54 protein-coding genes (2 of these 54 cut by a window edge) are annotated in these 55491 nt (G+C 76.5%); 29 read left to right on the plus strand and 25 right to left on the minus strand.

The window, feature by feature from the left end; genetic code table 11:
* Positions 1–387, plus strand: the 3' portion of a protein-coding gene (locus K353_RS13345; RefSeq protein WP_111553799.1) for an NAD(P)H-binding protein. 459 nt of this gene lie to the left of the window's left edge; 387 of the gene's 846 nt are visible here — the last part of the coding sequence; the start codon falls outside the window, past its left edge; its stop codon occupies positions 385–387.
* 30 nt (positions 388–417) lie between these two features.
* Here K353_RS13345 and K353_RS13350 read toward each other — a convergent pair whose 3' ends face one another.
* The 3 genes from K353_RS13350 to K353_RS13360 all read right to left on the minus strand — a co-directional run bounded on the left by K353_RS13350 (position 418) and on the right by K353_RS13360 (position 3131).
* Entirely contained in the window at positions 418–1242 is an 825-nt protein-coding gene (locus K353_RS13350; RefSeq protein WP_111553800.1) for an SDR family oxidoreductase, read from the minus strand.
* Between the two features lie 60 nt (positions 1243–1302).
* Complete coding sequence (gene sigJ, locus K353_RS13355) at positions 1303–2214, minus strand: RNA polymerase sigma factor SigJ (RefSeq protein WP_111553801.1); 912 nt, start codon at positions 2212–2214, stop codon at positions 1303–1305.
* 104 nt (positions 2215–2318) lie between these two features.
* Positions 2319–3131: a helix-turn-helix transcriptional regulator gene (locus tag K353_RS13360; RefSeq protein ID WP_233533553.1), complete on the minus strand. Its 813-nt coding sequence runs from the start codon at positions 3129–3131 to the stop codon at positions 2319–2321.
* 74 nt (positions 3132–3205) lie between these two features.
* On the opposite strand from K353_RS13360, the gene K353_RS13365 reads away from it, so the two are divergent.
* Positions 3206–4687, plus strand: a complete 1482-nt coding sequence (locus K353_RS13365) for an MFS transporter (RefSeq protein ID WP_233533554.1) — start codon at positions 3206–3208, stop codon at positions 4685–4687.
* Between the two features lie 60 nt (positions 4688–4747).
* Here K353_RS13365 and K353_RS13370 read toward each other — a convergent pair whose 3' ends face one another.
* From K353_RS13370 to K353_RS13380, 3 genes are all read right to left on the minus strand, one after another.
* Positions 4748–5350 carry a superoxide dismutase gene (locus K353_RS13370; protein ID WP_111553803.1) on the minus strand — a complete coding sequence of 201 codons (603 nt, stop codon included), beginning with the start codon at positions 5348–5350 and terminating at the stop codon, positions 4748–4750.
* Between the two features lie 191 nt (positions 5351–5541).
* The gene (locus tag K353_RS13375; protein ID WP_111553804.1) at positions 5542–6399 is read right to left on the minus strand and encodes a siderophore-interacting protein; all 858 of its coding nucleotides are present in this window, start codon (positions 6397–6399) and stop codon (positions 5542–5544) included.
* Positions 6400–6410: 11 nt separating this feature from the next.
* The gene (locus K353_RS13380; protein WP_111553805.1) at positions 6411–7457 is read right to left on the minus strand and encodes an ABC transporter substrate-binding protein; all 1047 of its coding nucleotides are present in this window, start codon (positions 7455–7457) and stop codon (positions 6411–6413) included.
* Positions 7458–7635: 178 nt separating this feature from the next.
* On the opposite strand from K353_RS13380, the gene K353_RS13385 reads away from it, so the two are divergent.
* The 4 genes from K353_RS13385 (at position 7636) to K353_RS13400 (ending at position 11085) form a co-directional block, all read left to right on the plus strand.
* Positions 7636–8670, plus strand: a complete 1035-nt coding sequence (locus K353_RS13385) for an iron ABC transporter permease (RefSeq protein ID WP_111553806.1) — start codon at positions 7636–7638, stop codon at positions 8668–8670.
* 94 nt (positions 8671–8764) lie between these two features.
* Positions 8765–9790, plus strand: coding sequence for an iron chelate uptake ABC transporter family permease subunit (locus K353_RS13390; RefSeq protein WP_111553807.1), 1026 nt, complete (start codon positions 8765–8767; stop codon positions 9788–9790).
* 89 nt (positions 9791–9879) lie between these two features.
* Complete coding sequence (locus K353_RS13395; protein WP_100837570.1) at positions 9880–10692, plus strand: ABC transporter ATP-binding protein; 813 nt, start codon at positions 9880–9882, stop codon at positions 10690–10692.
* 165 nt (positions 10693–10857) lie between these two features.
* Positions 10858–11085: a hypothetical protein gene (locus tag K353_RS13400; RefSeq protein ID WP_111553808.1), complete on the plus strand. Its 228-nt coding sequence runs from the start codon at positions 10858–10860 to the stop codon at positions 11083–11085.
* Positions 11086–11215: 130 nt separating this feature from the next.
* On the opposite strand, the gene K353_RS13405 is transcribed toward K353_RS13400, so the two are convergent.
* Complete coding sequence (locus tag K353_RS13405; protein ID WP_111553809.1) at positions 11216–13699, minus strand: lysylphosphatidylglycerol synthase transmembrane domain-containing protein; 2484 nt, start codon at positions 13697–13699, stop codon at positions 11216–11218.
* Positions 13700–13823: 124 nt separating this feature from the next.
* Between K353_RS13405 and K353_RS13410 the strand changes: the two genes are divergently transcribed.
* Complete coding sequence (locus K353_RS13410) at positions 13824–14156, plus strand: hypothetical protein (protein ID WP_111553810.1); 333 nt, start codon at positions 13824–13826, stop codon at positions 14154–14156.
* A 73-nt stretch (positions 14157–14229) separates the two neighbouring features.
* Entirely contained in the window at positions 14230–14724 is a 495-nt protein-coding gene (locus tag K353_RS13415; protein WP_111553811.1) for an NUDIX hydrolase, read from the plus strand.
* 51 nt (positions 14725–14775) lie between these two features.
* Here K353_RS13415 and K353_RS13420 read toward each other — a convergent pair whose 3' ends face one another.
* From K353_RS13420 to K353_RS13430, 3 genes are all read right to left on the minus strand, one after another.
* Positions 14776–15477, minus strand: a complete 702-nt coding sequence (locus tag K353_RS13420; RefSeq protein WP_111553812.1) for a class I SAM-dependent methyltransferase — start codon at positions 15475–15477, stop codon at positions 14776–14778.
* Between the two features lie 64 nt (positions 15478–15541).
* A complete protein-coding gene (locus K353_RS13425) occupies positions 15542–16258 on the minus strand; it encodes a tyrosine-protein phosphatase (RefSeq protein WP_111553813.1) in 717 nt (238 codons plus the stop codon).
* A gap of 66 nt (positions 16259–16324) precedes the next feature.
* Entirely contained in the window at positions 16325–17023 is a 699-nt protein-coding gene (locus tag K353_RS13430; protein ID WP_111553814.1) for a hypothetical protein, read from the minus strand.
* A gap of 277 nt (positions 17024–17300) precedes the next feature.
* On the opposite strand from K353_RS13430, the gene K353_RS13435 reads away from it, so the two are divergent.
* The 4 genes from K353_RS13435 (at position 17301) to K353_RS13445 (ending at position 21059) form a co-directional block, all read left to right on the plus strand.
* Entirely contained in the window at positions 17301–18131 is an 831-nt protein-coding gene (locus K353_RS13435) for an RNA polymerase sigma factor (RefSeq protein WP_233533566.1), read from the plus strand.
* The gene (locus K353_RS13440; protein ID WP_111553816.1) at positions 18128–19027 is read left to right on the plus strand and encodes a hypothetical protein; all 900 of its coding nucleotides are present in this window, start codon (positions 18128–18130) and stop codon (positions 19025–19027) included. Before K353_RS13435 ends, K353_RS13440 begins: the two co-directional genes overlap by 4 nt.
* Positions 19028–19253: 226 nt before the next feature.
* Positions 19254–19406, plus strand: coding sequence for a hypothetical protein (locus tag K353_RS34325; protein WP_158585402.1), 153 nt, complete (start codon positions 19254–19256; stop codon positions 19404–19406).
* 63 nt (positions 19407–19469) lie between these two features.
* The gene (locus K353_RS13445; protein WP_111553817.1) at positions 19470–21059 is read left to right on the plus strand and encodes a protein kinase; all 1590 of its coding nucleotides are present in this window, start codon (positions 19470–19472) and stop codon (positions 21057–21059) included.
* A gap of 6 nt (positions 21060–21065) precedes the next feature.
* Here K353_RS13445 and K353_RS13450 read toward each other — a convergent pair whose 3' ends face one another.
* The 6 genes from K353_RS13450 to K353_RS13475 all read right to left on the minus strand — a co-directional run bounded on the left by K353_RS13450 (position 21066) and on the right by K353_RS13475 (position 26156).
* Positions 21066–21569 (minus strand): potassium channel family protein, encoded by a 504-nt coding sequence (locus K353_RS13450; protein WP_233533555.1) that lies wholly within the window; start codon positions 21567–21569, stop codon positions 21066–21068.
* Complete coding sequence (locus K353_RS13455) at positions 21566–22942, minus strand: hypothetical protein (RefSeq protein ID WP_111553818.1); 1377 nt, start codon at positions 22940–22942, stop codon at positions 21566–21568. The genes K353_RS13450 and K353_RS13455 overlap by 4 nt, the downstream gene beginning before the upstream one ends.
* Positions 22943–23105: 163 nt before the next feature.
* On the minus strand, positions 23106–23381 hold the full coding sequence (tatA, locus tag K353_RS13460; protein ID WP_111553819.1) for a Sec-independent protein translocase subunit TatA: 276 nt from the start codon (positions 23379–23381) through the stop codon (positions 23106–23108).
* Between the two features lie 191 nt (positions 23382–23572).
* Positions 23573–23896 (minus strand): DUF202 domain-containing protein, encoded by a 324-nt coding sequence (locus tag K353_RS13465; protein ID WP_158585403.1) that lies wholly within the window; start codon positions 23894–23896, stop codon positions 23573–23575.
* Positions 23893–24258, minus strand: coding sequence for a YidH family protein (locus tag K353_RS13470; RefSeq protein WP_111553821.1), 366 nt, complete (start codon positions 24256–24258; stop codon positions 23893–23895). The genes K353_RS13465 and K353_RS13470 overlap by 4 nt, the downstream gene beginning before the upstream one ends.
* Before the next feature lie 356 nt (positions 24259–24614).
* Entirely contained in the window at positions 24615–26156 is a 1542-nt protein-coding gene (locus tag K353_RS13475) for an MFS transporter (protein WP_111553822.1), read from the minus strand.
* A gap of 108 nt (positions 26157–26264) precedes the next feature.
* Between K353_RS13475 and K353_RS13480 the strand changes: the two genes are divergently transcribed.
* Positions 26265–26852: a TetR/AcrR family transcriptional regulator gene (locus K353_RS13480; protein ID WP_111553823.1), complete on the plus strand. Its 588-nt coding sequence runs from the start codon at positions 26265–26267 to the stop codon at positions 26850–26852.
* Positions 26853–26912: 60 nt separating this feature from the next.
* On the opposite strand, the gene K353_RS13485 is transcribed toward K353_RS13480, so the two are convergent.
* A complete protein-coding gene (locus K353_RS13485) occupies positions 26913–27248 on the minus strand; it encodes a cupin (protein WP_111553824.1) in 336 nt (111 codons plus the stop codon).
* Between the two features lie 164 nt (positions 27249–27412).
* Between K353_RS13485 and K353_RS13490 the strand changes: the two genes are divergently transcribed.
* A complete protein-coding gene (locus tag K353_RS13490) occupies positions 27413–27673 on the plus strand; it encodes a hypothetical protein (RefSeq protein ID WP_100837588.1) in 261 nt (86 codons plus the stop codon).
* Positions 27674–27751: 78 nt separating this feature from the next.
* Here the strand turns inward: K353_RS13490 and K353_RS13495 are convergent, their stop codons facing one another.
* Both K353_RS13495 and K353_RS13500 read right to left on the minus strand, forming a co-directional pair.
* Entirely contained in the window at positions 27752–28909 is a 1158-nt protein-coding gene (locus K353_RS13495) for an acyl-CoA dehydrogenase family protein (protein ID WP_111553825.1), read from the minus strand.
* Positions 28910–29070: 161 nt separating this feature from the next.
* Complete coding sequence (locus K353_RS13500; RefSeq protein ID WP_111553826.1) at positions 29071–29388, minus strand: hypothetical protein; 318 nt, start codon at positions 29386–29388, stop codon at positions 29071–29073.
* Between the two features lie 339 nt (positions 29389–29727).
* On the opposite strand from K353_RS13500, the gene K353_RS13505 reads away from it, so the two are divergent.
* Both K353_RS13505 and K353_RS13510 read left to right on the plus strand, forming a co-directional pair.
* Positions 29728–31698, plus strand: a complete 1971-nt coding sequence (locus K353_RS13505) for an ATP-binding protein (RefSeq protein ID WP_111553827.1) — start codon at positions 29728–29730, stop codon at positions 31696–31698.
* Positions 31695–34040 carry a hypothetical protein gene (locus K353_RS13510; protein WP_111553828.1) on the plus strand — a complete coding sequence of 782 codons (2346 nt, stop codon included), beginning with the start codon at positions 31695–31697 and terminating at the stop codon, positions 34038–34040. The genes K353_RS13505 and K353_RS13510 overlap by 4 nt, the downstream gene beginning before the upstream one ends.
* A 100-nt stretch (positions 34041–34140) precedes the next feature.
* On the opposite strand, the gene K353_RS13515 is transcribed toward K353_RS13510, so the two are convergent.
* Positions 34141–35121: a cation diffusion facilitator family transporter gene (locus K353_RS13515; protein ID WP_111553829.1), complete on the minus strand. Its 981-nt coding sequence runs from the start codon at positions 35119–35121 to the stop codon at positions 34141–34143.
* Positions 35122–35398: 277 nt separating this feature from the next.
* Between K353_RS13515 and K353_RS13520 the strand changes: the two genes are divergently transcribed.
* The 5 genes from K353_RS13520 to K353_RS13540 all read left to right on the plus strand — a co-directional run bounded on the left by K353_RS13520 (position 35399) and on the right by K353_RS13540 (position 42012).
* The gene (locus K353_RS13520; RefSeq protein ID WP_111553830.1) at positions 35399–37120 is read left to right on the plus strand and encodes a threonine/serine exporter ThrE family protein; all 1722 of its coding nucleotides are present in this window, start codon (positions 35399–35401) and stop codon (positions 37118–37120) included.
* Between the two features lie 119 nt (positions 37121–37239).
* On the plus strand, positions 37240–38217 hold the full coding sequence (locus K353_RS13525; protein WP_111553831.1) for a hypothetical protein: 978 nt from the start codon (positions 37240–37242) through the stop codon (positions 38215–38217).
* A 248-nt stretch (positions 38218–38465) separates the two neighbouring features.
* Positions 38466–39788, plus strand: coding sequence for a C40 family peptidase (locus K353_RS36530; RefSeq protein WP_111553832.1), 1323 nt, complete (start codon positions 38466–38468; stop codon positions 39786–39788).
* 130 nt (positions 39789–39918) lie between these two features.
* Positions 39919–41211 carry a GNAT family N-acetyltransferase gene (locus K353_RS13535; protein WP_111553833.1) on the plus strand — a complete coding sequence of 431 codons (1293 nt, stop codon included), beginning with the start codon at positions 39919–39921 and terminating at the stop codon, positions 41209–41211.
* A gap of 342 nt (positions 41212–41553) precedes the next feature.
* Entirely contained in the window at positions 41554–42012 is a 459-nt protein-coding gene (locus K353_RS13540) for a hypothetical protein (protein WP_111553834.1), read from the plus strand.
* Between the two features lie 28 nt (positions 42013–42040).
* Here K353_RS13540 and K353_RS13545 read toward each other — a convergent pair whose 3' ends face one another.
* Positions 42041–42808, minus strand: coding sequence for a TetR/AcrR family transcriptional regulator (locus tag K353_RS13545; RefSeq protein ID WP_111553835.1), 768 nt, complete (start codon positions 42806–42808; stop codon positions 42041–42043).
* A gap of 404 nt (positions 42809–43212) precedes the next feature.
* Here K353_RS13545 and K353_RS13550 point away from each other — a divergent pair, with 404 nt between their 5' ends.
* On the plus strand, positions 43213–43740 hold the full coding sequence (locus K353_RS13550; RefSeq protein ID WP_111553836.1) for a GNAT family N-acetyltransferase: 528 nt from the start codon (positions 43213–43215) through the stop codon (positions 43738–43740).
* Between the two features lie 90 nt (positions 43741–43830).
* Here the strand turns inward: K353_RS13550 and K353_RS13555 are convergent, their stop codons facing one another.
* Complete coding sequence (locus tag K353_RS13555) at positions 43831–45078, minus strand: MFS transporter (RefSeq protein ID WP_233533556.1); 1248 nt, start codon at positions 45076–45078, stop codon at positions 43831–43833.
* Positions 45079–45188: 110 nt separating this feature from the next.
* On the opposite strand from K353_RS13555, the gene K353_RS13560 reads away from it, so the two are divergent.
* On the plus strand, positions 45189–46154 hold the full coding sequence (locus tag K353_RS13560; protein WP_111553838.1) for a LysR family transcriptional regulator: 966 nt from the start codon (positions 45189–45191) through the stop codon (positions 46152–46154).
* Between the two features lie 118 nt (positions 46155–46272).
* Here the strand turns inward: K353_RS13560 and K353_RS13565 are convergent, their stop codons facing one another.
* Positions 46273–46896 (minus strand): YceI family protein, encoded by a 624-nt coding sequence (locus K353_RS13565; protein WP_111553839.1) that lies wholly within the window; start codon positions 46894–46896, stop codon positions 46273–46275.
* Between the two features lie 202 nt (positions 46897–47098).
* Here K353_RS13565 and K353_RS13570 point away from each other — a divergent pair, with 202 nt between their 5' ends.
* From K353_RS13570 to K353_RS34330, 4 genes are all read left to right on the plus strand, one after another.
* On the plus strand, positions 47099–48163 hold the full coding sequence (locus tag K353_RS13570; protein WP_111553840.1) for an ATP-binding protein: 1065 nt from the start codon (positions 47099–47101) through the stop codon (positions 48161–48163).
* On the plus strand, positions 48160–49974 hold the full coding sequence (locus K353_RS13575) for a hypothetical protein (protein ID WP_111553841.1): 1815 nt from the start codon (positions 48160–48162) through the stop codon (positions 49972–49974). The genes K353_RS13570 and K353_RS13575 overlap by 4 nt, the downstream gene beginning before the upstream one ends.
* Before the next feature lie 293 nt (positions 49975–50267).
* Positions 50268–53327 (plus strand): DEAD/DEAH box helicase, encoded by a 3060-nt coding sequence (locus tag K353_RS13580; protein WP_111553842.1) that lies wholly within the window; start codon positions 50268–50270, stop codon positions 53325–53327.
* A gap of 5 nt (positions 53328–53332) precedes the next feature.
* A complete protein-coding gene (locus K353_RS34330) occupies positions 53333–53497 on the plus strand; it encodes a hypothetical protein (RefSeq protein WP_158585404.1) in 165 nt (54 codons plus the stop codon).
* A 24-nt stretch (positions 53498–53521) separates the two neighbouring features.
* Here K353_RS34330 and K353_RS13585 read toward each other — a convergent pair whose 3' ends face one another.
* Positions 53522–54352, minus strand: a complete 831-nt coding sequence (locus K353_RS13585; protein WP_111553843.1) for an alpha/beta fold hydrolase — start codon at positions 54350–54352, stop codon at positions 53522–53524.
* Positions 54353–54407: 55 nt separating this feature from the next.
* On the minus strand, positions 54408–54563 hold the full coding sequence (locus tag K353_RS13590; protein WP_199528084.1) for a hypothetical protein: 156 nt from the start codon (positions 54561–54563) through the stop codon (positions 54408–54410).
* Between the two features lie 68 nt (positions 54564–54631).
* On the opposite strand from K353_RS13590, the gene K353_RS13595 reads away from it, so the two are divergent.
* The gene (locus K353_RS13595) at positions 54632–55006 is read left to right on the plus strand and encodes a helix-turn-helix domain-containing protein (RefSeq protein ID WP_111553844.1); all 375 of its coding nucleotides are present in this window, start codon (positions 54632–54634) and stop codon (positions 55004–55006) included.
* Between the two features lie 87 nt (positions 55007–55093).
* On the plus strand, positions 55094–55491 hold the 5' portion of the coding sequence (locus K353_RS13600; protein WP_111553845.1) for a hypothetical protein. 154 nt of this gene lie beyond the right edge of the window; only the first 398 of its 552 coding nucleotides appear in the window; the start codon lies at positions 55094–55096; its stop codon lies off the right edge, out of view.

A 55491-nucleotide genomic window follows, 5' to 3' on the forward strand; every position in this document is an offset into this window, starting at 1 on the left:
GTGCACGCCCCGTTCGGGGACGTCGCGCTTCCGGTGGTCGACCCCGCGGACCTGGCGGCGGTCGCGGCGGCGGCCCTGCGGGAGGACGGGCACCAGGGGCGGGTGTACGTCCTCACCGGGCCCGAGGCGGTCACGCCCCGGCAGCAGGTGGCGGCGCTCGGCGAAGTCCTCGGCGAGGAGGTCGCGTTCGTCGAGCTCACCCGGCAGCAGGCCCGCGCGCAGCTGGCCCGCTTCATGCCCGAGGAGGTGGTCGACGGCACCCTCGACGTCCTCGGTTCGCCGCTCGCGGAGGAGCGGCGGGTCAGCCCGGACGTCGAGCGGGTGCTCGGCCGCCCCGCCCGGAGCTTCGCCGCCTGGGCCGCGGACGCCCGCCCCGCTTTCCGGTGACGGAGGAGGGGAAGGGCGGGCCGGGGGGGGCTAGCGTTCGGCCAGGTACTCGGCCCAGGTGCGGGTGCCGCGGGCGTGCCCCGGGGAGGTGAGGGCGCCCTCGCGCAGCAGGCGGCCGGCCCGGCCGGGGAGGTGGAGGGGCAGGACGCGGCGGCGGCTGCCGCGGGCGCGGAGCCAGTCGGCGGCGAGGTCGGTGGCGGGGTGGATCTCGGGTCCGGCGAAGTCGGTGGCCCGGCCGACCGGGTCGCCGAGGGCGAGTTCGACGAGGCGGGCGGCGACCTCGGCGGGGTGGACGGGCTGGACGGGGGTGCGGGAGGGCATCGGGAGGACGGGGAGCTTGGCGAGCGGGCGGAGCATGCCGTCCAGGAGCTGCGGGAACTGGGTCGCGCGCAGGTTGGTCCAGCCGAGGCCGGACCCGGCGAGGAGTTGCTCGCCCTGGAGCTTGATCCGGTAGTAGGCCATCGGAACCCGGTCGACGCCGACGATCGAGATGTTGACGACGTGCCGGACGCCGGCCCGCCGGGCGGCCGCCAGCAGGTGGCGGAGGGCGGGCAGGTCGTTCTTCGGGTGCCGCGGGTCGCTGGCGCAGTGGATCACCGCGTCGACGCCGACGAACGCCTCGTCCAGGCCGGTGCCGGCGGTCAGGTCGCCGGTGCGCCAGTCGGCGTCGGCGTCGGCGGGCAGGGCGGCGCGCCGGGTGAGGGCGCGGACGGGACGGCCGGTGGCGCGGGCGTGGCGCAGCACCTCGCGGCCGAGGACGCCGGTCGCGCCGGTCACCAGCAGCGGCCGGTCGGGGGCGGTGGGGAGAGCGGTGGGGGAGACGGAGGGGTCGGTGCGGTCGGTGCGGTCGTTCATGGTCCGGGTTCCTTCCGGGGCGGGGGAGCGGTGGGCCTCTCCTCGGTAGGAACCGGGCGGTCAGCCGTTCTGTGACAGCGCGCGGTGCCGCCGCGCGTAGTGGGCGAGCTTGTCCGGGTTGCGCAGGATGCGGATGCCGGTGACGCCGTCGGGCCCGGCGTCCAGCACGCCGACGGAGGTGAGGTCCCCGCCCTCCCAGCCGAGCAGGACGGGGCTGCCGTTGGCCTCGGCGAGTTCGAACCGGACGCCGTCGGTGAACCGTTCGAACAGGCCGGCCAGGAAGCGGGCCGCGTTGGTGCGGCCGTGCACCGGCCGGAGCGCGGCGCGGACCTTGCCGCCACCGTCCGACCAGACCACGACCTGGGCGGCGAGGAGCTGTTCGAGCTGGTCCAGGGCGCCGTCCGAGGCGGCGCGCAGGAAGCGGCCGAGCAGGGCGGCGTTCTGCTCGGCGTCGACGGGGCCGGGGCCGGGGTGCGGGGTCCCGTCGGCGAGGTGCTTGCGGCCGCGGTGGTAGAGCTGGCGGGCGGCGGCCTCGGTGCAGTCCAGGACGCCGGCGATCTCCCGGTGGCTGTAGGCGAAGGCGTCGCGCAGCACGACGGCGGCGCGTTCGGGCGGGGAGAGCCGCTCCATCATGGTGAGCACCGCGAAGGAGACGGCTTCGCGCTGCTCGGCCCGCTCCATCGGCCCGAGCGCCCCGCTCGCCACCGGCTCCGGCAGCCAGGTGCCCGGGTACTCCTCGCGCCGGGCCCGGGCCGAGGTGAGCCGGTTCAGGCAGAGGTTGGCGACCACCTTGTTGAGCCACGGCCCGGGCGCCGCGACCTGCCCGGGCTCGGTGCCGTGCCAGCGCAGGTACGCGTCCTGCACGGTGTCCTCGGCCTCGGCGGCCGATCCGAGCATCCGGTAGGCCAGCGCGAACAGCCGCTGCCGGTGGCGCTCGAACTCCCGTACCGCGTCGTCGGGTTCCGCGTTCATGGGGCCACGTTAGGGGATGGCCGGCGGCGGAGGGGACGGGGGGAAGGGCGGGAGGGGCCACGTGCGGGGACGGCGGAGGGGGAGGGGGGAAGCGCGGGGAGGGCTCAGGCGGGGAGCCGGAGGCCGATCCAGTCGGCGAGGCCGGTGGTGCCGGACGGGGTGAGGTGGACGACGCGGGGGCTGGCGCCGTGGCGGAGCCAGCCCAGGGCGAGCAGGCGGGCGGTGAGGGCGGCTCCGGCGGCGCCGGCCAGGTGGTGCTGCTGTTCGCTCCAGTCGACGCAGTAGCGGACCAGCGGACGGCGGAGCGGGAGGGCGTCCAGGTCGATGCCGAGCCGGTGCAGGGCGGTCCGGCCAGACGCGGTGAGCCGGTAGTGGTGGTCGTGGCCGTAGCCGGAGGCGCGGTCGTGGACGGCGGTGGCCGGGCGGTGGGTGCCGTCGTGGCCGGTGAGCAGGCGCTGGTCGAGCAGGGCGCCCATCAGGGCGACGCCGAGCCGGCCGGCCAGGTGGTCGTAGCAGGTGCGGGCGCGGCGCAGCGCGTTGGTGGTGCCGCTGTCGCGCAGCGAGGTGATCGGCAGCGGGGGTGCGATCAGGGCGAGTGCTTCCAGCGCGTGACCGACCTCGGGGCCGGCCAGCCGGTAGAAGCGGTTGCGGCCGTGGCTGCGGACGGTGACCAGTCCGGCGTCGACGAGCCTGGCCAGGTGGGCGCTGGCGGTGGGCGCGCCGACGCCCGCCTCGGCGGCGAGGACGGCGCCGGACAGGTCGCGCCCGTCACTGAGCGCCTTGAGCATCCGGGCCCGGGACGGGTCGGCGAACAGGGCGGCGGCCCGGGCGACGTCGGGCTGACCGACGGTGGGCAACGAGGGCGCAGAAGGCGCGGGGGAGGCAGCGGGCGCGGGGGAGGCAGCGGGAACGGGCACGCCTCCAGCCTAGGACGGCCCGGGACGGGCACGGTTCGTCAGGCGGCGAAGTGTTCCGCGCGGAGACTGCCGTCATGACTTTCGTACGGATGACGCGGACGCCCGTCCGGCCGCCGGCGGCGCGGCTCGCCCTGCCACCGCTGGTCGCGCTGAGCCTGGGCCACTTCCTGGTGATGCTCGACGTCACGGTGGTCAACGTGGCGGTGCCGGACGTCCGGGTCTCGCTGGGGGTGGGGGCGGCGGGGCTCCAGTGGGTGGTGGACGGGTACAGCACGGTGTTCGCCGGGCTGCTGCTGCTCGGCGGTGGGCTGGGCGACCGGTTCGGGCACCGGCGGCTGTACCTGGCGGGGCTGGGGCTGTTCGCGGCGGCTTCGGCGCTCTGCGCGGCGGCCGGGTCGGGGACGGTGCTGGTCGGGGCCAGGTTCGCGCAGGGGGCGGGGGCGGCGCTGCTGGTGCCGGCCTCGTTCGCGCTGCTGCGCGCGGCGTACCCGGACGGTGTGCTGCGGGCCCGGGCGGTCGGGGTGTGGGGGCTGGTCTCGGCGGTGGCGTTCGGCGCGGGGCCGGCGGTGGGCGGGCTGCTGGTGGCCGGGCTGGGCTGGCGGTGGGTGTTCTGGGTGAACCTGCCGGTCGCGGCGCTGGCCGCGCTGCTGACGTACCGGTACGTCGGTCCGGCGGCGACGGCGGCGACGGCGACGACGGCGGCGACGGCGACGACGGCGGAGGTGGGGCGGACGGCGGGGCGGTCGGCGCGGCGCGGCGATCCGGCGGGCCAACTGCTGGGCGTGCTGGGCCTGGTGGCGCTGGTCGGGGGCGTGAACGAGGCGGGTGCGCGGGGCTGGGGCTCGCCGTGGGTAGCGGCGGCGTCCGTGCTGGGGGCGGCGGCGCTGGCCGGGTTCGCCCGGGTGGAGCTGCGCCTGGAGCGGCGGTCGCGGCGGGACCCGGGCGGCCGGGTGCCGCTGCTGCCGCCCGCGCTGCTGCGGGACGGCCGGCTCGCGGCGGTGGACGCGGTCGGCCTGCTGCTCAGCCTCGGCTACTACGGGATGCTGTACGTGCTGACGCTGCACTTCCAGCAGGAGCGCCACTACGGCTCGTGGGCGACGGGGCTGGCGCTGCTGCCGTCGGTGGGCATGGGGCTGCTCGCGGCGCCGCTGTCCAGCCGGCTGGCGGCCCGGCGCGGCCCGTACCCGACGATGGCGGGGGCGCTGCTGCTGGGGTCGGCGGGGTTCCTGGGCTGGCTGGCGGTCGGGCCGCACACCCCGTACCCGGTGCTGCTGTTCGCCCTGGCGGCGACCGGTCTGGCGACGCCGCTGACCGTGGTGGCGGCGACCGTCGCGGTGCTGGAGGCGGCTCCGGCGGGGGCGGCGGGGACGGCCTCGGCGGTGTTCAACGTCGCCCGCCAGGCGGGCAGTTCGCTCGGCGTGGCGCTGTTCGGGACCCTGACGGGCACGCTGGGCCCGGTACGCGGACTGCACGCCGCGGCGCTGGTCGCGGCGGCGGCCTTCCTGGGCGCGGCCGCCCTGGCCGGGCGGGCCGGGCGGCGGTCGGGCCGGGCGTGAGGACGACCGGGCCTGAGGGGGCCGGGCGGCGGGGGGAGCCGTCCGCCCGGCCGTCGGTGGTCAGCCCTGGGTGGCTGTGGTGTAGCGGGTGTTGACGTCCTGCCAGTTGACGACGTCCCAGAGGCGGGTGACGTAGTCGGGGCGGACGTTCTTGTACTGGAGGTAGTAGGCGTGCTCCCAGGCGTCGAAGGCGAGGAGGGGGGTGGTGCCCTGGCCGACGTTGCCGTGGTGGTCGTAGACCTGCTCGATGATCAGGCGCTTGCCGAGCGGTTCCCAGGAGAGGATGCCCCAGCCGGAGCCCTGGACGCCGACGGTGGCGGTGGTGAGCTGCTGCTGGAAGGCCTCGAAGGAGCCGAAGTGCCCGGTGATGGCGTCGGCGAGCGGGCCGTCGGGGCGGTCGCCGCCCTCGGGGGAGAGGTTCTGCCAGAACAGCGAGTGCAGGACGTGGCCGGAGAGGTTGAAGGCCAGCGTCTTCTGGAGGCCGACCAGCGAGCCGAACTGCTCCTTGTCGCGGGCCTCGGCGAGCTGGTCGAGCGTCGAGTTGGCGCCGTTGACGTAGGCCTGGTGGTGCTTGGAGTGGTGCAGCTCCAGGATCTCGGCGGACATCGCCCGCTCCAGGGCGGAGTAGTCGTACGGGAGGTCAGGCAGCGTGTAGGCACCCATGGCTGAGCAGCCCTTCTCGGTCGACGGAGGGTCAGTTGCGAGTGCCACCTTATTGCAACTCGATTGCAAGAGCATTGAGGGGGCATCAAGCCGCCGTGGCGGAACGCCGAAGGCCCGCCCGGGGGTGCCGGGCGGGCCTTCGGGGAGCAGCGGGTCGGGACGGGCCGGACCGGCCCTCGGGGAGCGGCGGGTCAGGACGGCTCGGCGTACGCCTCCTCGCGCAGCCGGTCCTCGGAGGCGCCGCGCCGCCAGTAGCCGGAGAAGGTCACCGCGCGCCTGTCGATGCCGCGTTCGCGCACCAGGTGGCGGCGCAGCTCCTTGACGGTGCCGGACTCGCCGGCGATCCAGGCGTACGGGGCGCCGTCAGGCAGCTCGGCCGCGCGCAGGGCGTCCGGCAGCCCGGAGGGCGCGCCGGGCGGGCGCACCAGCCAGCTGATCTCCACGCCGTCCGGGGCGGGCAGGTCCTGGACGTCGGCGGCGTCCGGGACCTCGATCCAGACCAGGGCGCGGGTGCCGGCCGGCAGTCGCTCCAGGATGCCGCCGGCCGCGGGCAGCGCCGTCTCGTCGGCCAGCAGCAGCACGAAGCCGGTGTCCGCGGGCGGCCGGAAGGCCACCGAGCGGTTGTCGGCGACGGCCGGCCCGAGCAGCACCACCCGCGCGCCCGGCCCCGCCGTCGCGGCCCAGCCGGCGGCCGGCCCGGAGGGCGCCCCGCCCGGGCCGTCCCCGGTGCCGTGCAGGGCGAAGTCGACGTCCACCTCGGGCGGTTCGGTCCGCTGCGCGCGGACGGTGTACGAGCGCATCACGGCCCGCTCGTCCGCCGGGAGCGCCCGCCACGCCCCGAACCAGCCCTCGCCCTCCCGGTACGGGAGGAGGGGTTCGTCCTGGCCGGGGTGCGGCAGGAAGAGCGAGAAGGACTGGTCGCGTCCGCCGCTCGCGAAGCCGCGCAGCGCCCCGCCGCCGAAGGTGACCCGCAGCATGGTCGGGCCGAGCCGCCGGGTGCGCACCACGTGCGCCGGGAAGAAGTCGTACTCCTGGGCCTGGCCGGTCATCCGATGGCCCTTCAGCTCAGCTTGCGGGACTTCTGGATCGCGGCGGTCAGGCGCTCGATCAGCGGGGCGAACCCGGCGTACGAGAACCGCGGCACCGCGTCCCACGGGGTGATCTGCTCGGCCTTGACGGCGGGCAGCTGGCCCCAGGAGGGCTTGGCGGTCAGGTCCTTGGGCTGGAGGGCGGTGGAGCGCTGGTCGAGCAGCAGCAGGTCGGCCGGGTACTTGCCGGCGTTCTCCCAGCTCAGGCCCTCGTAGTAGTCTCCGCCGTCGGTCTTCTCCGGCTGGACGAACTCCACGCCCAGCTCGGCGAAGTAGATCAGGTCGCAGGAGACCTTCGGGTTGGAGACGTAGAACAGGTCGGCGCTGCCGGAGCAGGCCATCACCTTGACGCCGCCGGCCGCCTTGACCGCCTGCCGCAGCTCCTCGGACGCCTTCTCGAACCGGGCCTTGGCGTCCACGACCCGCTGCGCCTTGAGGTCCGCGCCCAGCGACTCGGCGAGCTTGGCGTAGTGCTCGATCGGCTGGGTGATGGTCACCCGGCCGGTGGAGACCAGCACCTGCGGGGCGAGCGCCAGGATCTTGTCCTTGGACTCGTCCGGCACGTACCAGTACGCGCCCGGGTCGTACATGTGGGTCACCAGCAGCTCGGGGCGGAGCGCCGCGTACTTCTCGATCGAGAACTCGCCCCAGGCGTTGCCGATGATCTCGACCTTGTCCACGTCCAGGCTGCCGGCCTGCGGGTCGGCCTTGCCGTCGGCGGCCTTGGTCTCGCCGAAGACGCCGACCAGCTGCTTGTCCAGGCCGAAGTCGGCGAGCGCGGCGGCGGCGCCGGTGAAGGCCACCACCCGGCTCGGGACGGTCTTCGCTGTGACGGCCTGCGGGCGGTCGTCGGTGAAGGTCCACGGGCCGCCGGCCACCGTCGAGCCGGACCCGGACCCGGACCCGCCGGACGCCTTCCCGTCACCGGAGGAGCCGCAGGCGGCGAGCACCGCGCCCAGGGCGGTGGCTCCACCCGCGGCGAGCAGGCCGCGGCGGGTCAGGCGGGGGGAAGGCGACATGGCGGTACCTCGGTTCGGGCGGTTCGGAGCAGGGCGGAGCGGCACGTCGGTGGGGGTGCCGAGGTGCGGGTACCCGGCGGCAGCCGCCGGACGTACGCAGGTTAACCTAACCTAAGTACCGGTACGGAGGGTCCCCCGGGGGTCCCGCCGGCCCGCCCCCGACCGATCCGGAGCACCCTTGAGCACCACCGGCTCCCTCCCGATACCCGGCGCCGCCACCCCCGCCCGCCGCGGCTCGCCCCGCGCGCTCGGCCTGGCCGCCGGGCTGCTCGTGCTGCTGGCCGTCCTGGTGCTCAGCCTCGGCCTCGGCGCCCGGCAGCTGAGCCCCGCCGGGGTCTGGCACGGCCTGCTCGACCCGAACGCCCCCGAGTACACCGTCGTCCACCGGATGCGCCTGCCCCGCACCCTGCTCGGGCTGCTCGCCGGCACCGCGCTCGGCCTGGCCGGCGGCGTCATGCAGGCCCTCACCCGCAACCCGCTCGCCGACCCCGGCCTGCTCGGCATCAACGCCGGCGCCTCCGCCGCCGTCGCCACCGCCGCCGCCGTGCTCGGCGTCACCTCCTTCACCGGGTACGTCTGGTGGGCGCTGGCCGGGGCCGCCCTGGTCTCCGTCCTGGTGTACGCGGTCGGCGGCGGACGCGGCGCCACCCCCGCCCGGCTCGCGCTGGCCGGAGCCGCGCTCAACGCCACCCTGTACTCGTACGTCAGCGCCGTGATGCTGCTGGACACCGCCTCGCTCGACAGGATGCGCTTCTGGACGGTCGGCTCGCTGGCCGGCGCCCAGACCTCCACCGTGCTCGGCATCCTGCCGTTCGTCGCCCTCGGCGCGCTGCTCGCGCTCGGCCTGGCCCGCCCGCTCAACGCGCTCGCGCTCGGCGACGACGCGGCCCGGGCCCTCGGGGCCAGGCCGGCCGCGATCCGGGCCGCCGCGATCGTCGCCGTCACCCTGCTGTGCGGGGCGGCCACCGCCGCGTGCGGCCCGATCGTCTTCGTCGGCCTGATGGTCCCCCACCTGGTCCGCGCCCTCACCGGCCCCGACCTGCGCTGGCTGCTCCCCTACTGCGCCGTCCTGGCCCCCGTCCTGCTGCTCGGCGCGGACGTCCTCGGCCGCGTCCTGGGCCGCCCCGGCGAGCTCCAGGTCGGCATCGTCACGGCGGTCCTCGGCGGACCGTTCTTCCTGTACTTCGCACGACGGGGGAAGGCCCGCGCATGACACCCACTCGGATGCGGATTCGGACCCGGCGACCGGCGGTCGGCGGCGGTGCGGAGGCGACGGCTGCGTGCCCGCAGAGCAGGGAGGTCGGGGCGTGAGGACGCTGCGGGTCGGCGGGTGGTCGGTGCGGTACCGGCCGCGGGCGCTGGTGGTCTGCGCGGGGGCCGCGCTGGTCGCGCTGGGGGTGGGGGTGCTGGCGCTCGGGCGCGGGGACTACCCGATCGCGCCCGGCGAGGTGGTGCGGACGCTGTTCGGCGGCGGGAGCGTCGCCGAGGACTTCGTCGTCAACCAGCTGCGGCTGCCCCGGGTGGCCACCGCGCTGCTGGTCGGCGCGGCGCTGGCGCTGGCCGGGGCGCTGTTCCAGACGCTGGTGCGCAACCCGCTGGGCAGCCCGGACATCCTCGGGTTCACCCAGGGCGCGGCCACCGGCGCGCTGCTGGTCGTGGTGGCGGGCGGCTCCAGCGCCGCGCTGGCCGGCGGCGCGGTGGCGGGCGGGCTGGTCACCGGCGTGCTGATCTACGCGCTGGCCTGGCGCGGCGGCGTGCAGGGCGCCCGGCTGGTGCTGGTCGGCATCGGGACGGCGGCGATCCTCACCGGCGTCAACGGCTACCTGCTGACCCGCACCCAGCTGATGGACGCCGCCCGCGCGGTGCTCTGGCTGACCGGCAGCCTGGACGGCCGGGGCTGGGAGCAGGCCCGGCCGCTCGCGGTCGCGCTGGCCGTGCTCGTCCCGCTGGTGCTGCTGGTCTGCGGCCCCGCGCTGCGCGCCCTGGAGCTCGGCGACGACGCCGCGAGCGGGCTGGGCGTGCGTCCCGAGCGGCTGCGGATCGCGCTGCTGGGCGCCGCCGTGCTGCTCGCCTCGCTGGCCGCGGCGGCGGCCGGGCCGGTCAACTTCCTAGCCCTGACCGCCCCCCAGCTGGCCCGCCGGATCACCCGCTCGCCGGGCCCCAACCTGGCCGCCTCGATGTGCACCGGCGCCGCGCTGCTGGTCACCGCCGACTTCGCCGCGCAGCACCTGTTCGGCGACCGCCGGCTGCCGGTCGGCGTGGTCACCGGCGTGCTCGGCGGCGGCTACCTGGTCTGGCTGCTCGCCACCCAGCGCCGGGCCGGCCGCCTGTGACCGGCCGCCCGTCCCCGCGGGTCCCGGCCGCCCGGGTACCGTCCACCCCGTCGTCCCCGTCCACCCCGTCGTCCCGAACGGAGCCCTTGATGGCCCAGCCCGAGCCGCGCCTGGCCGGCCGCGACCTCACCCTCGCCTACGACAAGCGCACCATCGCCGAGGGCCTGACCGTCGACATCCCCGACCACTCCTTCACCGTGGTGGTCGGCCCGAACGCCTGCGGCAAGTCCACCCTGCTGCGCGCGCTGTCCCGCACGCTCAAGCCGGTCGCCGGGCAGGTGCTGCTGGACGGGCGGTCGATCGCCACGCTGCCCGCCAAGCAGGTCGCCCGGACCCTGGGCCTGCTGCCGCAGTCGTCCATCGCCCCGGACGGCATCACCGTCGCCGAGCTGGTCTCCCGCGGCCGCTACCCGCACCAGGGCGTGCTGCGCCAGTGGTCGACCGAGGACGAGCGGGTGGTGGCCGAGGCGATGGCCGACACCGGCGTCGCCGAACTCGCCGACCGGCCGGTGGACGAGCTCTCCGGCGGCCAGCGCCAGCGGGTCTGGATCGCGATGGCGCTGGCCCAGCAGACCCCGCTGCTGCTGCTCGACGAGCCCACCACCTACCTGGACATCGCGCACCAGATGGAGGTCCTCGACCTGTGCGCCCGCCTGCACCAGGAGCAGGGCCGCACCCTGGTCGCCGTCCTGCACGACCTCAACCAGGCCGCCCGCTACGCCACCCACCTGGTCGCCCTGCGCGACGGCCGGCTGGTGGCGGCCGGTCCGCCGCAGGAGGTGGTCACCGCCGAGCTGGTCGAGGAGGTCTTCCGGCTGCCCTGCCGGGTCATCCCCGACCCCGAGACCGGCACCCCGCTGGTCGTCCCGTCCGCCAAGCGCCGGGCCCCCGCCCAGTCCTGAGCCCGCTCCGCGCCGGGCCCCGAACCCGCCCGTACGCGTTCCCGCCCGGGCCCCCGGCCGGTCGGCGGCTCCGGTGGCGGCCCCGGGCGGCGGCCCCGGCGGCGGATTCGGGACCCGCCGCCGGAAAGGCTCGGGTTCCCCGGGGTTCGGCCGGATACTGGCGGTATGCGTGTCAATGCGGAGAACCCGGAGTACCCCGAGGACGAGCAGGACGAGCAGTCCCCGACCGTGCTGGAGGCCCCCGACCAGGACCGGGCGGCGGCCGAGCCGGAGGTGGACGACCTGGAGGTGTTGCGTCAGCGGCGCGAGCGGGGCGCGGAGCCCGCGGACGAGGGCGACGCGGTGGAGCAGGTCCGCGAGGTCGCGCTGGAGGACGAGGACTACCGGGAGTAGCGGCCCGCCGCTCCCCTCGGCCCGCCGCTTCCGTCAGCCCGCCGGCCCGCCGCTCCCGCCGGCCCGCCGCTCCCGCCGGCCTCCCGTGCCCTCGGCCCCGGTGCCCTGCCCCGGTGCCGCCGGGCCCGGCTCAGATCGCCCGGCGGTGCTTGAGCCAGGCGAAGGCCGCCCAGCCCGGCAGCACCGGCAGCATGAAGGTGAGCAGCCGGAACAGCACGACGGAGGCCATCGCACCGGCGTGGTCGATGTGCCCGGTGAACGTCAGCATGGTGGGCATCAGGGCCTCGACCCCGCCCACGCCGCCCGGCGTCGGGATCACGTTGCCCGCCGCGTTCCCGGCCAGGAAGCTCACCGCGACGGCGTTGAAGGCCGGGTCCTGGCCGACCGCCCGGGTGCAGCAGTACAGGCACAGCACGAAGCACATCGACACCAGCAGCTGCCCGGCCACCCCGGTGGCCAGCCGTCCGGGCTGCTGGGCCAGGTCGAGCAGGCGCGGCAGCACCTCGGCGCGCAGCGGCCGCAGCAGGGTCTGGGCGCGCCGCCGCAGCGAGGGCACCGCGGCGACCGACACCGCGACCACCGCGCCGGCCGCCCCGGCCAGCCAGAGCACCCAGCCGCCGGCCGACGGGGCGGACTCGGCCCCGGGCGGGGCGCCGTCCACGCCGACCAGGGCGCTGAACACGGCGAGCTGGAGCATGTGCAGCACCAGGCCGAACAGCTGGCTGACGCCGATGCTGGACATCGCCTGCGCGGTGGGGATGCCCGCGCACTGCAGGTAGCGGGTGTTCAGGGCGAGGCCGCCGACGCCGCCGGGCGCGACCACCTTCACGAACGAGCCGGCCGTCTGGGCGGCCAGCGTGGCGCGGAACGACAGCTGCTCGGGGACGAAGCCGCTGAACGCGAAGGTCGCCACGGGGTAGCTGGCCGCCGCCCAGAGCGCCGCGCCGGCCAGCCACACCGGGTCGGACTGGGCGACCAGGGCGATCGGGTTGCCCTCGCTGCCGAACAGGAACTGCAGCAGCGCGTACCCGACCGCGACGCAGGCGGCGACGGTGAGCAGGGTGCGCGGGCGCAGCCGCTCCAGCCGGACGGGCACGGCGGTGGCCTGCGGCATCCGGCGCTGCACCTCGGCGCGCAGGTCGGCGGTCAGGTTCCGGTGCCGGGCCAGCGCGGCCCGGGTGTCGCGGGCCAGCGCGATCGGTTGCAGCAGCGGCAGCGCGGTGCCGACCGGGCCGGGCCCGAGCACCTCGATCGCGGCCCGCACCGCCCGTTCCGGCCCGGCGTGCACGGCCAGTACGGCGAGCAGCCCGGCGACGTCCAGCCGCAGCAGCAGTTCGCTCGCGGCGATCTCGCCGCGGGCCAGCCCGACCAGGTGGACCCGGCCCTCGGCGTCCAGCAGCACGGTGGCCGGGGAGAGCGAGCGGTGGGCGATCCGGCGCCGCTGGAGCAGCGCCAACTGCTGCCAGGCGTCGCGCAGTTCGGCGTCGGTGGGGCCGTCGGCGAGGTCGCCGTACGGGACACCGTCGGGCGGGACACCGTCGGACGAGTCGTCGCCGGGCGCGGTCGGCTCGGCGAAGAGTTCGGCGAACGGCCGGGCGTCGATCCGCCGGTAGGCCACCAGGGCGGCGTCCGGGCCGAGTTCGACCACCGCGACGGGCAGCCGGGTGCGGGCCCCGGCGGCGGACGCGGCGTGGCCGAGCAGGGTCTGGTGCTCCAGCCCGGCGCGCAGCGGGCGCAGGCCGAGCGGGCGGGGCGCGGTGCGCAGCCGCAGCGCCAGCCACAGGTGGCCGAGCAGCCCGCTGGCCTGCGCGTACCGGTCGAGCAGGTGGACGTCCAGGTCGGGGCGGCCGTCGTGCTGGGTGACCAGGTAGCGGCCGGTCCCCAGGGTGAGCACGGTGTCCGGGCGGACGCCGGAGCCGGCCAGGGCGGTGGCGATCTGGCCCTCGGTGGGCGAGGCGACCGGCTCGCCGACGGCGTACCGGGCGGCGTGCGCGGTGGTCCAGCCCAGCAGCAGGGCCAGCGCCAGCGACAGCGGGGTGGCGTACCCGGTGATCAGCCCGGACAGCCCGGACAGCCCGAGCGTGACGCCCAGCGCGGTGCGCCAGCGCCGCCGCCCGGCGGTGCCCAGGGCGGTCATGAAGGCCAGCACCGGCGCGAGGTGCCCGTAGACCGGGTCGGTGCGGCCGGGGCCGACGGGCAGCGGGTGGGTGAGGGTGGCGAGGTCGCCGATCAGCAGGTCCAGGCCGAGCGAGAGGCCGTAGGCGAGGACGGCGGCCAGGACGGCGTCGGCGACCCGGCGGCCGTCGGCGCGCAGCACCCGGTCGACGGCGAAGCCGAGCGGGACGGTGAGCAGCGCGGCGCCGCACAGCGCGGCGGTGAGCTTGGCGGGCGGCCAGGGCAGCAGGTCGAGGCCGCGGGCCACGTCGCTGTCCAGGCCGAAGACCGAGGACCGGGCGTACCCGGCCAGCAGCAGCACCAGCAGGATCCAGCAGACCCCGGCGACCAGCCGGATCAGCGCGGCGGGGTGGCGGACGCGGTCCGCGCGCCCGGCCCGCGCCGGGGGCGGGGTCGTCCGGGACTCCTCGGATTCGTCGGCTTGTATCACCGTGGCCACGCGGCATCGTCCCACACCGCCCCGTCCCGGTCCGGCCGTTCCGGCAAGGGTGCCGGTGCGCCCGGGTGTACACGCGTCGATAACGGGCATATCGGACTGATGGGGGAGTGAAGGGAGATCGACGATGACCGAGCGATCGACCAACCGATCGACCGACCGGACGGCCATGCTCCGCCGGGGCACCCGGGAACTGCTGGAGCAGCGCGGCATGGCCGCCGATCCGGCGCCCCTCGCCCCGCCGCCGCAGGCCGGCGGAGCCCGTGCCGCCCGCACCGGCCCCCACCACGGCGACGAGCCGTTCGGCCACGGCGACGAGCCGTCCGGCCACGGCGGCGAGCCGTTCGGCCACGGCGGCCACCGGACGCCCGCCGGGGTCGGCCCGGCCGGCGGGTCCGCCCCCCACCCCGACCTGCCGGGCCACCGGCACCGCGGCGCGGAACGGCACTCGGCGCACTGAGACGCCCCGGCGGACACCCCGGCGCGGGTGGGAGAGTGGGGCCGCAGATTCACGCCCCCGCCGAAGGAGCGCCATGGCCGACACCCCCGAGTTCGCCTCCCGCGAGGAGTGGCTCGCCTCCCTGCACCGCGTCTACGCCGCCGCGGGCTGCCTGATCACCGACCCCGACGGCCGGGTCCTGATCGTCAAGCCGGGCTACCGCCCCGGCTGGCAGTTCGTCGGCGGCACCGTCGACCTCGGCGAGGACCCGCGGCAGTGCGCGACCCGCGAACTCCACGAGGAGACCGGGCTGCACCGCGAGGCCGGCGACCTGCTGACCGTCGCCTGGACCAACCCGAGCGGCGAACTCGACCACCCCGCCTGCCACTTCCTCTTCGACCTGGGCGTCTTCCCGGCCGACACCCCGATCACCCTCCCGCCGGGCGAACTCGACGCCTACCGCTGGGCCCCCGTCCCCGAGGCGCTCGCCCTGGTCGGCCCGGCCCGCGCCCTGCGCCTCGAAGCGGCCCTCGCCGCCCGGGCGGACGGCCGCACCCGGGTCGTGACCGCCCCGAACTCCGGCTGGTGACCCCGGCCGGTGACCGACCGCGCGGCCGGGACGCCCCCGCCCGCGCTCCTGCTACGGCTGCTCGCTCCGCCAGACGTACGCCGCCGAGACCGGCTGGCCGCGGTGGCGCTCCCACTTGGGCTTGAGGGCCGTCCACCGGTCGCCGACCACCTCCTCGCGCATCTCGGCGAGCCGCCAGCCCGCCGCCAGCCCGGCCGTGAGGTGGTCGCTGACCAGGTGGACGTGGGTGGTGATGGCGATCGGGCCGTCCGGGCCGTCGTAGTGGGTGGGCATGCCCGCGGCCATGATGAAGGCGGGGTGCAGGCCGACCAGCACGAACAGGCCGCCGGGGCGGACCAGCCGGTGGGCCTCGCGGTAGAGCGGGCCGAGGTCGGGGAGGTGCTCGTCGACGAGGGAGCAGGCGGCCAGGTCGTAGCCGCCGGAGGCCAGGCCGGTCGCGGCGAGGTCGCCCTCGACCAGCCGCCGGTGCGCGCCGCGCCCGCGGGCGCGGGCGAGCATCTCGGGGGTGAGGTCGACCCCGTCCACCGCGCCGACGCCGCGCCCGCGCAGCCAGGCGCCGGTGCGGCCGGTGCCGCAGCCGAGGTCGACGGCGGTGGCGGCGTCGGCCCAGCGCGGGACGGCGAGCGCCGCCAGCACGTCGAGGTCCATCGCGTCCTGCACGGTGCTCTCGTAGCTGTCGACCCACCCGGCGTAGCCGGTCCGGACGTCGACGGTGGGATAGCCGCGGGTGTCGAACAGCGAGAAGTCCGTCATGCCGGGCAGTATGCTGCGCCGCCCGGCCGCGCCGCGAACGATTAAGCCGCGCCCCGGTCCGGGCTCAGCCCAGCAGCCGGGCCCGGACGGCGGCGACGTCCCCGGCGGGCAGCCACCGCTCGGCGTCGAACTCGGCGAGCACCTCGTGCAGCGCCCGCTCGGGGGTGGTGTCGGCGTCGGCGAGGACGCGGGCGATGCCGGCCTCCTCCTCGGGGCGGTCGAGGAGCGCCCACATCGGCCGCAGGTTGGCGGCGGAGAGCAGGTAGTCCTCGGCGATCGCGGCGGGCGTGGCCCCGGCCAGGGCGAGCAGGACCAGGGCGGCCAGGCCGGTGCGGTCGCGGCCGGCCCCGCAGTGCACCACGACGGCGCCGGGGCGGGCCCGGGCGACGGCGGCGACCAGCTCGGCGACGGCCGGCCGGCAGTGGTCGAGGTAGGGGCGGAACGAGAGCGGGGTGCCGTCCAGGGCGCCGAACCGGGCCCACCAGCCGGGCCCGGCCAGCGCGTCGAGCGGGACGCGGACCAGGTCGACGCCGTCGGGGGCGGGCAGCAGCGGCCGGTACTCGGCGGCGTCGCGCAGGTCGACGACGGTGCGCACGCCGTACTCGAGCAGCGCGTGCTGGCCCTCGGAGGTGAGCCGGTCGAGGTTGTCGGCGCGGACCACCGCGCCGGTGCGGGTGCGCCGCCCGTCCCGGGTGGGCAGCAGGCCGAGGTCGCGGACGTTCAGGCAGCCGTCCCAGTCGAGCCGCCGTTCCTCGTGCGCCGCCACCGTCGTCCCCGTCATGTCCGCCCCCCGCGGTTCGTCCCGTGCGCCGCACCGGTGTTCCGGCGCACCGCCACTGACAGGGACTCAGCCCGCTCCGGGATGGTTCCCGTCCTCGGGGCGGCGGAACTCCCAGAGCGTCCGGCCGAGCGTGTCGAGCGCCCGGACGGTGTGGAAGCGGGCGTCCCGGACGGAGAGGAAGCCGCGGGCGGCGCCCGCCAGGACGGCCTGCGCGGCCGGGTCGTGCCGGCTCCACGCGCCGTGCAACTCCAGTGCCCAGCCGGTCAGTTCGGCACGCTGGATGCGGGCCAGGCGGGCGGCGGCGAGGGCGCCGTTGACGCCGTCGAGCTCGGCCTGGCCCAGGTACCGCTCGCGGTCGTCGGCGTCCAGCCGGCGGCGCAGTTCGGGCAGCGCGTAGCCGCGGACGGCGGCCACCGAGTCCTCGACGGCGATCAGCCAGCGCGGACCGGGCGCCACCTCCCACCAGACCTCGCCGCCGACCGGCAGCAGCTCGCCGATGTGCGAGTGCCAACGCTCCAGCCCGGTCGGGGAGTTGGCGTCGGGGCGGATGCTGCGCCGGTCCCAGGCGGCCTTGTCGGTGACGGACAGGTTGACGGTGTACCGGACCCGCCCGTCGCCGGCCACCGCGTGCACGCCGAGCACCGCCCAGCGCTCGTGGTCGGGCAGCGAGAAGGAGTGCCGCCAGCCCTGGAAGCCGAGCGCGCGCAGGGCGGGCGCGAAGTGGTCGCGGATTCCCGTCGTGTACAGCTCCTGGGCGGTGCGCATGCCGGTTCCCGGCCTCCTCGTCCACGGGTGGAATCGGGGTGGATTGCCCCGTATTTGCACGGTATGGCGGGTGGACGGGGGCGGACCGCGGGCGAAGGACAGCGGTGGGCGGGACGAAGGTCGGTCCGGCGCGGGCCCTGCGGCCCGGGACGCGGGGCCGGGCTGACGGCCCGTCGGGTCGGGTCGGCCCCGCGCCGGGCGGGCCCGGTTCCGCCACCGGTCCGTCACCGGCCGGGCCGCGCCCCGGCGGTGGGAGCGTTCCCCCGGATGGCGCATGATGTGGCGGGTGCACAGAGCTGAACACCACGGGGCGGACGACGGGGAGCGGCTCGACCGCCCCTCCGGACCGGACCGTCCGCCCGCCCGGCGGGCCGACCTCGCCGCGGCCGTCCGCGCCGCCCAGGCGGGCGACGAGGAGGCGTTCCGGGTGCTGTTCCGGGCCGTCCAGCCGGGGCTGCTGCGCTACCTGCGGGTGCTGGTCGGCGGGCGGGCCGAGGACGCCGAGGACATCGCGTCCGAGGCGTGGCTGCAGATCGCCCGCGACCTGCCGGGCTTCCGCGGCGACGCGGACGGGTTCCGCGGCTGGGCCGCGACGGTGGCCCGCAACCGGGCGATGGACCACCTGCGCCGGGTGCGCCGCCGACCGGTCGCCGACCTGCCGGTGGAGTACCTGGCCGAACTGGCCGCCGCCGAGGACACCGCGGGCCAGGCGATGGCCACCGTCGCCACCTCCGACGCGCTCGCGCTGATCGCCTCGCTGCCGCCCGACCAGGCCGAGGCGGTGCTGCTGCGGGTGGTGCTCGGACTGGACGCGGAGAGCGCCGCGAAGGTGCTCGGCAAGCGCTCCGGCAGCGTCCGGATGGCCGCCCACCGCGGGCTCAAGCGGCTGGCCCGGGTGCTGGAGCAGAGCGGGGGAGCCGCCGCCGGGGTGCCCCGCCGGGCGGCCGGGGGCGCAGCGGGCGGGACGACCGGGGGAGCGGCGGGCGGAGCCGCAGGTGGGACGGCCGGTGACGGGGCCGGGGGAGCGGCCGGGGGAACGGCCGGGGAAAAAGTTTCCGCGCGGGGTGTGACACCGGCGCAGGTGCCGACGCTGAAGGACATGAGATGAGCACCAACCGATCCCGCCGGATCGATCGCGCCGCCGCCGAGCACCTGCTCGGCGGTGCCACGGTCGACCCGGAGGCCGGTCAGGACCCCTCCGCCGGACGGCGGTCCGCGCCCGGACGGCCGGAGCTCGCCGCCCTGCTCGCCGCCGCCGCGACGGGCGCGGCGGCCGGCGACGGCCCGCTGCCCGGCGAGGAGGAGGCCGTGGCCGCGTTCCGGCGGGCTCGTCACCAGTCGGCCCCGACGCAGCACCGGAGACGGAAGATGGCGGACACCGCGCTCGCACGGGCGCTCAGCGCGAAGGCCGTGGCCGTCGCGCTGGGGGTGACCGCCGTGGGCGGCGTCGCGGTCGCGGCCGGACACGGCCGGCTGCCGGAGGCCCTGGGCGGCCCCGCCCCGTCCCCGTCCCCGGCGGCCACCGGCAGCGCGCCCGCGCCCGCGCCGTCCGCCCCCGCGCCCGCCACCGCGTCCGGGAGCCCCGGGGCCGAGCGCACCGGCCGGCCGCCGACGGGCACCCCCCGCCCGGGCGGCAGCCCGACCCGGCCCCCCGCGCCGTCCGCCACCGGCCCGGCCGACCTGCCGGACCTGGTGCGGCTGTGCGAGGGCTTCGCCGGGCGGGTCGCGTCCGGCAGCCGGCCCCGGGAGGCGGCCGTCGTCCCGGAGCTGGCCGAGCTGCTGAAGGCGGCCGGCGCCCCGGAGAAGGTGGCCGGCTTCTGCGCCCTGCTCGCCGCGCACGGCTGGGACCAGCCGGGCGGGGAGGGCCGCGGCAGGCCCTCGACCGCCCCCGGCCGGTCGAGCGCCCCGGGCCCGTCCGCCCCGTCCCGGCCGTCGTTCCCGGCCGGCCGGTGGGGGCGCACCGGGTCCGACCGGCCGTCCGACGGGGGGAGCGGCCAGGACTGACACCGAGACTCCGGACGGACGACGGGCTCCCCCGGGCCCCCGTCCGTCCGGGACAGCTCCGACCGGCCGAAGACTCCCCCGGGTCCGCCGCCGGTCGGGGAACCGCTCCGGACGGGCGGCCGGGCTCCCCCGGGTCCACCGTCCGTCCGGGGCCCGGCCCGCCCGTACCGCCCGAACACCCTGGAGCCACGGTGACCCACCGACCGCACCTCCGGGCGAGCTCGCGATGACCTTCCCCCGCACCTCGCCCGCCGCCGAACGCGCCGCCGCCCGCGCCGCCCGCCGCACCCTGGGCGGCGGCCCGCCGCGCGGGGCCCGCGCGCTGCTCGCCGCCGCCCTGGCCGCCCTGACCGCCGCCCTGCTCGTCCAGCGCCCCTGAACCGGCCCCGGCCGGGCCCGCTATGGTTCACGGGTTGCCGGACCGAGGTGGAGGGAACATCCGATGATCGGACGCGCGCTGAACGGGCGCTACGAACTCGGCGAGATCCTCGGCGTCGGGGGCATGGCCACGGTGTACCGCGCCCTGGACCACCAGCTGGGCCGCCCGGTGGCGGTCAAGGTGCTCAACGGCGGCCTGGCCGACGACCCGCGGTTCGCCGAGCGGTTCGCCCGCGAGGCCCGGTCGGCCGCGCTGCTGGCGCACCCGCGGATCGTCACGGTCTTCGACTCCGGCGTCGACCAGGGCTCCCCGTACCTGGTGATGGAGCTGGTGCACGGCGCGACCCTGGGCCGGGTGATCGCCGAGCAGGGCGTCCTGCCGGTGGAGCGCGCCGCGGGCACCGCCGCCGCGGTGCTGGACGCGCTGGCCGCCGCGCACGCCCAGGGCCTGGTGCACCGGGACATCAAGCCCGGCAACATCATGATCACCCAGGACGGCGGGGTGAAGGTCGTCGACTTCGGCATCGCCCGGGCCGGCTCCTCGGCCGGCCAGCAGCTCACCCAGACCGCCTCGGTGCTGGGCACCGCCGCCTACCTCTCCCCGGAACAGGCCACCGCCGGCCAGGTCGACGGCCGCGCCGACCTGTACGCGGTGGGCTGCGTGCTGTACGAGATGCTGGCCGGCGCCCCGCCGTTCACCGCCGACACCCCGGTCGCGGTGACCTTCAAGCACGTCACCGAGTACCCGCTCCCGGTCTCCGCGCACCGCCCCGACGTGCCGCCCGCGCTGGACGCCGCGATCCTCCGGCTGCTGGCCAAGCACCCGGACGAGCGCCCCGCCGACGCGCGGTCCGCCGCCGCCGAACTGCTGGCCGCCGTCCCGGCCGGGCCGGTCGACCGGGCCGCCGAGCTGCTCGGCGGCGCGACCCGGGTGCTGCCGCCCGTTCCCGCGACCGCCTTCCCCGCCGCCCCGCCGCCGTTCCCGGCCCCGCCGCAGCAGCCGCAGCAGCCGTGGACCGAGCCGCAGCGCACCTCGGTGCTGCCGCCGGTGGCGGCCCCGCTGCTCTCCCCGTCCCGCTTCACGGAGGAGGAGCCCGCGCCCCGGCCCGGCCGCAACCCGCTGGTGTACGCGGGCGTCGGCGCGGCGGTGTTCGTCTGCGTGGCGGGCATCGTCGCGTTCTCGCTCAGCGGCGGCGACCCCGCCCCGGCGGCCGCGTCCACCCCCGCGCCGACGGCCGCCGCCGCCGCGGCCCCGCCCCCGTCGCGGTCCCCGTCGCCGTCGGCCTCCCCGTCCCCGTCGCCGTCGGCGTCCGCGTCCGGCAAGCCCAGCACCTCGCCCAAGCCCTCCGCTTCGCCCAGGGGCGGCGCCCTGGTCGGCCAGCTCGCCCAGCTGCGGGCCGACGTGGCGCAGGCCGAGTTCAGCCGGGACCGGGACAAGCAGGACGACCTGACCGGGCTGCTGGACGAGGCGACCCGGGCCGTCAACGACCGGCACCCGTCCGACGCCGAGGACTCCCTCAAGGACGCCCAGAAGCTGGTCCGCGACCTCCAGCGCCACAAGGCCGCGGCGGCCCCGCTGCTGGCGGGCTGGCAGGTCCGGCTCGGCGCCCTGGTCGCCGCGGTGCACGCCCAGGCCGCCCAGCAGGACGACTGACCCGCGCTACTCCTCGTGCCGGGACCGCCGTACCGCCCGGGTCCTCACCTGCCGGGTCAGCGCGGTCACGCCGGTGGTCAGGAAGACGAAGGTGTACAGCAGTTGGAGCATCACCACGACCCGGGCGGCCTGCCCGGCCGGGTGGATGTCGCCGTACCCGACGGTCGCCATGGTGATCACCGTGAAGTACAGTGCGTCGATCTTGGTGGTCAGCCCGTCCAGTTCGCCGGGCTGCCGGGACATCCCCAGGTAGGCGGCGGCGAACACCACCAGCGCGCCGCACAGCAGGGTCAGGATGCGCGGCACCGGGTGCCGGGACCGCCCGAGCACCTGCATCCGCGCCTCGCGCAGCAGCCCGACGCCGAGCACGGCCAGCAACGTGCCGAACACCGTCCAGCTGACCGCCGCGTGGTGCGGCCCGAACCAGCCCAGCGGCACCGTGAAGTAGGCCGTCAGCAGCAGCACCGGGCCGCCCAGCAGGGCGAGGTACGTCCGGGCCGCCTCCCTCACGCCGGTGCGGCCTTCTCGCCGGCGGGCGGACCGGCCGCCGGTCCGGGCGGTCCCGGCGGCCCGGTGGGCGGCCGGGCCGAGCCGCCGGCGGGGGCGTCGGCGGGGGCGTCCAGGAACTCCAGCACGGCCAGGAAGGCCAGTAGCACCAGCGCCATCCACAGCACCACGGCCGCGGTCGGGTAGCTCCAGGTCAGCAGCACGACGGCGGCGACGACGACCGCGCCCCAGCCCAGCCAGGACTTCCAGCGGTGCACGAACCGGCCGACCGGGCCCAGCCGCAGGCCGAGCCCCTCGGCGGCCTGCCGCACCGCGCCCAGGCCGGAGCCCCACAGCCGCCGCACCCAACCGGCCCGCCGCCCGGGTCCGGTCAGCCAGGCGGCCAGCGCGATCACCACGCCCAGCGCCAGCACCATCCGGATGCCCGCCCGCAGGTAGCGCACCAGGGTGTCGTACACCGCCATCGCGGCGGCCTGGTCGACGTCGGCGGGCAGCTTGTCCAGGTAGACCGTCCGGAACACGCTCAGCCCGGCGCCCAGCAGCACCGCCCCGGCGGCCATCCCGAGCGCCGCCGCGACGGTGGCCGGGCGGGGCCGCACCGCGAGCAGGATCCCGCCGACCGCGCACAGCACCGCCAGCACCGGCACCCAGAACCCGGCCAGGTCGAGCACCCGCAGCCCGGTCTGCGCCTTCCGCACCGCGTCCGACTGCACCAGCGTGTAGTCGGTGTGCACCTCCGGGATCTTCGAGGCCAGCCCCAGCCCGTTGGCCACCAGCTGGTCCTTCACCGCGGCGATCACCGGCGCCAGGTCCAGGCTGACGGTGTCGCCCCGCACCTGCACCGCCCCGCCGCCCTGCCCGGTCAGCACCTTGTCGAACGCGGCGTGCGCGTTGCGCAGCACGCCGGTCCAGAGGGCGGCGAAGGCGTCGGACCGCACGAACCGCAGCACCTGGTCGTGGACGAACCCGGTCAGCCCGCTGGTCAGCGCGGGGCCCAGCCGGCCCAGCGCGGCGTCCAGCAGCGGCCGGTCGGCGGGGGCGGCGTCGTTCAGCAGGTCGGTGATCGGCAGCTGCTGCATCACCGCGGTGGTCACCCGGTCGGTGAGCGCGTTCTGCACCGACGGGTCGGAGGCCAGCGGCGCCATCGTCGACACGAACCGGCCGGTGTCGGTCACCTGCGACTTGCTCCACGCGGCGACCACCCCGAGCGGGGTGAGCACCGCGGCCAGCACGATCAGCAGCACCGCGAAGAAGGACCGCACCCGGTGGTGCTCCCGCCGGGGCGCCCCCTGCTCCCGGTGCTCCCGGTGCTCCAGGACGGCGATCCGTTCGCGCAGCTCCGCGAGTTCCCGATCGCCCGACGGGTCCGCCGCCATCCGGTGCCTCCCAGGTGATCCGCCGTCAGGTGAATACCAGGAGATACCAGAACAAAACGGTCAGCCACCCGGGTGCGGCGACACGCCGGAGCCCCCGGTCCGTCGGGGCGACGGGCCGGGGGCTCCGGTACGGCGGGCGGGTCGGCCGGGGGCCGACGCGGCGTCAGGCCGTGGTCGACTTCGTGGTCGTCTCGGTCGTCTTGGTGACGACGACCGGCTCGACGGCCGGGCGGACCTGCTCGGCCTGCGAGGCGGCGGTGCCGTTCTGGGCCTCGGCGGGGGCGTCGTCCTCGCGCAGGGCCTTGGTCTCGGCCTTCAGGATGCGCATCGACTTGCCGAGACCGCGGGCCATCTCGGGGAGCTTCTTCGAGCCGAACAGCAGGACCAGCACCACCAGGACGATGATGATGTGCCAGGGCTCAAGACCGTTACGGAACATCCCTGACCACCGGTCCTTTCATGGAAGTTCTCGCTGTGACGTCTGGGTCGGACGGAACGCCCGACTCGGCCAGTATGCCTGGCCTTGTCGGCGAACGTATACACCGGTCGGCAAACAGCCGCCGAAAAACAGGTGATCCGAGTCATGTGGTCTGCACCACCCGTCCGACCCCGGAAACCGCCCCCGGGGCCTCATCTACCCGTGTTCACCAGCACCGACCAGGCGGCCCCGCCCGCCGCCAGCACCACCGCCGCGGTCAGCCCGCGCATCCACCACCGGCCCGCCGAAACGCGCGGATCGTGCTCCACCGCACCGCGCCGCCGCACCCCGTGCGCGTACAGCCCGGCCGCCGCCAGCGCCAACACCCCGCCCAGCGCCGCCAGTCCGGGCGACCGCCGGAGGTAGCCGGTCCGCAGCACCAGCAGCGCGTCCGCGGCCAGCACCAGCGCGGTGCGGCTCCAGGCCAGCAGCGTCCGCTCCGGCTGGAGGCCCGGATCGCGCGGGGCGGCGCTCACCGCGACCAGCCGACGATCAGCACCGAGAACACCGCCGCCGCGAGCGCCACGCACACCGTCAGCACCGGCATGATCCGGGTCGCCGGCAGCGGACCGCCCGCCCGCATCGCCCGTTCCACCCGCGCCCACCGCCGGTAGGCCGCCACCCCCAGCCCGGCCCCGCCCGCCGCCAGCAGCACCGAGAGCACCACCCGCACCGGCACCGGCGCCAGGTCCGGCGTCAGCTGGTCCAGCCCCACCGCCCCCGCGAGCAGCGCCAGCGCCGTCCTGATCCAGGCCAGGAAGGTCCGCTCGTTGGCCAGGGTGAACCGGTAGTCCAGTTCCTCCGGCTGCTCCTCCGGTCCCGCGTCCTCCGCCGCCATACCGCGACCCTAGTCCCTGTCCGGTCGATCTTGCCGGGCGCCCGACGCCGGATCATCCCGGCTGGAAGCACCGGCGAAACACCCGAGTACACCCAGGACGAGGGCGTTCCGCCGGCACTCCCAGCCGGGCGCCCGACGCCGCGCGCCGATCCGACAAGACCGACCGGACAGGGCCTGGGCCGAACGGGAGCGGCGCGCACGGACCGACCGGAAGCGCGGGGGACCGCGCGCGGCGGCGGGGGGACGCCGGTGGGGCCGCGGGAAGGGCAGTGGCCTGCCGTTCCGTCGCGGCCCCGCGGTCCGTCCGGGCCCGCTCGCGCGCGGCCGCGCGCCCGGCAAGACCGGCCGGACCGGGCCTACGCGGCGAGTGCCTTCTCCGCCGGTTCCGCGTCCGCCGTGCCGGGCGCCGGCAGGTGGCGCATCAGCAGGTGGGCGGCCAGCGCGGCGCCGAGCATCACCAGGACCCCGACCACCGCGGCGACGTGCATGCCGTCGGCGAAGGCGTCGCGGGCGGTGGCCAGCAGCCGGTCGGCGGCCTCGCCCGGCAGGTGGGCGGCGGTGGTGACGGCCCCGCCGAGGGTGTCGCGGGCGGCGTCGGGGGCGGCGTCCGCCATCCGGGAGCGGTAGATCGCCGCGCCGGCCGCGCCGAGCAGGGCGATGCCGAGCGAGCTGCCGAGCTCCTGGGCGGTCTCGGAGGTGGCGCCGGCCGCGCCGGCCCGGTCGGCGGGGGCGGCGGAGAGCACCATCTCGCCGGTGATGCTGACGGTGCCGACCGAGCCGGCCGCGATCACGCCGGCGGCGACCAGCGGGAGGGCGAGCGAGGAGCCGGGGCCGACCAGGGCCATCGCGACGAACCCGGCGGCGGCGGCCAGGAACCCGGCGACCAGCAGGACGGCCGGCCGCACCCGGCCGGCCAGCGCGCCGAACCCGCCGACGGCCGCGCCGACGCCGACGCTGGGCAGCAGCGCCCAGAGCGAGGCGGCGAGCGGGCTGTAGCCCTTGACCAGCTGGAGGTACTGGGAGGTGAAGAGGGTGAAGCCCATCATGGCGAACATCGCGATGGTGTTGACGGTGATCGCGCCGGTGTAGGTGCGGATCCGGAACAGGGTGACGTCGATCAGCGGGTCCGCGGCCGTCCGCAGCCGGACCACCAGGGCGGCGCCGACCAGCAGCCCGAGGGCCAGCACCAGCGCGGGCCGCGGGCTCCAGCCGTCCACCGCGAGCGTCTTGATCCCGTAGACGACGGGCAGCACGGCGGCCATCGAGAGGGCCGCGCCGAGCAGGTCGAAGCGGCCCTGCCGCGGGGCGCGGTACTCGGGGAGCAGCACCGGGGCCAGGACCATCACCAGCAGCATCGCGGGCACCGCGATCAGGAAGGCCGAGCCCCACCAGAAGTGGTCGAGCAGCAGTCCGCCGATCACCGGCCCCAGGGTGGCGCCGGCCGTCATCACGCCGCTCCAGGCGCCGATCGCGGCCTGCCGCTGCTTGGGGTCGGGGAACATGTTGCGGATCAGGGCCAGCGTGGAGGGCCCGAAGACCGCCCCCGCGATGCCGAGCAGCGCCCGGGCGGCGATCAGCCGGCCCGCCCCGTCCGACCAGGCGGCGACCAGCGAGGCGGCCGCGAAGGCGGCGGTGCCGCCGATCAGCAGCCGACGCCGGCCGATCCGGTCGCCCAGCGCGCCCATCGGGATCAGCAGCCCGGCGAGCAGGAACGAGTACATGTCCATGATCCACAGCTGCTGGGTGCCGCTGGGGTGCAGGTCGGTGGCGATGAAGGGGACGGCGAAGAACAGCACGCCCATGTCCATGGCGAGGACCAGGGTCGGGAGCAGCAGGAGGGCCAGGCCCAGCCAGGCGCGGCGGCCGGTGCGGCGGGTGGTGCGGTCGTCGGTGGTCATGACGGCGACTGTACGGACGTCTTGCACGCCTGTCTAGTACGAGCGTCTAAATCGATCGTTTCAGACGTCTGCGCAAGACATTCGTCTTGGACGGGCTAGCATCGGGGCATGGGAAATCGTGAGGACCTGCTGGCCAGTGCCGCCCGCTGCCTGCAAGAGAAGGGCTACGGGCGCACCACCGCCCGGGACATCGCCACCGGCGCGGGCGTCAGCCTGGCCGCGATCGGCTACCACTACGGCTCCAAGGACGCCCTGCTGGTCGAGGCGCTGGTCGGTGCGATGGAGACGTGGGGCGATTCGATCGGCGCGGCCCTGGCCGCCGCCGCGGAGGTCGACGACCCGCAGGAGCGCTTCGTCCGGGCCTGGGACGCGGTGCGCGACAGCTTCGCCGAGCACCGCGGGCTGTGGACGGTGCAGTTCGAGCTGCTCGGGCAGCTCGACCACCTGCCGGGGCTGCCCGAGCGGCTGGCCGCGGCGCAGAAGGACGGCCGGCTCGGCCTGGCCGCGCTGTTCCAGGGCCGGGGCGAAGTGGCGGACACCCCGGAGGAGCTGGCCCGGGGCGTCTTCTACCAGTCGCTGCTGCTCGGGCAGGCCGCCCAGTGGATGATCGGCCCCGAACTGGCGCCGGGCGGCGAGGACTACCTGCGCGGGCTGTCCCTGATTTCCGGCGACGTGCTGGGCCGGGCCGGGGACTGACGGGGGCCGAGGACTGACCGGGCCCGGAGACGGGCGGGCGGGGGAGCGGGGCGCCGGGCGTCAGGCGGTGACGGCGGTGAGCAGCACCACCGCGTCGGTGTGGGCGACCAGGCCGTGCCGCTCCTGCGGGACGGTGTGCAGCTCGCCCGGGCCGGCCTCCTGGCGGCGGCCCGCCACCGTCAGCGCGACCCGGCCGCGCAGCACCTGCAGGCTGGCGGCGACCGGGGCGTTGTGCTCGTCCAGGACCGCGCCCGCCCGCAGCGCGATCACGGTCTGCCGCAGCACGCCGTCGTGCAGCAGCAGGTGGGCGCTGCGGCCGTGCGGGCTGGCGGCGGCCTTGGCGGCGTGCTCCTCGGCCAGGGCGTTCAGGTCGATCCGGGTCGGCTGCTCGGTCATCGCGTTCTCCTCCGTCGGGCCCCCGCACCACCGGGCCCGCCGACCGGGCCCCGCGGCCGACCCTAGGCGGGGGCCCGCGCGTGTCGCGCGCTGGATCACGCGCAGGGGTTAAGGGGCGGCCCGCTCGGCGTGCGGGGCCGGGGGAGCGGGCCGATGGTGGCCCTATGGCGACCAAACAGAAATTCACCGTCGGCGGTTTCCAGGTGAACCGCGGCATGCTCACCGTCGGCGCGGGCCTCACCGGGATCGGCGCCGTCGTCGCACTGGCCGGGACGGCGCTGGTCTGCGCCGCCCTGGTGAGCGCGGGCCGGGGCTGGGTCCGGACCCTGGAGACCCACCCCGCCGAAATGGCGCAGCGCACCTTCCACCAGGCGAGGGCCGCCTCGGCGGCCGGACGGGAGGCGTGGCGCAGCAGCGTCAACTGACGTCGACCGACCGAGCGGGTGGGGGAACGGCCCGGAGGCGGGCACCCGGCCGGGTGCCCGCCTCCGCCGTGCCCGCGGTCACAGGCCGAGCGACTTGGCGATGATCGTCCGCATGACCTCGCTGGTTCCGCCGTAGATCCGGAACACCCGGTTGTCGGTGTAGAGGCGGGCGATCGGGTACTCCAGGATGTAGCCGTAGCCGCCGTGCAGCTGGAGGCACCTGTCGATCACCTCGGAGGCCGACTCGGTGCAGAACAGCTTGGCCGCGGCGGCGTCCGCCACCGTCAGCTCGCCGTTCTGGTAGAGCTCCAGCGCCTGGTCGACCATCGCCTGCTGGGCGAGGACCTGGGCCTGGCAGTCGGCCAGCGAGAACTTGGTGTTCTGGAACTCGGCGACGGCCTTGCCGAACACCTTGCGGTCCTTGACGTACTCCACCGCGAACTGCACCGCGGCCGCCGCCGAGGCGTACGCGCCGACGGCGATCGCCAGGCGCTCCTGCACCAGGTTGTGGGTCAGGTAGGAGAACGCCCTGCCCTCCTCGCCGAGCAGGTTCTCCACCGGCACCTCGACGTCGCTGAACGACAGCTCCGCGGTGTCCGAGGTGCGCAGGCCGATCTTCTGCAGCTTGCGGCCGACCGCGTAGCCCTCGGAGGCGGTGTCCACGCACAGGATGGACAGGCCGGCGCGGCGGTCCGCCGGGTCGTACGGGGCGGTGCGGCAGACCACCAGCACCAGGTCGGCCAGCACGCCGCCGGTGATGAAGGTCTTCGCGCCGTTGAGGACGTAGTGGGTGCCGTCCGCGGACAGCTTCGCCGTGGTGGCGATGCCCGCCAGGTCGGAGCCCGCGCCCGGCTCGGTCATCGCGATCGCGGTCATGATGTCGCCCGAGACGAAGCCCGGCAGCCAGCGCCGCTTCTGCTCCTCGGAGGCGTACTCCATCAGGTACGGCAGCACCAGGCCGGTGTGCACGCCGGAGGAGCCGAAGGTGACGCCCGCGCGGGCGGTCTCCTCGTAGATCACCGCCTGGTACTTGAAGCCGGTCTCGCCCGCGCCGCCGTACTCCTCGGGGACCTCGATGCCGTAGACGCCGAGCTCGCCGAGCTTGCGGTAGAAGTCGCGCGGCGGGTGGCCGGCCTCCTCCCAGCTCTCATAGACCGGGACGACCTCGTTGGCGATGAAGTCCCGGATGGTCTCCCGGAACGCTTCGTGGTCCTCGTTGTACACGGTGCGGCGCACGGTGCGCTCCCTTCGGCGGCGGCTGGTCGCGCAGCCAAGTTAATCGCCGGTAGCTTCCGGTGTCCATGGCTGCCGGGACCGGGCGCGAGCAGGCCGGGCGGACGCGCGGCCGCCCCGGGCGCGGTGCCCGGGGCGGCCGTGGGAGCGCTGTCGCGGTCGGTCTAGTAGAGGACGAACGGGTAGTACACGGTGTGCGCCAGGTTGGCGTTGGACTGGAGGGCGCCGACGCCGCCGGCGTTGTCGGTCACGCCGAGGGTGTTGTTCTGGTTGCTCGCGCCGGAGCCGGTCGCGGTCTGCTGGGTGCCGTTGGCGTTGCCGTGGACGGGGCCGACGATGTTGCCGGAACCGATGGTGCTGACCACGCCGCTGCTGGAGCCGTGGTCGGCGGCGGCGCCGTTGTCGGCGGCGGCGGTGCCGACGCCCGCGAGGAGGAACGCCCCGAGGGCGGTGACGACGGCGGCTGCGCGAATACGGGACACGGTGGTCTCCCTGCTAACTGGTGCGAATGTGACGCTGCGGGGTGGCCGCCCCGTTCGCGTCGGTTCCTGGCGTCGCGTCATCAGGATTGCCCACTGGGCCGTTCGGGTTCCAGTGCGGGCACGCGGGTTCGCTCGAAGGTGTCACTCCCGGGGAATAGTCCGGGGACCCGCGGTGACCGGCCGGGGGTGGTGGAACACCGTCCTGACAAGGGAGTTCACCGTCCGGCGCGGATCGTCGGCGGGCTCCGCGCGTCAATGCCGAGTTGACCGAGGATCGACAGGAGCCGGACATCGGAAAACAGTGGTCGCCCGATTGTCGTACTGGCACACTGTGACCTCATGTCTGATGGCCTTCCCCCCGCTTCCGGTGCCGACGGAAGTGGCGCCGAATTCCCCGCCGCCGAGAACTCGGCGAATCTCCGCACCACCGAGGTCGACCTCGGCGGCCTGGTCGGCGTGCTCGCCACCCACCTCTACTCCACCCCGCTGGTGGCACTGCGCGAACTGGTGCAGAACGCCCACGACTCGCACACCCGGCGGAAGCTGGAGGACCCGGAGGGGGAGTACCGCCCGCTGATCCGGGTCAGCGGGGACACCGCGGCGCGGACGGTGGCGATCGAGGACAACGGGGCGGGGCTGACCGAGCCGGAGATCCACGCGTACCTGGCGACCGTCGGCACCGGCTACACCCGGATGCTGCGCGACCTGACCGGCAACCAGGAGCTGATCGGCGCCTTCGGCCTGGGCTTCCTCTCGGCGTTCTCGGTCGCCGAGGAGGTGACCGTCACCACCGCCTCGCACCGCGAGCCGTCGGCCGCGCACACCTACCGCAGCCGGGGCGGCGAGCAGTACAGCGTGGAGCCGGCCCCGGCGCGGCCCGGGCCGGGGACGGTGGTGCGGCTGCGGCTGAAGGCCGAGCACGCGCACCTCGCGGACGAGCAGGCGCTGCGGGAGGTGCTGGCCCGGTACTGCGTGCTGCTGCCGGTCCCGGTCCACGTCGGGGCGGACGAGCAGCCGGTCAACGACGTGGCGGTGCCCTGGCGGCAGGACGCGCCGGGCTCGCCGCACCCGCACCGGATGCGGTTCGCCGCCGCGTTCGCCCGCAGCTTCGAGCCGCTGACCGCCTTCCCGGTGACGCCCGTCGAGGGCCGCACCGACGCGGTCGGGCTGCTCTGGGTGCAGGACGGCGGCACCTACGGGTCCAGCGACAACCGGGACCTCGCGGTCTACCTGCGCGGCATGCTGCTCGCCGACGACGCCCGCGACCTGCTGCCCGGCTGGGCCGGGTTCATCGGCGGCGTGGTCGAGTCGACCCTGCTCACCCCCACCGCCAGCCGCGAGGACCTCCAGCGCGACGAGCACTACCGGGCGCTCCAGCAGGCGCTCGCCGACGCCATCGTGGACGGCCTGTACGAGACCGCCCGGCTCCACCCGGCCGCCTGGCGCCGCATCCTGGCCCGGCACGGCCAGGACCTGCTGGGCGCCGCGCTCTGCGACGACCGGCTGTTCACCCTGCTCGCCGACGACGTCCCGGTCCCGACCTCGCAGGGCGAGCTGACCGCCGGCGCGCTGCGGGCCGCCGGCTCCGGCGCGGTGCACGTGGCGCTCGGCAGCGGCGGCGGCTTCGAGGAGATGCTCTACCGGGCGATGCAGGTGCCGATCGCCCGCGGCGACCGGTACGCGGTGCTGCCGTTCCTGCGCCGCTACGCCCGGCTGCGGGACTGCCGGATCGTCGAACTGGGCGGCGAGAGCGGCAACCGGGAGCTGTTCCGGGCTCCAGACGTGCCGCTGCCCGCCGAGCAGCAGGCGTGGCTGACCGCCGCGCTGACCGAGGACGGCGAGCAGCTGGTGCCCGCCAGGTTCGACCCGCCCGGCCTGCCGCTGGTGCTGGTCCCGGACCGCGAGGCCGAGCTCAAGGCGCGGATCGAGGACGACCGGGCGGACGCCCGGATCCCGTCCGCCGCCCTCCGGCTGGCGCGGGCGTTCACCGCCCGCACCGACGGCGCGGTCCGGGCCCGGCTCTACCTGAACCTGGCCTCGCCCGCCGTCCGCGACCTGCTGGCCGCCTACCGGGACGGGCACACCGGGGCGGCCACCGCCGCCGCGCTGCTGCGCTCGCTGAAGGTCATCATGGCGGCGGCCTCCGGCTCCGCGGCCGGCGACCTGGGGGCCGCGCTGTCCGGGATCTCCACCGCGGTGGCCGCGCTCACCGCCGCCGTCCCGGCCGCCGGCCTGTCGGCGGTGCCCGACACCATCTCCACCGACATCGCGGACACCGCAGACCTTCCGCAGGGGGACGAGGAACGATGACCACCGACATCTGGTCCTGGGTGCACGACACCCACCGCCAGCTCGCCGAGTCCGGCCAGCACCGGCTGGCCGACGCGATCGCCGAGATCGCCGGGCACGCGGTGGACGGCCGCAACGAGCAGCTGGACGCGGTGTTCCCGGAGGCGCTGGCCTCCGCGCGGGCGCTGGGCCTGCCCTGGGTGGAGGTGTTCCTGCGGCACTGGCGGCTGCAGAACCTGCTCAACAAGCGCCACCAGGGCGAGGCCGCGATGTCCGAGGCGGTGTCGCTGCTGGAGTTCGCGCACCGCGAGGAGACCGCGTCCTGCCCGCAGTCGGTCTGCGCCGTCCAGGACTTCACCATCTGCCACGCCAACATCGACGGCCCCGGCTACGTCCCGGAGCGGCTCGCCGTGCTGGAGGAGGCGCTCCAGCGGGTCGAACCGGCCCGGGCCTGCTTCGACTGCCTGTCCCGCGAGTACGCCGACACCCTGGAGGACGACGGCCGCCCCGCGGACGCACTGACCCACCTCGACCGGGCCGAGACCCGGATCACGGCGGCCGGCGAGCGGATCTCGCTCTCCTTCGTGCACAGCCGCGCCTCCGCGCTGCACCGGCTCGGCCGCCACCAGGACGCGCTGGACGCCTACGACACCGCCGAGCGCGCCCACGTCGCCGCCGGGAACCGGCTGGACGACGACGACCGGCGCAAGCTCGCCTCCGGCCGGGCCCTCCAGCTCGCCGCGCTCGGCCGCACCGGCCCTGCGCGGGAGCTGCTGCCGGACGCCGAGGAGGCCGACCGCTACCCCGACATCCGGCACCGCTGGTCCGCCGCCGTCGAACTGCTGGCCGCCGCCGGGGAGTTCGACAACGACGCCGCGCTCGGCGCCCGACTCGCCTCCTGGGCGGGCGAACTGGACGCGGCCGGCTCGCACCGCCCCTGCCTCGACCTGGTGCTGCGGGCCGGCCGGCTGGCCCTCGCCCGGGGCGCCCGCGAGGTCGCCCTGACGCTGGCCGGCACCGGCGCGCGCAAGCTCGGACAGCTCCGCAGCACCGCGGGCGTCGCCGGGCAGGTGGCCGCGCTGCGGGCCGCCGCCGAGGCCCTGCCCCGACCCGAACTGCCGGTCCCGGTGGATGAGTTGCCGCAGTGGCTGGCCGAGCACCGGCCCGACCCGGAGGCCGGCGCCGACCTGCTGGCCGCCGCGCTGGCCCGCGGCGAGCGGCCCGACACCGTCCTGGTGGTCAACCTGGCCGGCGCCCTCGGCGCGCTCGGCCACACCCGGGCCGTCACCGAGCTCGCCTGGGCCCAGCTGGAGGTGGACCCCGGCCACGAGTACCTCACCGGCATGCTCGGCCAGTTGCTGATCGACGCCGAGGACGGCGAGGGCGTCGACCGGCTGGCCACCCGGCTGGCCGCCGCCGGCGAACCGGCCGACGGACACTGGCTGCGGGCCCGCTGGGCCGCCGCCCAGGCCCGCTGGGCCGAGGTCGGCGAACAGTGCGCCGCCGTCCTCGTCCACTCGCCCGAGGCGCTCAACACCCGCCGGCTCGCCGCCACCGCCGCCACCCGGCGCGGCGACCACGCCGAGGCCCAGCGGCTGTACGAGGACCTGCTCGCGCACGCCCTCGACCCGGCCGAGGCCGGCGAGGACCAGGCGCACCGCACCGTCCAGGAACCCGACCTGTGGCACCTGGCCACCGCCGCCACCGCCAACCGCGACTGGGCGGCCGTCCGCGCCGCCGGAGCCCGGATCGGCATCGAGTTCGACACCGACAGCGGCCCCGTCGACGAGGAGTGGCAGCTGATCGAACTGCGCGTCCCCCGCGCCGACGGCACCACCACCGACCTGCCCGCCCTGCGCACCGGCCCGGCCACCGCCCGGGTGCTGCCGGTGCTCGGCGAGGACCTCGACCTCAACCACGGCGACGTCGCGGTCTTCTCCCCGGCCGTCCTCAACGACCGCCCGGAGCCCGGCTCCCCGGACGCCGCGGACTGGCACCCGGTCTTCGAGTTCCTCACCCTGCTCGACCCGGCCGGCTACACCACCTACTGGCTCGACGGCGGCCGCCCCGCGGACGAGGACTGGTACGCCCTGCGCGACGCCCTCCGGGCCGCCGGGTACGCGGTCTGGGTCTACAGCGGCGACCAGTACCGGATCGCCGACCCGGCCGGCGACGAGAACGGCCTCCCCGGCATCTACGCCGCCCTCGGCGTCCCGCCCACCGGCACCGCCGCCCAGGCCGACACCCTCCTCACCGAACTCACCGCCCACCTGCCCCACCCACTGGCCTGGCCCGCCCTCGCCGAAGCGGCGGGCGCCGACCCGGCCCGCCACCGGGAGATCGCCGAGACCTACGGGCTCTGACTGCCTCCGACCGCCTCCGGGGCCCGCGGCGGCCTCCGGCGGTCGACCGGCCGTCCGCGCTGTCGGCGCGGGCGGCCGTCCTGCCGGGCGACGGCAGCCGTCAGACCCGGTCCGACCGGGGCGGGGTGGGGTCGAGGTAGACGCGGGTGACGGACGGGACGGCGTGGCGGACGGCGCGTTCGGCGCGGTCGCAGGCGGTCTCGATGTCGGTGGCGGTGGCGAGGTCGGCGAAGTCGACCTTGGCGGCGACCAGGACGTCGTCGGGGCCGTGCACGCTGGTGACCAGGTCGAGGACCCGGACGACCTGGGGCTGGGCGGTCAGGGCCTCGGTGATGGCGCGTTCGTAGCGTTCGGGGAGCGAGCGGCCGATCAGCAGGGAGGCGTTGTCCCGGGCCAGGACGTAGGCCACCCAGGCGAGCAGGGCGCCGATCAGGACGGAGGCCAGGCCGTCCCACAGGGCGTCGCCGGTGAGCTGGGCGCCGAGCAGGCCGCCGAAGGCGAACAGCAGGCCGACCAGGGCGGCGCAGTCCTCCAGGAAGACGGCCTTCACGGCGGTGTCGGAGGTGTGCCGCAGGTAGCGATAGCCGCCGACGTCGAGCCGCCGGGTCTCGTCGCGCAGCTGACGCACCGTCCGGGAGAGCGAGACGGACTCCAGGACGAAGGCGACGGCCAGGATCAGGTAGGAGAGGGCCGGGCTGCCCAGCTCCTCGCCGTACTGGAAGGTGTGGATGCCGTCGTGGATCGAGAACACCGCGCCGCCGACGAAGGTGGCGAAGGAGGCGAGCAGCGCCCACAGGTAGCGCTCGCGGCCGTAGCCGAGCGGGTGCTTGTCGTCGGCGGGGCGGGTGCTGCGCTTGAGGGAGAGGAAGAGCAGCACCTCGGTGACGGTGTCGGCGAAGGAGTGCGCGGCCTCGGAGAGCATCGCGCTGGAGCCGCTGATCGCGCCCGCCACGGCCTTGGCCAGGGCGATGCCGAGGTTGCACAGGCCCGCGACGACCACCGTGGTGACGCTCTCGCCGCCGCCCTCCCCGGGGTCCTCGGTCGCCGTCGGGCCGCCGGCCGCCGTCCGCTGCTCGCTCATAACCGGTCATTGTGTCCGGTTCGCGGGTTTTCGTCCCGGAAGGGGGCGGGGCATGTCCCGGGCGGTCGCCGACCGGCGCGGCGGCGGCGGGGAGGCGGGGCGGGGCCGGGACGGCGGTGCGGCGGCAGGGCCGGGGAGGCGGGGCGGCGGGGCCTGGACGGCCGGTCCGGCGGGGCCCGCGCGGCCCGTTGTTCGCACCGTCGCCGCTGATCGGGCAAGGTGGAGGCCAGGAGGCGGCCCCGACCGGGCGGGCGGCCGGGGTGGTGGAGGAAGTGCCGTGTCCGATCGCGAGCCGGAGGGCGTGCCGGCACCGGAAGCGCCGCCCACCGAGGGGCTGCTCGGGCCGGACGCGCCGCCGATCGAACGGCCCGTCAGCGTGCCGCACGCGCCGGCGCCGGTGCAGACCGAGGGCCTGCTCGGGCACCAGTCCGCGCCCGAGGCCGCGGAGCCGGTCCGGGCCCGCCGCAACCCGCTCCTCCAGGACACCCTGACGCCCGAGGAGTGGAACGCGGCCGGCTACACCCCGTCGCACGGCCTCGACCTGGCCGAGCTGCACAAGGGCGCCCCCGGCGACGCCCCCTGGCCGGACCGGATGCGCACCCTGCTGCGGACGCCGATGGCCGAGCGCCCGGCGTTCGAGCGCACCGCCCGCGAACTGCACCCCGCCGCCGGGGCGCAGGCCCAGCGCAACGTGCCGCGGGTGCTCGACCTGTCGCTGCGGATCGGCGAACTGCTGCTCGCCAGCGGCGAGGCCGCCGAGGACGTGGAGGCCGCGATGCTCGGCATCGCGCACGCGTACCGGCTCGACCACTGCGAACCGCAGGTCACCTTCACGCTGATCTCGATCTCCCACCAGCCCTCGCTGATCGACCCGCCGGTCACCGCGGACCGGGTGGTGCGCCGCCGCACCTCCGACTACACCCGGCTGGCCGCCGTGTACGAGCTGGTCGCCGACATCACCGCCGAGCAGGTCACCGTCAACGACGCCTACCGGCGGCTGGCCGGCATCCGCCGCAACCGGCACCCGTACCCGGGGTGGCTGATGGCGGTGGCCACCGGGCTGCTGGCCGGGGCGGCGTCCTTCCTGGTCGGCGGGCAGAGGGACTCCACGGCCTGGCTGGTGTTCGTCTCCGCGTTCACCACCGCGGTGGTCGGCGACCGGCTGGCCTCCGCGATCGCCCGCCGCGGGCTGCCGGAGTTCTACCAGTTCGTGGTCGCGGCGATGCCCGCCGCGCTCTGCGGCATCCTGCTGTCCTTCAACGAACTGCACCTGCGCGGCTCGGTGGTGATCACCGGCGGGCTGTTCGCGCTGCTGCCCGGCCGGGCCATGGTCGCCGCCGTGCAGGACGGCCTGACCGGCTTCTACATCACCGCCGCCGCCCGGCTGCTGGAGGTGATGTACCTGATCGCGGGCATCGTCATCGGCGTGATGCTGGTGCTGTACGTCGGCGTCAACTACAACGCCCGGCTCAGGCCGGACGAGAGCCTGGGCGGCACCGCCAACCCGCCGGTCCAGCTGGTCGCCGCGGTGGTGCTGGCGCTGGCCTTCGCGATGCTGCTGCAGACCGACCGGCGCGCGCTGCCGATGGTGGTGGCGAACGCCGCGGTCGGCTGGACCACGTACGGCGTGCTCACCCGCAACGCGGGCGTCTCGGCGATCGTCGCCACCGGCCTGGCGGCGGGCTTGGTCGGCCTGTTCGGCCAGCTGCTGGCCCGCTACCGGTCGGCCTCCGCGCTGCCGTACGTGACCGCCGCGATAGGACCGCTGATGCCCGGTTCGGCGCTCTACCTCGGCATGCTGGCGTTCGCCCAGGGCCACGCCGGGACGGGGCTGGTCTCCGCCTCCCGGGCGGTCGCGCTGGCGCTGGCGCTGGCCATCGGCGTCAACCTCGGCGGCGAGGTGGCCCGGCTGTTCCTGAAGAACCCCGGCGCGAGCGACCGGGACACCCCGCACGTGCTGCTCCCGCGCCGGGCGGCGAAGCGCACCCGCGGCTTCTGACCCCGCGCCCCGCTCCCGCGCCGACCCCCGCCCCGCCGTCCGACCCCCGCCCGCCGACCCCCGCGCCCCGCTCCCTCGTCGACCCGCGCGCCGACCCCCGCCGGAAGAGGCACCACCCGATGATCAGTGCACTGCTGGACGGCTACCGCCACCACATCGTGGACGCCCACAAGCAGCCGCTGTTCCTGCTGCTGGTCGGGTTCATCACCTCGTTCGCGTTCATCCGGTTCAGCACCCGGATGATCCGCGCCCAGGTCCGCTGGTGGCCCGGCAACATCACCCCCGGCGGACTGCACATCCACCACATGGTGTTCGGCCTCGGCTTCCTGCTGCTCGGCGGCACCGGCGCCTTCGCCACCGACGGCGGGCACCCCTGGATCGACTGGTTCGGCCTCTCCTTCGGCATCGGCTGCGGGCTGGTGCTGGACGAGTTCGCGCTGATCCTGCACCTGGACGACGTGTACTGGAGCGAGCAGGGCCGCAAGTCGGTGGACGCGGTGATCCTCGGCATCCTGCTCACCGCGCTGCTGCTCACCGGCTACGTCCCGCTCGGCGTCGTCCCCGGGCAGGACACCCGCTGGGGGCTGGTCGCGGTGATCGGGGTCAACGCGCTGGTCTGCCTGGCCGCGCTGCTCAAGGGCAAGGTCTGGACCGGACTGCTCGGCATCATGGTGCCCGGCCTGTCCTGGATCGGCGCGATCCGGCTGGCCCGCCCCTCCAGCCCCTGGGCGCGCTGGCGGTACGCCGGACGCCCCCGCCGGATGGCCCGCGCGGTCCGGCGCGAACGGCGGCTGCACGCCCGGACGGACCGGGCCCGCACCTGGCTGTTCGACCTGATCGCCGGGGCGCCCGACAAGGTCCCGGCCGGGCACCCGAAGGCGCAGGCGGTGGCCGAGCGGATGGCCGCCCGGGCGCTCGCCCACCGGCGCCGGCCGGGCCGGGGCGTCCCGGGCGGGCACCCGGACGGCCCGGCGGCGCTCGGCGGCGACCCGGCGCGGCGGGCCCGGGCCCAGCGCCGCCGCCGCACCGTCCGGGCCGGGCGGGTGCGGACCACCGCGACCGGGCCGGGGCGGACCTGGGGGCGGGGGATTCGTTGAAGGGCGTTGAAAACCGGGATGGTGCGTCGGCGAACCGGTAGGGTTCGTGGACATCCCTCCCGGTGCGGCGCAGTTGCCCGTTCAGACAATCCGACATCTCACCCGCACGGCCGTATGGCGATGGCGCTGAGCCACCGTCAGGTCTGAGAATCTTGCGGTGCGTGACCGGAGTGACCGGATTGTCACGTCATGGGATGTCCGGCTGATCGTCGGAATCCCGCCGCCACCCGCCGAGAGGGGACCACGTCGTGCCGCGCAGGTTCCTCCCCGCCCTTCTCCTCGCCGGCGCCGCCCTGCTCGCGCTGCTGCCCGCCGCCAACGCCCCCGCCGCGCCGGCCGCCGCACCCGCGGCCCTGCCGGAAGCCCCGCCCGAAGCCCCGCCCGCGGCCCTGCCGGGAGCCCTGTCGGCCGCCGCGCCCGCGGACGACCCGGAGCCCGGCTTCCCCAGCGCGGACGACGTCGCCCGGGCCCGGGCCGAAGCCGACGCCAAGGCCGCCGACACCACCGCCGTGGAGGCCCGGCTGGCCGCCGCCCGGGACGAGCTCGACCGGGCCGGGCAGGCCGCCGAACAGGCCGTCGAGGCGTACAACGGCGCACTCGTCCGGCTCGGCCGGGCCCAGGACGCCTCCCGGGCCGCCGCCGAGCGCTCCACCGCCGCCGAGGCCGCCCACACCGAGGCCGTCGACCGGGCCGCCGGGCTGCTCGCCGAGATGTACCGGCAGGGCGCCTCGCCCCAACTCTCGGCCATCAACGCCCTGCTGGGCACCAGCGGCACGGCCTCGCTGTCCAGCCGGGCCGCCGCCGTCGGCACCGCCGGCGCCCAGACCCGGCAGATCCTCGACGACGCCACCCGCACCGCGAAGGCCGCCGCCCGGGCCGCCGACGAGGCCCGCACCGCCGAGACCGCCGCCCGCGCCGCCGCCGAGACCGTCCGCACCGCCAAGGAGCAGGCCCAGCGACGGGTCGCCGACCAGCAGCAGCAGGTCGCCGAGATCGGCCGCCGCCGGGAGGCCCTGCTCGCCGAACTCGCCACCGCCCGCGACACCACCGTCGAACTCGAACGGCAGCGCCAGGAGGCCCTCGACGCCCTCGCCGCCCGCGCGGCCGAGGAGGCCGCCCGCCGGGCCCAGGCCGAGGCCGAGGCGGCCGCCGCCGCCCAGGCCGCCCGGCACCACGCCGCCCCGCAGCGCGAGAGCGCCTGGTCGGCGGGCGGCTCCGAGGCCGCGCTCGCCTTCGCCCGGTCCGTCGTCGGCCTGCCCTACATCTGGGGCGGCGAGGGTCCGCAGGGCTATGACTGCTCCGGCCTGACCATGATGGCCTGGCGGCGCGGCGGCAAGCAGCTCACCCACTTCGCCGCCGACCAGTACGCCGAGTCCACCCCCGTCGGCTACGCCCAGCTCCGGCCCGGCGACCTGGTCTTCTGGACCAAGACCGGCCGCGCCGCCGACATCTACCACGTCGCCATCTACCTCGGCGACGACCAGATGATCGAGGCCCCCCGGCCCGGCGCCGCGATCAAGCAGGCCAGCCTCTGGATCATGGGCCGCCCGGACTTCTACGCCCGCCCCTGACCCGGGGCCGGCCCCGGTCGACCGCCGGTGCGGCGCGGGGTGCGGTGTGCGGGGGACGGGGTGCGGGGCGGGGTGCGGGGGCGGGGAAAACCGGGTGCCCGGTCCGGGAGGGGCGTCGTACGGTGGGCCGATGGGCAACGACGCGCAGCAGGGCCCCCGCCGGGGCATCGAGATCCGGCCGATCACCCGCGAGGAGCTGGCCGACTGGGACCGGGCGGTCTCGCTCGGGTTCATGCGCCCGCACGTCGCCCCGGCGACGCAGTGGCGCGAGCTGCTGTTCGAGCCCGGGCGGATGCTGGCGGCCTTCGACCACGAGGTCCCGGAGGCGGACCGGCCGCGCTGCGTCGCGACCTTCCGCAGCTTCGACACCGGGCTGACGGTGCCCGGCGGGGAGCTGCTGCCGGTCGACGCGATCACCGGCGTCACGGTCAACTCCACCCACCGCCGGCGCGGCCTGCTCAGCGGCATGATGCGGCACGACCTGGCCGCCGCCCGCGCGCGCGGTTCGGCCGCCGCCATCCTGATCGCCGCCGAGCACAACATCTACGGCCGGTTCGGCTTCGGCTCGGCCGTCCCGCTGGCGGGCTGGCGGGTCGACGTGCTGCGCTCCGGCGGCATCCGGTCCGGGCTGCCGGTGCACGAGGGCCACCGGATCGACTTCGCCACCCCGGAGGAGTTCGCCAAGTTCGGCCCCGACCTGCACGAGCGCTGGCGCCCCACCCAGCCCGGCGCGATCGGCCGCCCCGACGCGTGGTGGCGGCTGCGGACGGGTGAGGTCGAGCTGCCCGGCCTCGACTGGAAGCAGGGCTTCACCGCCTTCCACCGCACCGCCGACGGCACCCTCACCGGCATGATCGACTACACCGTCGAGGACAAGTGGGACGGCGCGTACCCCGACTGCCCGCTGACCGTCCGGGACTTCGTCGCGCTGGACCGGAAGACCGCCAACGCGCTCTGGGCGTACGCCTTCTCCGTCGACTGGGTGCGCCAGGTGGTCGCCCCCCACCTCGGCCCCGGGGACGTGCTGCCGCTGCTGCTCGACGACCCGCGCGGCGCCAAGCCGCACGAGGAGACCGCCGACTTCACCTGGCTGCGGCTGCTCGACCTGCCCGCCGCGTTCGCCGCCCGCCGCTACGAGGCCCCCGGCCGCCTGGTGCTGGACGTCGCCGACCGCGAGGGCTGGACGGCCGGGCGCTGGGCGCTGGAGACCGCCGCCGACGGCACCGGCCGGATCACCCGCACCGAGGACCCCGCCGACCTCGCGCTCGACGTCTCCCGGCTCGGCAGCCTCTACCTCGGCGGCGGCAACGCGGCCCGGCTCGCCGACGCCGCGCTGCTCACCGAGCACACCCCGGGCGCGGCCGTCCGGGCCGACACCCTGCTGCGCACCGCCCGCGCCCCGTGGAACCCGGACGGCTTCTGACCTCCGCCCCCGTCCTCGCCCCGCTCCCGTCGCGCGGCGGAACGTCAACCCGGGTACTCGGCGATTCACCCGCGAGGGTGTCGAAAACCCTTGCGGTGGCGGGGGGCCGGCGCGCGACGGGCGCGCCCCTGGCGAACGGCGGGTGAGCTGCGGGGGGCCGGTCGGCGGGGATTCCCGCAGGGGTGAACGCGAGTGCGGCCCGGAGGTGCGTGTTCGAATCCGGCGGGTCGACAACTGCCGCCGCCCTTCCTAGCGTTCGGGGCGTCCGGGCCGAACGAGCTGCCCCGGCGGACGCGGTCGCGCCCCCCGGGGCGCGGCCGAAGTCCTCCAGGAGACTCCGACATGTCCCCTTCCAGCGTCTGGGCGGGCGCCCTCGTGGTCCTCGTCGCCCTGCTCCTCGTCCTCGCCTGCGCCTGGCTGCTCTTCGCCGGGTCCGCCCCGGCCGGCGGCCGCCACCGCTCCGGCGGCGCACCGCCCGTCGTCCGGCTGGCCCGCCCGGGCGACCCCGTCACCCCCGTGCGGCCGGCGCGGCTGCCGCGCCCCGCCCGGCCGGACCGGCTCGTCCTCTCGGTGCGGCCCGTCCCGGTGCGGCGGCCGAACACCCTCCCGCTCTGCTCCCGGCACCGGGGGCCGGTGTCCGTCCGCACCCTGCACCGGACGATCATGCCGAGGTTCCCGGTCTTCCACGGCCCCGCCGTCCGGATCACCGTCCGCAAGGCCCCCCGCCCGGTCCCGCCCCCGCGCGTCCTGCCGCTCTGGGCCGCCCACCCCGCCCCGGGCCCGGTCGGCCGGGCCACCTGACCGGCCCGGATGACGTGACCGGCCCCGGCTACTTGACGAGGCCCTTCCCGATGCTGGGCAGCACGAAGTCCTGGATCAGGCCCTTGGCGTCGCGGACCAGGGGGCGGAAGACCCGGTAGCGGGAGAGGTTGATGAGCCGGGCGACCAGGGGGGTGGAGCGGCGGACGAACTCGCGGGTGCGCTCGGTGTCGGGGGTGCGGTCGAAGACCCAGTAGAGGACGACGACCATCAGGTACAGCCAGAGCACGTCGGGCAGCAGGTCGACGAGTTCGGCGTCCAGTCTGGGGGCGAGCTCGGAGCCCTGGAGCACCTCGCGGAAGAGCTCGACGGCGGTGGCCCGGGCGGGGTGGGACTCGTTGGAGAACGGGCTGAGCGAGCTGGTCGGGTCGGCTGCGGTGCGGAAGAACTGGGCGGCGAACTCGTGGTAGGGCGCGGCGGTGTCGACCCAGGACTCGATGGCGATCTGCAGGCGCTCCGCGAAGTCGCGGGTGTGCGCCGTCCGGACCCGGGCGTCGGCGGCGTGGTCGTGGGTCATCCGGTCGTAGAAGCCCTGGATCAGGAACTCCTTGGCCGAGAAGTAGTAGTAGGCGCTGCCGACCGAGACGCCCGCCTCGGTGGCGATCGCCCGCATGGTGGTCTTCTCGTAGCCGCGTTCCTGGAACAGCCGCATCGCGGTCTCCAGGATCAGCGCGCGGGTGGCCTCGCTCTTGTCGGTCTTCGGCTGGGCCCGCCCCCCCGCCAGCTCGCCGGACGGCAGGCCGGCCGCCTGCTCGTCCCTGTCGTTCGCGTCGTCCACGCCGCCCGACCCTACCGGGACCTGCCGGTCCCGTTCCTGGCCGTTTCCTGCCACCTCGCCCCGCCTGATTCGCTTTCGTCGCGGTCTCCTACCGGCCCGAGCCTAGCCCGGACCGGGACAACTCGGGACCGGGAGGGCGAATCGGAAGCCGGACGACGTGCCCGGTGCCCCCCGGCACCGGGTCGGTCGTACGGGATCGGCCGGGCGGACGCCGTCGGGTGGACCGGTGCCGGGGGTGCCGAGCCGGGCGGACGGCTCCCCGCCGGCCGTCCGGAGCATGTTTTCGAACGCGTTCAAAATGGTGCGCGAGCGACTCTGTGGCACCGGTTCGGGCCCGCTCAAGCCCCGACCGGCGAAAGGTCTCCGGCGGCGGTCCGCCGGAGGGGGTGTGCGAAGCTGGCCGGATGCCCGCCGCCGACCGCCCGCCCGTCCCGCCCGTCCTGCGCGAGGGCGGCGCCCCGGACGCCGCCGCCGTCGCCGCGCTGTACGCCGCGAGCCGGCGCAGCGCGTACGCCGGGCTGCTGCCCGCCGGCCTGTTGGACGCCGACACCGACGCCGCCGAACAGGAACTGCTCTGGGCGCTGCGGCTGGAGGCCGACTACGGGACGCCCGCCGACACGCCCGTCCTGCTGCTCGCCGAGGACCGGGACAGCGCCGCGCTCGGCTTCGCCTACCTGGTGCCGGACGGCGGCGTGGTGCGGCTGGAACAGCTGCACGTCCGCCCCGGCCGGACCGGCGGCGGGATCGGCACCGGCCTGCTGCGCGCCGCGCTGGCCCGCTTCCCGGCGGCGCCCGTCCGGCTGGACGTGCTGGCCGCCAACCGGCGGGCGGTCGCGTTCTACGAGCGGCACGGCGCCCGCCGCCTGGGCCGCGGCACCGCGCGCTTCCCGGACGGGACGGAGCTGCCCGAGTACGCGTACGGCTGGCGCTGACCGGGCGTCAGTCAGTCCGGTGCGGCAGTCGGTCCGGTCCGGTCCGGTGCGGCAGTCGGTCCGGTCCGGCGGGTCAGTCGGTCCGGTGCGTCAGCCGTCCCGGCGCGACAGCCGGGTGGCGGCGAGCAGGGCGAGGGCGGCGGCGCCGGCCGGCAGCAGGTAGCCGGTGCCGGGGGCGGTGTGCTGGGCGAGCGCGCCGCCGAGGGTCGCGCCGGTGGAGATGCCGACCAGGATCGCGGAGACCGCCAGGGCCATCCCCTCGGTCAACCGGTGCGCGGGCAGGAGGCGTTGGGCCAGCGTCATGCCGCTGACCATGGTCGGCGCGGTGCCCGATCCGGCCGCCAGCAGGGCCGCGCCCAGCAGCGGCACACCCGCCCCGGACAGGCCCGCGGCTAGCGGCAGCAGCATCAGGACGGTCATCGCGCCGGTGCCCAGCGCCAGCCGCCGGGCCACCGGGCGGCGCGGCCGGACCGCGCCGAACACCAGCCCCGACACGCAGGACCCGGCCGCCACCAGGGCCAGCAGTCCGCCGCCCGCCGCCTGCCGGCCGAGCGCGTCGGTGTACGCGAGCGTGGTGACCTCCAGCGAGCCGAACAGCACCCCGGCGGCCAGGAACACCGCGAGCAGCGGCGGGAGGCCCGGCGTCCGGACCAGCCCCCCGGCCGGGTGCCGGTGCGGGGCCCGGCCCGGCGGCGGCTCGGTGGCCCGCCGGGCGGCGAACAGCAGGGTGCCGGCGGTACCCAGCACCCGGGCGGTGAGCAGCCCGGCCTCGGGGGCGAGGGTGGTGCACAGGGCCATGCCGAGCACCGGCCCGGCCATGAAGCACAGTTCGTCCAGCGACTGCTCCAGCGCGTTGGCCCGGTGCAGCACGGCCGGGTCCGCCCGGTGCAGGTGCGCCCAGCGGGCCCGGGCCATGCCGCCCAGGTCGGGGCTGCCGCCGGACAGCGCCCAGCACAGGAAGAGCGTCCAGGCGGGTGCGCCGGAGCGGACGCACAGCAGCAGCGCCCCCGTCGGCAGTGCGGCGGCCAGCACCGCGGGCACCGCGACCCGGGCTTGCCCGAGGCGGTCCACCAGCCGGCCCAGCAGCGGCAGCAGCACCGCCCCCGCCAGCACCCCGACCGCGGAGACCGCCCCGGCCAGCGCGTACGAGCCGCGCCGGTCGGCGATCAGCACCACGGTGGAGACGCCGTTCATCGCCAGGGCGAGCCGGCCGAGCAGCCCGGACAGCGTGAAGGCCAGGGCGCCGGGGGCGGCGAACACCGGGCGGTAGCGGGCGAGCGCCAGGGACGGCAGTGACGACAGTGACGACAGCGCGGGCGGTGACGACGGTGGCGACAAGGGGGAGCTCCGAGGAGTGGGGGGACGGCTCCAGCCTCGGGGCGGGGGAGCGGGGGCGTCCAACACCCGCTCCGCCGGATTCACCGCCTCCTGTTGTTAATCTTCCGCCCGTGTCCCGCGACCTCCACCCCCGCCTGCTGCGCAGCTTCGCCGCCGTCGCCGAGTCCCTGCACTTCGGCCGCGCCGCCGAGCGGCTGCACCTGGCCCAGCAGGCCGTCAGCCGCGACGTCCAGGCGCTGGAGCGGGAGTTGGGCTGCGTGCTGCTGCACCGCTCCACCCGCAGCGTCGAGTTGACGGAGGCGGGCGCGGCGCTGCTGCCGAAGGCGCGCCAACTGCTGGAACTCCAGGCCGAGATCACCGCGCTGGGCGACACCCGGGCGCTGCTGGTGGACGTCAACAGCCTGGGCGGAGAGCGGGAGTTCACCGCCGAACGGGTGCTGGCCGCGGCCCGCCGGCGCTGCCCGGAGGCCGAACTGCTGGCCCGCTACCACGGCGGACTCACCGCCGCCGCGCGGGAGTTGGCCGCGCACCGGCTGGACGCCTCGTTCGGCCGGTACGCCGGACTGCCCGCCGCCGACCGGTCCCGGCTGGTGCACGTGCCGGTCCGGCTGGTGCCGATGGCGGTCTTCCTGCCGCTCGGGCACCCGCTGGCCGCGCTGCCCGCCGTCCCGCTGGCGGCGCTCGCCGGGCACCCGGTGGACGTGTTCGCCGGGCAGCCCGCCACCGCCGAGTGGACCGACCTCGGCCGGCGGCTGTTCGCCGAGCACGGCCTGGCCGCCGCGCCCGGGCGCACCCCGCCGGTCGGGCCGGCCGAGTTCGCCCGCTACCTGGCCCGGCACGGCAGCCCGGTGCTCACCACCGTCGAGGCGCACGACATCCCCGGCGGGGTGGCCCGTCCGCTGGTCGACCCGGTGCCGCTCAGCCTGCTCGGCCTGGTGCACCGCACGGGGTCGCGCCGCCCCGGGCTGGCCGCGCTACGCGCCTGCGCGGCCGAACTCGCCGCCGCCGAGGGCTGGTTGTGCCGCCCGCCGGGCAGCTGGCTGCCGGCCGAGGACGCGGCGCTGCTGCCCGGCTGAGCGCTCCGGGAGCGGCGCGGGGGCGGTGTTCCTTCCGCGGGAGACGGCGGCGCCCCCGCCGAGGGGGACGGCGGGGGCGGGACCGGGGCGGCCGGACGGGCGGCCGGGGCGGGCGGGTTCAGGCGGCCCGGACGGCGGAGACGTCCAGGGTCAGCTTGACCTTCTCGCCGATCAGCACGCCGCCGGTCTCCAGTGCGGCGTTGTAGGTCAGGCCCCAGGAGGTGCGGTCGACGGTGGTGCCGCCCTCGAAGCCGACCCGCTCGGCGCCGTACACGTCGGTGGCCGCGCCGGTGAACTCCAGGTCGAGGGCGACCGGGCGGGTGGTGCCCTTGATGGTCAGGTCGCCGTGCAGGCGGTAGGTGTCGCCGTCGACCCGCTCGGCGGAGGTCGAGGTGAAGGTGATCTCCGGGTGCGCGGCGGCGTCGAAGAAGTCGCCGGTGCGCAGGTGCTCGTCGCGCTGGGCCTGGCCGGTGCTGATCGAGGCGACCTTGATGACCAGTTCGGCGGTGGACGCGGCCGGGTTCGAGCCGTCCAGGTGCAGCCGGCCCTCGTACTCGGCGAACTCGCCGCGGACGTTGGTGACCATGGCGTGCCGGACCGCGAAGCCGATCCTGGAGTGTGCGGCGTCGATGGTGTAGTCGCCGGTCAGGTGGGCCAGGTCCGGGCCCTGGTCGGCGGCCGGAACGGTGGCGGTGGAGGTGGAAGTGGCGGCGGTGTTCTTGCTGCGGTTGAAGATGCCCATGGCTGCTCTCCTCGGGACGGGGATCGAAGCCTTTTGTTGAGGCTTCAACTTGTTCACGTGGTTCACCGTACGCCGATGTGGTTCAAGTTTCAACCATGATGGCGAAAGGTGAACCGGTTCGCCGGAAAACCGGGTGCGTCCGCCCGGGCCGCCGTCCAGACTGGCCGCCGGAACCCCGAACCCCCCCTCCCCCAGGAGAGCTGTGCAGTCCGCCGTCACCGTGTCGCCGTCCCAGGTCCCCGAGCTGCTGCTCGGACTCGCCACCGTGCGGCCGGTGTTCCTCTGGGGCGCACCGGGCATCGGCAAGTCCTCGCTGGTCAACCAGTTCGCCGAGTCGCTCGGCCTGGAGTGCGTCTCGCTGCTCGGCACCCAGCTCGCCCCCGAGGACCTGATCGGCGTCCCGCAGATCACCCCCGAGGGCCGCTCCCGGTTCTGCCCGCCCGAGTCGATCGCCCGCGAGCAGCCGTACTGCCTGTTCCTGGACGAGCTGAACGCCGCCACCCCCGACGTGCAGAAGGCGTTCTACTCGCTGATCCTCGACCGCCGGATCGGGAGCTACGAGCTGCCGCCCGGCTCGATCGTGATCGGCGCGGGCAACCGGGCCACCGACGGCGCGCTCGCCCGCCCGATGCCGTCCGCGCTGCTCAACCGCCTGGTCCACGTCCACCTGCGGGCCAGCTCCGACGACTGGCTCGGCTGGGCCGCCGGGCACGGCGTCCACCCGTGGATCACCGACCACCTGACCGACCGGCCCGACCACCTGTGGTCCGCCCCGCCGAAGACCGAGGAGCCGTTCTCCACCCCGCGCGCCTGGCACATGCTCTCCGACGCGCTGCACTCCTTCGGCCCCGGCCTCGACGAGGGCACCCTCAAGGTGCTCGCCCACGGCCTGCTCACCCCCGCCCACGCCGTCGCCTTCTGCGGCTACGCCAAGATCGTCCGCAACGCGTACGGGCTGGACGCGATCATGAAGGGCGACGCCTCCTGGCCGCACCGGATCGAGGACCGCGACCTGCTCTACTACCTCGCCGACTCCTTCCGCGGCCGCCTGGTCAAGGAGCTGCCCGCCCGCAAGGAGCACGCCTCGCCGACTGTCCGGCAGCACGCGTACCGCTCCAAGTCGCTGCTGGTGCAGCTCGCCGAGATCTCCGTCGAGGTCGCCCAGACCGTGATCGCCGACGGGCCCGACGGCAACCCCGTGCTGCCGTCCTGGTTCCTGATCGAGGCCGCCCGCGACCTGCCCCGCCTGGTCGAGGCCCGCCGGTGAGCCGCGCCCGCCGCCCCGCCGCCGAGCCCGCGAAGACCGACCCCGTCGAGGCCGCGTTCCTCGCGGGCCGGGCCAGGGTCGCCGGCAACCCCGCGCTCGCCGCCGTCCCCGCCGCGCTCTGCCGGCTGGACGAGCGGGACTGCCCGCTGCACCCCGCCACCGGCTGGGTCACCGCCGACTCGCACGGCAACCTGCACCACAACCGGCGCCGCCGCGCCGAACCCGAGGAGTGGGCCTGGGCCCTCGCCCACGCCCTGCTCCACCTCGGCTTCGGCCACCTCCCCGCCGAACGCGGCCCCCGCGTCCAGCCCGACGCCGCCGGCCTCGCCGCCCGCTGCGCCGTCGTCAACCGCTTCCTCGCCACCTTCCCGATCGGCCGCGCCCCCGACGACCTGCCCGCCGGCTGGCCCGGCGGCGACGAGGAGGAACTCGCCGCCCGCTGGCGCCGCGACGGCGTCCCCGCCGAGTACCGGGCCTGCGGCACCGGCGGCGACCACCCCGACCAGCACCTGGAACGCTGGGGCGCCCACCAGGACCCGCCGGACTGGACCCTCGCCTTCGCCCACGCCCTCACCCGCACCGTCTCCGCCGCCATGGACGTCGCCGGGGGCCGCCGCGAGACCCACGACGGCGCCCGCCTCCCGCAGCGCCCCTGGGAACGCGCCCTCGGCTGGTTCGTCTCCAGCTACCCGCTGCTCGGCGGCCTCGCCGCCGGACTCACCCTGGTCGCCGACGCCGAACTCGCCCGCGCCCACGGCATCACCATCGCCGCCGTCAACGCCGAAGCGGGCGAGATCTACCTCAACCCGCTGCGCCACCACACCGACGAGGAGTGGCGCTTCGTCCTCGCCCACGAGATGCTGCACGCCGCCCTCCGCCACGGCGACCGGGCCGGCGGCCGCGACCCGTACCTGTTCAACGTCGCCGCCGACTACGTCATCAACGGCTGGCTGCTGGAGATGGACATCGGCGAGATGCCCGAAGGACTGCTCCACGACCCGGAGCTGAGGGGACTCTCGGCCGAGGAGGTCTACGACCGGATCGCCCGCGACCAGCGCCGCCTGCGCCGCCTCGCCACCCTGCGCGGCAAGGGCCTCGGCGACATCCTCGGCGAACCCCTGCCCCGCACCGGCGGACGCGGCTACGTCGACCTGGACGACTTCTACCGGCGCGGCCTCCAGCAGGGCTTCGACCTGCACGTCCGCGACCGCGGCCTGCTGCCCGCCGGACTGGTCGACGAGATCCGCGCCCTGGCCCAGCCGCCGCTGCCCTGGGACGCCCGACTCGCCCGCTGGTTCGACGAGTTCGTCCCCCGCCCCGAACCGCTGCGCTCCTACGCCCGCCCCTCCCGCCGGCAGTCCGCCAGCCCCGACATCCCGCGCGCCGGACGCCACCACCCGGACGAGGAGACCCCGCGCCGCACCTTCGGCGTCCTGCTCGACACCTCCGGCTCGATGGACCGCGTCCTGCTCGGCAAGGCGCTCGGCGCGATCGCCTCCTACGCCGCCGCCCGCGACGTCCCCGCCGCCCGGGTCGTCTTCTGCGACGCCGCCCCCCACGACGCGGGCTACCTGCCGGTGGCCGAACTCGCCGGCCGGGTCCGGGTCCGCGGCCGCGGCGGCACCGTCCTGCAACCCGGCGTCGACCTGCTCGCCCGCGCCCCCGACTTCCCCGCCACCGCCCCGCTGCTGATCATCACCGACACCGACTGCGACGCCCTGCGCGTCCCGCGCCGCGAACACGCCTACCTCGTCCCGCGCGGCGCGACGCTGCCGTTCACCCCGCGGGGGCCGGTGTTCCACCTGCGCTGAGACGCGAGGGCGGGCGCACAGCCGAGGCGAAACCAGGGGTGCGGGGAACCGCGCGCGGCGGAAGCCGCACGTCCGCAGGATCGCGGCGAGGGCGGTCGGCCGCCGCTCCGCCGCGACCTCGCGGTGCGTGCCCGGTCGCTCGCGCGGTTCCCCGCGCCCCCGGCTGCCGCGTTCCGATCGCGCGGCGGTCCTCCCCGCGCCCCCGGCTACCGCGCCCCCACCCGTGCGTTCCGGGGCGTGTCGGCGGGGCGACCTAAGCTGGAGGGTCCGCGCCCGATCCTCCGGAGGTCCCGATGTACGTCCTGCACGCCCAGTGGCGGGCCGACGGGCGGCTCGGGGTGTGGGCGGAGGACGCCGGGGCGTTCCGGGGGCGGGCGGTGGAGGGCGCGCGGCACCCGTTCGCGTGCGCGGCGGGGGAGGTCGCGGAGCTGCTCGCGGCGGTCGGGCCCGGCCCGGCCTGGCTGGCGGAGCGCGGGGACGAGCGCTGGCTGACCCTGCGGCTGCCGACGCTCGGCTCGCGGCCGACGCCCTCGCCCGACCTCCCGGTGGGTTCCACGGCCGGGGGGCTGGAACTGCGGCCGTGGCGGGTCCCGGCGCTGCTGTTCGACCGGCCGGAGGCGGCGCAGCTGCTCGGCGAGCTGTTCGACCCGTACTGGCCCGGCAGCACCGTCGAGCTGCCCGGCGGCCGGGCGGCGGAGCTCGCGTACGGGGCGTCGCTGCGCTGGCTGACGGGCGTGCACGACCTGGCCTGGCGGCTGGCCGGGCGGGGGCGGGTGCTGCCCGCGCTGGTGGCGGAGCCCGGCGGGTGGGCGGCCCGCTGGCGGCCCGCGTTCGATGCGGCGGCCCGCCGGGAGGCCCGCGCGCTGGCGGCCGGGTGCCCGCCGGTCGCCCGCGCCGAGGACGGCCACGAGCCCACCGGCGGCGCCCTGTTCGACACCGTGCTGGACGCGCTCACCGACCACGAGACCCGGGTCGCGCTCGGGCCCGACGCACCGGCGCCCCCCGGCGGGCCCGCCTGGGTCGCCGCCCTGCGCGGCCCGGACGCCCGGCTGCCCGCCCCGCCCGACCCGGCGCAGGTCGCCCGCCTCGCCGCCGCCGCGGCCGGCACCGGGCCGGAGGGCCGCCTCCGGCTGGCCTTCCGGCTCGCCGAACCGCTCGGCACCGCCGCCGACGACCCGGACGCCACCGTGGTGGACGAGACCTGGCGGCTGGACGTGCTGCTCGGCCCGGTCGACCGGCCCTCGCTGCTGCTGCCCGCCGCCGAACTCTGGTCCGACGGGCCGGGCGCGGCGGCGCTGGCCCGGGCGGTGGACGACCCGACCGAGGCGTACCGCGCCGAACTCGACCGCGCCGCACGGGCGTTCCCCGCGCTGCGGGCCGCCCTGCACCGCACCCGCCCCACCGGCCTCGACCTCGACCGGGCCGGGGCGCTGGCCTTCCTGCGCGACACCGCCCCCGCGCTCGCCGCCGCCGGGCACGGCGTGCTGCTGCCCGCCTGGTGGCACCGCCGCCCCCGGCTCGGCCTGGCCGCCACCGCGCGGGCCGCCCCCGTCCCCGGCTCCGTCCGGCGCGCCGCCCAGGCCGACCGGGACGCCGTCCTGGACTTCCACTGGCAGCTCGCCGTCGGACAACAGCCGCTCACCCGGCAGGAGTTGGACGAGATCGCGGCCGCCCAGGCGGGCCTGGTCCGGTTCCGCGGCCGGTGGATCGAGGTGGACGCCGCCCAGCTCGCCGCCGCCCTGCGCTTCCTCGCCGCCCGCCGCGACGACCCCCGGCTCGACGCCGCCGCCCTGCTCCGCCTCGCCCACGAGGACGGCGCCGTGGTCGACGGCCTCCCGGTCACCGCCGTGCACGCCGAGGGCCCGCTCGGCGACCTGCTGGCCGGCCGCCTCGGCCGCCTCCCCGGCGCGCACCGCACCCCGGCCCCGCCCGGCTTCACCGGCACCCTCCGCCCCTACCAGGAACGCGGGCTGGCCTGGCTGGACGCCCTCGGGCGGCTCGGCCTCGGCGCCGTGCTCGCCGACGACATGGGCCTCGGCAAGACCGTCCAGACCCTCGCCCTGCTCGCCCTCGAACACGCCCGCGGCGCCCGCGGCCCCGTCCTGCTGGTCTGCCCCACCTCGCTGGTCGGCAACTGGCGGCGCGAGGCCGCCCGGTTCGCCCCCCGGCTGCGGGTCCAGCTCCACCACGGCCCCGACCGGACCCGGCCCGACCCCGCCGCCGACCTGGTGGTCACCAGCTACGGCGTCCTCCAGCGCGACGCCGCCGCGCTGCGCGCCGTGCACTGGCGCCGGGTCGTCGCCGACGAGGCCCAGCACGTCAAGAACCGGGCCACCCGGCAGTCCCGCGCGCTGCGCGCGCTGCGCTCCGGCCCCCGGATCGCGCTCACCGGCACCCCGGTCGAGAACCGCCTCGCCGAGCTGCACACCGTCCTCGACTTCGCCAACCCCGGCCTGTTCGGCACCCCCGAGGCCTTCCGCGAGCACTACGCCGTCCCCATCGAGCAGTCCGGCAACCGGGACGCCGCGGCCCGGCTCCAGCGGCTCACCGCGCCGTTCCTGCTGCGCCGGCTCAAGAGCGACCCCGAGATCGGCGGTCAGCTCCCCGCCAAGCAGGAGTTCACCGTCCGCTGCACCCTCACCCCCGAGCAGGCGGGCCTCTACCAGGCCGTCGTCGCCGACCTGCTCGACCGCCTCGGCGGCATCCGCGGCGTCGAACGCAAGGGCGCGGTGCTGGCCGCCCTCGGCCGACTCAAGCAGGTCTGCAACCACCCCGCCCAACTGCTGCGCGACACGTCGCCGTTGGGCGGCCGCTCCGGCAAGGTCGAGCGGCTGGTCGAACTGCTCCGGGAGGCCCTGGCGGCGGGCGACCGGGCGCTGGTCTTCACCCAGTACGCCGAGTTCGGCGCGCTGCTCCAGCCCCACCTGCGCCGCCGCCTCGGCACCCCCGTCCCCTACCTGCACGGCGGGCTCACCGCGCCGCGCCGCCAGGAACTCGTCGACCGCTTCCAGGACCCGGACGGGCCCGGGGTGTTCCTGCTCTCGCTGAAGGCCGGCGGCACCGGGCTCAACCTCACCGCCGCGAACCAGGTCGTCCACCTCGACCGCTGGTGGAACCCGGCCACCGAGGACCAGGCCACCGACCGCGCCCACCGGATCGGGCAGCGCCGCGACGTCCAGGTCCGCACGCTGGTGTGCACCGGCACCATCGAGGAGCGCATCGCCGAACTGATCGACAGCAAGCGGGAGTTGGCCGAGTCGGTGGTCGGTTCCGGGGAGAGCTGGCTGACCGAGCTCCCCGCCGACCGGCTCCGCGAACTGCTCACCCTCTCCGCCGACGCCACCGGGGACTGACCGCCATGGACCTCCCGCTCGACCAGTGCCTCGACACCTTCTGGCACGGCGACTTCACCCTCCACGACCCGCCCCCGGCCCCGCCCGACCCGGCTCTCGCCGCCCTCGCCGACCCCGCCCCCGACCTGGCGGCGCTCCTCGCCCCGCTCTACCGGCGGCTGACCGAGTGAGACCCGCTCCGCGCTGCCGCGCCTTCACGGCCGGTCGAGGAACTCCCTCACCAGGGAGGCGAATGCGGCCGGTTCCTCCACCCAGGGCCGGTGGCCGACCTCGGGCAGGACGGCGAGGCGGGCGCGGGGGTGGAGGGCGGCGGCCAGCCTCGCCGGGGCGGTGCCGATCAGCCCGTCCCGGCCGCCGGCCACCACCAGGACCGGCGCCGGCACCGGCCGGCCCCCGGCCAGGTCCGCGCCCGCGTAGAACGCGTCCCGCATCCAGGGCGCGGCCGGCGCCGCCTCCGGGGCGAACGCCGCGTCGCGGGCCGTCCCGTCCCAACGGCCCCAGAAGAACGGCGTGATCCGCCGGGCCAGCTCCGCCGGGTCGCCCGTGCCACCGGCCAGCAGGGCGTCCGCCTCGGCCGCGTCCGGGTACCAGGGCTCCGCCGAACGCGCGGCCCGGATGGCGGCGAGCTCCGCCGGATCCGGCTCCCGGGCCGCCCGGCCGACCGGGGTGACCAGCACCAGCGACCGGACGCGGTGTGGGAACTCGGCGGCGTAGCGCTGCGCGGTGAGCGCCCCCGCCGAGTGCCCGAGCAGGTCGACGCGCTCCGCCCCGAGGTGCTCCCGGAGGGCCTCCACGTCCGCGGCCTGGGCGCCGAACGCGCAGCTCGCCCGGTCGGCGGGCACCGCCGACCGGCCGCAGCCCCGGGGGTCGAGCCGGACCAGCCCCCGGTGTGCGTCCAGCCCGCCGAGGGTGCCGAGGTAGCCGGAGCCCATGCCGGGGCCGCCGGGGATCGCCACCAGCGGCGCGCCGTCGCCGGACCGCTCGTAGTGCAGGGCGGTCCCGTCGTGTCCGTGGAAGATCGTCATGACCCCGGATGGTGGCACGCCCCGCCCGGACGCGACAGGCGATTCCACGGTGCGGTCAGCGCAGGCCGTGACCGACGAGCGCCGCACGCAGGCCGCCCGCGCCGCGGTGCTGGTGGACGTGCATGCCGAGGTCGCGGGCGGCGGCGAGGTGACCGGCGGTGTCGTCGACGAACAGGCGGCGCCGCGGCGGGACGCCGGCCGGTTCGGCCACCGAGCGGCGCGCTCGCCGGCGCTAGCGGGCTGCTTGCAATTGCAAGCGGGGCGGTGCACACTGCCCGTATGGCGTCACTGAACGTGGGCTCGCTGGGCGAGTACATCCGGGAGCAGCGGCGGAGCGCGCAGTACTCGTTGCGGCAGCTGGCCGAGGTGGCCGGGGTGTCCAACCCGTACCTGAGCCAGATCGAGCGCGGGCTGCGCAAGCCCAGCGCGGAGATCCTCCAGCAGATCGCCAAGGCGTTGCGGATCTCGGCGGAGACGCTGTACGTGCAGGCCGGGATCCTGGAGGAGCGGGACGGCGAGGGGCCGGGGCTGCGGGCCGCGATCCTGGACGATCCGCTGATCAACGAGCGGCAGAAGCAGGCCCTGCTGTCGGTGTACGAGGCATTCCTGAAGGAGAACCAGGCCGCCCGTCCGCCGGACCCCGCCCCCGCGTGACCAGAGCCGACCGAACGACCAGACCTGCGTGACCGACGCCCCGCGCGACCCGACCGCGCGGCGGCACCCCGACCGGGAGGAACCGACATGCCGATCAGCGACGAGTTCAAGAAGACCCTCACCGACCCGACCCCGCTGTACGCCCTCGCCGGCGCCGGCGACCTCGCGTACGAGAAGCTCCGCGAGGTGCCCGCCCAGCTGGAGGCGCTCGCCGCCGACCGCAAGGGCACCCAGGAGCGGGCCGCCGCCGCCCTCCAGGACGCGGGCGCCGCGCTGGCCGGTGCGCAGGCGAAGGTCACCGAGGCGGTCAACGCGCTGCCCACCGACGTGAAGGAACTCCAGGCCAAGGCGCAGGAGTTCGCGATGCAGCAGGTAGGCCGGGCGCTGGAGTTCGCGGTGAAGGCCAAGGAGGTCTACGACGAGCTGGCCGTCCGCGGCCGCACCGTGGTGGACACCGCCAACGCCCCGAAGGACGGCGAGCCGCA

Source organism: Kitasatospora sp. SolWspMP-SS2h (assembly GCF_003259315.1).
GTDB classification, from domain to species: Bacteria; Actinomycetota; Actinomycetes; order Streptomycetales; family Streptomycetaceae; genus Kitasatospora; species Kitasatospora fiedleri.

Excerpts from the sequence above, each read along its gene's own strand:
- K353_RS13350 (WP_111553800.1), bottom strand. The coding sequence starts at position 1,242 with ATGAACGACCGCACCGACCGCACCGACCCCTCCGTCTCCCCCACCGCT.
- sigJ (WP_111553801.1), bottom strand. The coding sequence starts at position 2,214 with ATGAACGCGGAACCCGACGACGCGGTACGGGAGTTCGAGCGCCACCGG.
- K353_RS13365 (WP_233533554.1), top strand. The coding sequence starts at position 3,206 with ATGACTTTCGTACGGATGACGCGGACGCCCGTCCGGCCGCCGGCGGCG.
- K353_RS13370 (WP_111553803.1), bottom strand. The coding sequence starts at position 5,350 with ATGGGTGCCTACACGCTGCCTGACCTCCCGTACGACTACTCCGCCCTG.
- K353_RS13375 (WP_111553804.1), bottom strand. The coding sequence starts at position 6,399 with ATGACCGGCCAGGCCCAGGAGTACGACTTCTTCCCGGCGCACGTGGTG.
- K353_RS13380 (WP_111553805.1), bottom strand. The coding sequence starts at position 7,457 with ATGTCGCCTTCCCCCCGCCTGACCCGCCGCGGCCTGCTCGCCGCGGGT.
- K353_RS13395 (WP_100837570.1), top strand. The coding sequence starts at position 9,880 with ATGGCCCAGCCCGAGCCGCGCCTGGCCGGCCGCGACCTCACCCTCGCC.
- K353_RS13400 (WP_111553808.1), top strand. The coding sequence starts at position 10,858 with ATGCGTGTCAATGCGGAGAACCCGGAGTACCCCGAGGACGAGCAGGAC.
- K353_RS13410 (WP_111553810.1), top strand. The coding sequence starts at position 13,824 with ATGACCGAGCGATCGACCAACCGATCGACCGACCGGACGGCCATGCTC.
- K353_RS13415 (WP_111553811.1), top strand. The coding sequence starts at position 14,230 with ATGGCCGACACCCCCGAGTTCGCCTCCCGCGAGGAGTGGCTCGCCTCC.
- K353_RS13420 (WP_111553812.1), bottom strand. The coding sequence starts at position 15,477 with ATGACGGACTTCTCGCTGTTCGACACCCGCGGCTATCCCACCGTCGAC.
- K353_RS13425 (WP_111553813.1), bottom strand. The coding sequence starts at position 16,258 with ATGACGGGGACGACGGTGGCGGCGCACGAGGAACGGCGGCTCGACTGG.
- K353_RS13430 (WP_111553814.1), bottom strand. The coding sequence starts at position 17,023 with ATGCGCACCGCCCAGGAGCTGTACACGACGGGAATCCGCGACCACTTC.
- K353_RS13435 (WP_233533566.1), top strand. The coding sequence starts at position 17,301 with ATGTGGCGGGTGCACAGAGCTGAACACCACGGGGCGGACGACGGGGAG.
- K353_RS13440 (WP_111553816.1), top strand. The coding sequence starts at position 18,128 with ATGAGCACCAACCGATCCCGCCGGATCGATCGCGCCGCCGCCGAGCAC.
- K353_RS34325 (WP_158585402.1), top strand. The coding sequence starts at position 19,254 with ATGACCTTCCCCCGCACCTCGCCCGCCGCCGAACGCGCCGCCGCCCGC.
- K353_RS13445 (WP_111553817.1), top strand. The coding sequence starts at position 19,470 with ATGATCGGACGCGCGCTGAACGGGCGCTACGAACTCGGCGAGATCCTC.
- K353_RS13455 (WP_111553818.1), bottom strand. The coding sequence starts at position 22,942 with ATGGCGGCGGACCCGTCGGGCGATCGGGAACTCGCGGAGCTGCGCGAA.
- tatA (WP_111553819.1), bottom strand. The coding sequence starts at position 23,381 with ATGTTCCGTAACGGTCTTGAGCCCTGGCACATCATCATCGTCCTGGTG.
- K353_RS13470 (WP_111553821.1), bottom strand. The coding sequence starts at position 24,258 with ATGGCGGCGGAGGACGCGGGACCGGAGGAGCAGCCGGAGGAACTGGAC.
- K353_RS13475 (WP_111553822.1), bottom strand. The coding sequence starts at position 26,156 with ATGACCACCGACGACCGCACCACCCGCCGCACCGGCCGCCGCGCCTGG.
- K353_RS13480 (WP_111553823.1), top strand. The coding sequence starts at position 26,265 with ATGGGAAATCGTGAGGACCTGCTGGCCAGTGCCGCCCGCTGCCTGCAA.
- K353_RS13485 (WP_111553824.1), bottom strand. The coding sequence starts at position 27,248 with ATGACCGAGCAGCCGACCCGGATCGACCTGAACGCCCTGGCCGAGGAG.
- K353_RS13490 (WP_100837588.1), top strand. The coding sequence starts at position 27,413 with ATGGCGACCAAACAGAAATTCACCGTCGGCGGTTTCCAGGTGAACCGC.
- K353_RS13505 (WP_111553827.1), top strand. The coding sequence starts at position 29,728 with ATGTCTGATGGCCTTCCCCCCGCTTCCGGTGCCGACGGAAGTGGCGCC.
- K353_RS13510 (WP_111553828.1), top strand. The coding sequence starts at position 31,695 with ATGACCACCGACATCTGGTCCTGGGTGCACGACACCCACCGCCAGCTC.
- K353_RS13515 (WP_111553829.1), bottom strand. The coding sequence starts at position 35,121 with ATGAGCGAGCAGCGGACGGCGGCCGGCGGCCCGACGGCGACCGAGGAC.
- K353_RS13525 (WP_111553831.1), top strand. The coding sequence starts at position 37,240 with ATGATCAGTGCACTGCTGGACGGCTACCGCCACCACATCGTGGACGCC.
- K353_RS13535 (WP_111553833.1), top strand. The coding sequence starts at position 39,919 with ATGGGCAACGACGCGCAGCAGGGCCCCCGCCGGGGCATCGAGATCCGG.
- K353_RS13540 (WP_111553834.1), top strand. The coding sequence starts at position 41,554 with ATGTCCCCTTCCAGCGTCTGGGCGGGCGCCCTCGTGGTCCTCGTCGCC.
- K353_RS13550 (WP_111553836.1), top strand. The coding sequence starts at position 43,213 with ATGCCCGCCGCCGACCGCCCGCCCGTCCCGCCCGTCCTGCGCGAGGGC.
- K353_RS13565 (WP_111553839.1), bottom strand. The coding sequence starts at position 46,896 with ATGGGCATCTTCAACCGCAGCAAGAACACCGCCGCCACTTCCACCTCC.
- K353_RS13580 (WP_111553842.1), top strand. The coding sequence starts at position 50,268 with ATGTACGTCCTGCACGCCCAGTGGCGGGCCGACGGGCGGCTCGGGGTG.
- K353_RS34330 (WP_158585404.1), top strand. The coding sequence starts at position 53,333 with ATGGACCTCCCGCTCGACCAGTGCCTCGACACCTTCTGGCACGGCGAC.
- K353_RS13585 (WP_111553843.1), bottom strand. The coding sequence starts at position 54,352 with ATGACGATCTTCCACGGACACGACGGGACCGCCCTGCACTACGAGCGG.
- K353_RS13595 (WP_111553844.1), top strand. The coding sequence starts at position 54,632 with ATGGCGTCACTGAACGTGGGCTCGCTGGGCGAGTACATCCGGGAGCAG.